Origin of the sequence: Paenirhodobacter huangdaonensis (assembly GCF_004022465.1) — a bacterium.
GTDB lineage: Bacteria > Pseudomonadota > Alphaproteobacteria > Rhodobacterales > Rhodobacteraceae > Rhodobacter > Rhodobacter huangdaonensis.
Map to the genome: position 1 here is coordinate 503177 of NZ_SAVA01000001.1, position 55790 is coordinate 558966.

Here is a 55790-nt window from a genome sequence, read left to right on the forward strand (position 1 = left end):
GCGCGAAGACGGCGAGGAAGGCCATCGCCGCCGAGGTCAGCACGGTCAGGTTGGCCGTGTGCCCCGAGGGCGGCACGACGCGGTCGGTGGCGCTCATGTCGGCGCGGAACATCGTCAGTCGCATCATCACAGGTCCGCCCCCGCCAGATGCAGCCGCCGGTTCGCGATCCGCAGCACCCGCGCCGAGACCTGCGCCTTCGCCTGGCGGATCAGGTTCAGGTCATGCGTCGCGATCACCACGGTCTTGCCCATCCGGTTCAGCTCGACGAGCAGCGACAGCAGCCGCAGCGACATCTCCCAGTCGAGGTTGCCGGTCGGCTCGTCGGCGATGATCACCTCGGGCGACATCATCACCGCACGGGCGAGCGCCGCCCGCTGCCGCTCGCCGCCCGAGAGCTGCGGCGGCAGGGCGCCCGCCTGTGCGCGCAGCCCGACCCAGGTCAGCAGCTCGCGCAGCTCGGCGCCGTCGACCGAGCGCCCGGTCACGGTCAGCGGCAGCGCGACGTTCTCGGCCACCGGCAGGTGGTCGAGGAACTGGCAGTCCTGATGCACGACGCCGATCTTCTGCCGCACATGGGCGATGTCGTCGCGCGTCATCATGCGCACATCCTGCCCGAACAGGTTCAGATAGCCCGCCGTGGGCAGCATCTCGGCGTAGCACAGCTTGAGAAAGCTGGTCTTGCCCGCCCCGGACGGCCCGGTGAGAAAATGGAACGATCCGGGCACCAGCTTCAGCGTCATCTCGGCGACGAGCTCGCTCCCGCCGTAGCCCATGGCGACATTTTGCAGCTCGATCACTGCACGGCCCCTTCATCTGGTGGCACCGGGACGGAATTGTCCTCGGAACGCAAACCCTTGGATATTGGTCAGGCGCTTGCTACAACATATGCAGAAGAATTGCCAGAATGGCTTGTGACAGCGGGATGGGAGCGGGCATGCGGCTGATCTGCCCGAATTGCGGCGCACAATATGAGGTCGACGACGCGGTGATCCCGGAAGCCGGGCGCGACGTCCAATGCTCTGCCTGCGGGCGGTTGTGGTTCCAAAAGAGCCACTCCATGCTCGAGGCGGAGGGGGGCGAGCTGCGCGAACCGCTGGCGGCGCCGGAGGGGTGGGACATCCCCGGGGCTGACACCCCCGGCAACACCGCCCTGCCGGAACCGGCCGGCGCGGCAGAGCCCGCCGCCGCGCTGCCCGAGACGATGCCCGAGGCCGAGGACCCCGACGATGCGGCGCTCGCCCGCGCCCTCGCCGGGATCCCCGCCGAGGCCGCGCCGGCAGAAGAAGCGGCGGAGGATGCCGCCGCCGCGACAGAGCCCGAACCGGAGGGGCCCGAACCGGAGCCCGCCGCCGTTCCGGCCCCGGCCCCGGCCCCAGCGGCCGCAGCACCGCCACAGCGCCGCACCCTCGACGACAGCCTGCTGGCGATCCTGCGCGAGGAGGCCGAGCGCGAGGCCCGCGCCCGCCGCGCCGAGGGCGCCACGCCGCTCGAGACGCAGGAAGAGATGAACCTCGAGCCGCCGCCCGCCGCCGCGGCCAGCCGCGCTGCCGCGAAGCTCGCCGGCATCGCGGCCGCCCCCACGGCCCAGCAGGTCCCGGATTTCAGCGATCTCTCCGTCCCCGACGCCGCCGAGACCGAAGCCGAGACCCGGGCCGAGACCGACGAGGAACGCTTCGCCGACCTCAACGAGCGCGAGGATGCCGCCCCCGGCGGCGCCCCGCGCGGCCGCGGCCGGCTGCCGGATATCGAGCAGATCAACTCCACCCTGCGCGCCAGCGCCGACCGCGCCGGCGAGGCCGCAGCGCATGACACGCCGCAGGTGCTCGCGCGGCAGCGCTCGGGCTTCCGGCTTGGCTTCACGCTGGTGATGGGGCTCGCCGCGGTCCTCGCCGTGCTTTACGGCTTTGCCCCCCGGCTCGGCGCCGCGGCGCCGCCGCTCGCCCCCGCGCTCGGCGCCTATGTCGGCGCGGTGAACGACGGCCGCATCTGGCTCGATGGTCAGCTGCGCGGCGTCATCGAGACCTTGCAGCCGCACACCAAAGGCTGAGCCAGCCGGCCCGACCGCTCAGAACCGGTCGAGCAGGCGTTTCAGATAGTCGCGCTCGTCCTCGGGCCGCAGCCGCTCGCCCGAGCGGCGGCGGATCTCGTCGAGCAGATCCTGCGCGCGGCGCCGCACGTCCTCGCCCGAGAGCAGGTCCTGGTTGCTGGTGATCCGCCCGCCCTCGCCGGTCGCCCGGCCAAGCGGGTCGCGCGGCAACTCGCGCGCGCCGTTGCCGCCCGTCGCATCGCCCATCCGCTGTTCGCCCTCGGCGCCCTGCCCCGGCGTGCCGCGGCCCTGCTCCTCGGCCATCGCCTGACCGAGGTTGCGCATGCCCTCGCGCAACGCCTCGATCGCGTCGGCCTGACGGTCGAGCGCGGTGCCGGTCTCGCCTTGCCGCAGCGCCTGCTCGGCGCGGTCCATCGACCGCCCCGCCTCTTCGAGGCGCTGGCGCGCGGCATCGCCCGCCTCGCCGCCAAGCCGCGGCATCAGACCGCGCTGGCGGTCGAGCTCGCGGCGCAGGGCGCGCTGCCGGTCGGCCAGGCCCTGCCCCTCCCCGGGCTGCGTCCCCTGCCCGTCAGGCCCGGCCTCGTTGCCCATGCCGTCCTGCCCGGACCCCGGCGGTTGCTGCATCTGCCGGAAGGCGTCATCGGACAGCTTCTGCTGCTCGCGCAGGGTCTCGCCCAGATCCTTCATCGACTGGCTGCCGGGGCCGTCGCCCTGCCCGCCCTGGCCCTGCGTGACCTTCAGGTTCTGCATCATCCGGGCGAGCTGATCGAGCAGCTCCTGCGCCTCGGCCATGCGACCTTCCTCCATCAGCTTCTGGATCGCGTCCATCATCTGCTGGATCTGGTCGCCGGTGATCTGCTGGCTCGGCCCCTGCTGACCGAATTGCGGGCCCTGTTCCTTCTGCGCGTCGCGCTCGGCCAGCATCTTCAGATAGTTGTCGGTCGCCTCCTTCAGCTCCTGCATGAGCTTGGCGATCTCGTCCTTCGAGGCACCGTTGCGCATCGCCTCGCTCAGCCGCTGCTGCGCCTGCTCCATCGCGGCAAGCGCATCCGACAGCCCGCCATCCTCGAGCAGCTCGGCCATCTGCCACAGCATCGCCGCAACCTCGTCGCGCACCCCGGGCGTCAGCCCCGGCGCCTCGATCCGCCGCGCGGCGAGCCGCAGCGTCGGCGCCATGTCGGCCTTCGGGAACAGTCCCTCGGGGCGGTTGGTGATCGCACGCAGGATCTCGGCGGTGCGCGGGCCGTTCTCGCGCGACCACAGCAGATCGCGCCGCGCCTCGATCAGCGCCGCCGCGCGCGGGTCGAAGAAGCGCCGGCCGGGCAGCACCAGATGCTGCACCCCGGTGTCGCCCGCCTGCCCGCGGCCATCCGTCACCGACAGGCTCAGCGTCACCGGCAGGTTCGCCCAGGGGTGCTCGGCCGCGTCCTCGACCAGCGCCTCGGAGAAATCGGCGCGCGAGCCCGAGATCGGCATCGGCAGGTCATAGACCAGATCCGGCCGCGGCTCGGGCGCGACGCTCAGCCCATAGCGGCGATCGACCGCGGCAAGATCAAGGGTGATCCGCGCCTCGCCGGCGGTGACGGCGTAATCGTCAAGCGCATGGAACGGCTGCGACAGCTTGCCGTCGGCGCGCCGTTCCGCCTGCCCCACCAGCACCACCGAGGGCGCCTCGTCGGGCAGCAACGTGACGATGAAATCGCGCCCGCCCACGCCGCCCAGATGGATGCGGCCCGAGCGCAGCGCCTCGAAATCGCGGCGCTGCGGATCGGCGGCCGGATCGGGCACAGCGGCAGGGTTCGAGACGCTTTCCTCGAACGGCACGGGTTCGCCATAGAAGCGGAAGGAGAACCGCGTGCCCTCGGGCAGCGTCACCGCGTCATGTTCCAGCTTGTTGAGGTAGAGCCCGGGCTTGCCGGTATAGCGCGGCGGCTCGGCCCAGCCTTCCCAGCTTGGCCCCATCGCCGCCTCGGCCCCGCCCGGCGCACCGGGGCGGGCGCCGGGTTCGAAGAGCGCCAGCGGCGCGCCGAAGATCAGTGCCATCACCGCCGCGCTCAGCGCCGCGATGCGCAGCGCGAAAGGGTCGCGGGGGGCAAGGTCGGGCGCGGGCGGCACCGGGCGGGCGCCCTCTGCCGCGCGCGCGCTGCGCGCGAGATGCGCCTGCCACAGCGCGGCGCTGGCCGGATCGGTCTGGCCAAGCGCCATCGCATCGGTGAGCGCGGTAAGCGGCCGGCCCGGCAGCGTCGCGTCGAGCCGGGCGATCGCCTCGGCCCGTTTCGGCCAGCGAAAGCGCCACAGGCCGGCGCCGAGCGCGGCGATCAGGGCAAGGGCGAAGATCCCCGCCGCGATCCGTCCGCCATCGGGCGGCAGCAGTGCGGGCAGACGGAAGGCCATGGCGGCGAAGGCCAGCGCCAGCAGCGACAGCGCCGGCCAGAACGCCCGCAGACCGCGCTCCAGCGCCATCCCGGCCCGGGTCAGCGCGACCGGGCGGGCCAGCGCCTCGATCGGCGCGGCGGGGGCGGAACGGGGGCGTCGCTGCATCTTGCCTTTCCGGCCCCGGCCAAAGGCGCCTAGAGCCACTCGGGGATGCTATCGCGGGCGAGCATTTCCTCAAAGCTCGGACGCGCACGAATGACAGCGAAGTGATCCCCCTGCACCAGCACCTCGGGGATCAGCGGCCGCGAATTGTATTCCGAGGCCATCACCGCGCCATAGGCGCCGGCCGAGCGGAAGGCGATCAGGTCACCGGGTGCGAGCGGCGTCAGGGCGCGGGCACGGGCGAAGGTATCGCCGGTCTCGCACACCGGGCCGACCACGTCGAAGGGGGTCGCGGGAGTGCCGGGCGCGGGCTCCACCACCGGCACGATGTCATGCCAGGCGCCATACATCGAAGGCCGCACGAGGTCGTTCATCGCCGCGTCGACGATCAGGAACTTGCGCCCCTCGCCTTCCTTCACATAGATCACTTCCGAGACGAGCAGCCCGGCATTGCCGGAGATCAGCCGGCCCGGCTCGATCTCGATCTCGCAGCCGAGATCGCCGAGCACATCCTTGATGACGCCGACATATTCGACCGGCAGCGGCGGCGCCTCGTTCGAGCGGGTGTAGGGAATGCCGAGACCGCCACCAAGGTCGAGGCGGCGGATGTCATGGCCGTCGGCGCGCAGGTCCAGCGTCAGCTCGCGCACCTTGCGGAAGGCCGCCTCGAAGGGGCCAAGCTCGGTCAGCTGGCTGCCGATATGCACATCGACGCCGATCACGTCGAGGCCCGGCAGGCTGGCCGCCAGAGCGTAAACGGCGCGGGCCTTGGCGATCGGGATGCCGAACTTGTTCTCCGACTTGCCGGTGGCGATCTTCTCGTGGGTATGGGCGTCGACATCGGGGTTCACCCGCAGCGCGACGGGCGCGGTGACGCCAAGCCCCGCGGCGATTTCGGAAATCGCCAGAAGCTCGGGCTCGCTTTCGACGTTGAACTGGCGGATGCCGCCGGTAAGCGCGAGGTGGATCTCGTCGCGGGTCTTGCCGACGCCCGAAAAGACGATGCGGTTGCCCGGCACGCCCGCGGCCCTGGCCCGGCGATACTCGCCGCCCGAGACCACATCCATGCCCGCGCCGAGATCGCCCAGAAGCTTCAGCACCGCGAGGTTCGAGTTCGACTTGATCGCGAAGCACACCAGATGCGGCGTGTCGCCGAGCGCCTCGTCAAAGAGGCGGAAATGCCGCGTCAATGTCGCCGCGGAATAGACGTAGAAGGGCGTGCCGACCGCCGCCGCGATCTCGGGGATCGCGACTTCCTCGGCGTGCAGCACCCCGTTGCGGTAGAGAAAATGGTCCATTGCGCCCTCGTTCCGGTTTTGCCCCGTTTAACGCGAAGCGCCCGGCGGGAAAAGCGGACTATTGTGTCAGGGACAGGAGGAAAACGCCTCAGAACCCCGCGCCGATGCCGATCGGGCCCAGATGGGTGCCGACGAAACCGCCGCCCGCGCTGTTCACCCCGACGCGGACCGGGCCGAGACCGCCCGAGACCGCGCCGCGCGTCTGCCCGTCGGGGCCGACACGGACCCCGGCACGCGGCGCGCAGCCGGCAAGCAGCACCGCGAGCAGCAGCCCCGCGGCACGCGCCGTCACAGTTGCCCCACGACGCCGGCGCTGACCTCGCCGCTCACGGTCACACCGGTCACCGGCACGGCCGGGCCGCCCTTCGGCGGGGTCGGCGGACCGTCGACACCGCAGCCGGCAAGAGCCGCCAGCATCGTCACAAGCACGAAAGCCTTCATTGCGGCCTCCTCAGCCAAGCACCTGCTTCCAGCGCGCAATCTGCGCGCGGACCTGATCGGGCGCGGTGCCCCCGTAAGATTGCCGCGAGGCGACCGAGTTGTGAACCCCGAGCACGCGGAAGATGTCCTCGGTGATCGCCGGGTTGACCGACTGCATCTCGGCAAGGCTCAGATCGGGCAGGTCGACGCCCTTCTTCTCGGCCATCGCGACCAGCGTGCCGGTGACGTGATGCGCCTCGCGGAACGGCAGCCCCGCCGCGCGCACCAGCCAGTCGGCGAGATCGGTCGCGGTCGAGAAGCCGTTCGCCGCCGCCGCCTCGAGCTTGTCGCGGTTCACCGTGAGGTCGGAAATCATCCCGGTCATCGCCGCGAGCGCCAGCATCAGCGTGTCGGCAGCGTCGAAGACCTGCTCCTTGTCCTCCTGCATGTCCTTCGAATAGGCGAGCGGCAGGCCCTTCATCACGGTGAAGAGCGCGACGGTGGCGCCAAGGATGCGGCCGATCTTCGCGCGGATCAGTTCCGCCGCGTCGGGGTTGCGTTTCTGCGGCATGATCGACGAGCCGGTCGACCACTTGTCCGACATCGCGACGAAGCGGAACTGCGCCGAGGACCAGATCACCAGCTCTTCGGCGAGGCGGCTCAGATGCACCGCGCAGATCGAGGAGGCGGAGAGGAATTCGAGCGCGAAGTCGCGATCCGACACGGCATCGAGGCTATTGGCCATCGGCCGGTCGAAGCCGAGCGCTTCGGCGGTCATCTGCCGGTCGATCGGGAACCCGGTGCCGGCCAGTGCCGCGGCGCCAAGCGGGCTTTCGTTCATCCGCTTGCGCGCATCGGCAAAGCGGCTCCGGTCGCGCGCGATCATCTCGACATAGGCCATCATGTGATGGCCGAAGGTTACCGGCTGCGCCGTCTGCAGATGGGTGAAACCGGGCATCACCCAGTCGGCATGCGCCTCGGCCTGGGTCAGCAGCGCGCGCATCAGCGCCTCGAGCGCGGTGCCCGCGGCGTCACATTGATCGCGCACCCAGAGGCGGAAATCGGTCGCCACCTGGTCGTTGCGGCTGCGCGCCGTGTGCAGACGGCCCGCGGGTTCGCCGATGATCTCCTTCAGCCGCGCCTCGACATTCATGTGAATGTCCTCGAGCGCGGTCGAGAACGGGAAATCCCCGGCCTCGATCTCTGACAAGACCGTGAGCAGGCCTTCCCGGATCGCCGCCGCATCGCTATCGGTAAGGATGCCCTGCGCCGCGAGCATCGCGGCATGGGCCCGGCTGCCGCGGATGTCCTGGGCGTAGAGTCGCTTGTCGAACCCGATCGAGGCGTTGATCGCCTCCATGATCGCGTCCGGGCCGGCGGCGAAACGCCCGCCCCACATCGCGTTCGAGGATTTTTCCGTGCTGTCGGTCATCGGTCGGCCCTTTGTCAGGAGGCATCATGCTGCGGTTGTTCGTCCTTTATACGGCCCTGAGCCTCACTGCAAATGCCGCCGCGGCCGCCGACCTCGGCGCGCTGAAATCGGGCGACATGCGCAAGCTCGTTGTCTACGAGCAGCCGCTCGCCACGCCGGAGCTGCCCTTCGTCGACGAGACCGGGGCCGAGCATCGCCTGACCGAGTTCCGCGGCAAGGTCGTGCTGCTGAACCTCTGGGCCACCTGGTGCGCGCCCTGCCGGGTGGAAATGCCCGGGCTCGATGCGCTGCAGGGCGAGCTTGGCGGCGCGGATTTCCAGGTGGTGACGCTGGCCACCGGCCGCAACCCGCAGCCGAAGATCGCGAAATTCTTCGACGAGGCCGGGGTGACCCGCCTGCCCCGCTTCCAGGACGAGAAGCAGACGCTGTCGCGCGCCATGGGGGTGATGGGGCTGCCGGTGAGCGTGCTGATCGACCGCGACGGCCACGAGGTCGCGCGGCTGATCGGCGAGGCGGACTGGAACGGGCCCGAAGCGCGCGCGGTGATCGGGGCGCTGATCGCCGACTAGGGCGACGCGCGCCGGCCGCCTCTCAGGCGACGGTGGCCGCGCTGCTGCGCAGATAGCGGTCCATCGCCAGACCGACGTTCTCCGACAGCCGCATGATCGTCTCGAGTCGCCCCTTGATCTCGGCATGGAAGGCATCGAGCTGGTCGATGGTGGCGGCCAGCCCGCCATTCGCGTCGCGCATCCGCCCGCATTCGACCCGGCCAAGCACCCGGATCGTGTCGAGCCCGAGCATGTGGCGGCGCACCTCGGCGCTTGCGCGGTTCAGCGTGGCGGAATGTTCGACCGCGTGCAGCATCGCCTCGCGCCCGTCGCGGGCGCAGTCCCGCTCGAGGCCGAGCAGCAGGGCGCGCTCGACCTCCCAGTCGATGCCCGGAACCGGCGCAGCAGCGAGGAAGCTCGCGTTCATCTCGCCCAGCAGCCGGCCGCAGCCGAGCAGGAACAGCGCCTTCGCCACATCGCGCGAGACGCGGTCGATCAGGCTGTCGCGGGCGCCGGCAAAGCCATGCAGCCGCACGGAAATCGCCTGCGAGGAGATCTTGTAATTCTCCGAGATCGCCGAGATCGGCCCGCCGGTCGGCTCCATCCGCGAGGCAACGATGCGCATGTTGTTCGGAATCGACTGCAGCGCATCGAAGCTGCGCAGCAGCCGGCCCTGCTCGCGCGTGGTTTCCTCGAGCGCCTCGTTCATCTCGGTCAGCACCCGGGTGCGCGCATCCGCGGCGCGTGCAAGCCGCGCGTCCCGCGCCGCCAGTTCCTGCCCGAGCGCAGAGGCCATGAAGCTCGTGTAGCTGGAAAATCCCTGTGCCTGCGCGACGTCATGCAGCCAGCGCGCCGAGGCCTCGGGGTCGAGCCCGTCGCGCTCGCGCGCAATGAGGTCATCATAGATCTCGCGGATGCGGGGGAACAGCGGCGCGGTGGGCTTCAGCCGCACCGAGAGGAACCCGCCGGCGATCGGCAGCATCACCGCGAAGACCCAGTAATACTGTCCGGATTTCGCGCGGTTCTTCACATAGGCAGCCATCGGGTTGCCCTTGCCGAGCGCCTCCCACAGGATCCGGAACACCCCCCGCGGCGTGTCCGGGTGGCGCACCAGCCGGTGCGGCGCACCGAGCAGCTCCGCCCAGTCATATCCCGACACCCGCCGGAAGATCTCGTTTCCCGCGACGATCACCCCGCGCGGATCGGTGCGCGAATAGAACAGCTCGGAGATGGCGAAGGGAACCTCGCCCGACGGACTGCGCGCGATCTCTGCCTGACTGGCCATGTGCCCCCCGCTTGACATGCGCCGTCACAGTAGCCGCAGCGCCTTACCGAAGGGTTTACGGCGCTGAAAACCCTTTCTTTACCATAGGGAAAGATTTCTCCGCACCTTTACGCGTTGTTAGCAAGCGGCGCCGAAGCTGGCGGGGTCCGCAATGGGAGTCGAAGATGTCGAAACGCGAATTGCCGCCTCAGGAGCCGCTCGAGCCCGCGCTCACGAGCCCGCTCGACTTCGCGATCGCCCAGCGGGACCGCGACGTGATCGACATGGTGCGCCACGCGATCGAACGGCGCGACGTGATCCTTGCCTTCCAGCCGATCGTGCGCACCGCAAGCCCGGAGCGCCCCGCCTTCTACGAGGGGCTGATCCGCGTGCTCGACGAGACCGGGCGGATCATCCCGGCCAAGGAGTTCATCGAGACGGTCGAACGCACCGAGCTTGGCCGCCGGCTCGACTGCCTCGCGCTCGAGATGGGGCTCGCCTCGCTCGCCGAGGACCGGCACCTGCGGCTGGCGATCAACATGTCGGCGCGCTCGATCGGCTATCCAGACTGGATGAAGACCCTGAACAAGGGCCTCGCGCTCGACGACACCGCGGCCGAGCGGCTGATCCTCGAGATCACCGAAAGCTCGGCGATGAGCATGCCCGAGATTGTCAGCGTCTTCATGCGCGACCTGCAGGCGCGCGGCGTCAGCTTCGCGCTTGACGATTTCGGCGCGGGCTACACCTCGTTTCGCTACCTGCGCGAGTTCTACTTCGACATCCTGAAGATCGACGGCCAGTTCATCACCGGCATCGCCGAGAGTGCCGACAATCAGGTGCTGACCGCCGCGCTGATCTCGATCGCGCAGCATTTCGACATGTTCACCGTGGCCGAGGCGGTCGAGAATGCCGCCGACGCCGCCTTCCTCACCACGCTCGGCATCGACTGCATGCAGGGCTACTATTTCGGCGCGCCGACGGTGATGCCGCCCTGGAAGGTGCCGGAATCGGCGAAGGTGAAGCGCGCCTAGCGGAGCTGCGAAATTTGCGCGGAACACGAAAGAAAATTGCGCAACTGTTTGCGCCAACGTTGGAAATCTCCTTGACCTGCCCCCCGCATGGGGCATGCTGCAGACCGGAAAGGGGCAGCCATTCATGCCCCCGGATCCTGTGAGGAGAGAATCCATGACCAATGTCGTGATCGTCTCGGCGGCGCGCACCGCCGTCGGCAGCTTCAACGGCTCTTTCGCCAACGTTCCGGCCCATGATCTGGGCGCCACCGTGCTCGAGGCCGTCGTCGCCCGCGCCGGCATCGAGAAGGGCGAAGTGTCGGAAACCATCCTCGGCCAGGTGCTGACCGCCGGCCAGGGCCAGAACCCGGCCCGCCAGGCCCACATCAATGCCGGCCTGCCGATCGAATCGGCGGCCTGGGGCATCAACCAGGTCTGCGGCTCGGGGCTGCGGTCGGTTGCGCTGGCGGCCCAGCACATCCTGTGCGGCGACGCAGAGATCGTCATCGCCGGCGGCCAGGAAAGCATGTCGCTCAGCCCCCACGCCGCGCATCTGCGCGCTGGCCAGAAGATGGGCGACATGAAATTCATCGACACGATGATCAAGGACGGCCTGTGGGACGCCTTCAACGGCTATCACATGGGCCAGACCGCCGAGAACGTCGCCGCGCAGTGGCAGATCACCCGCGAGATGCAGGACGAATTCGCCCTCGCCTCGCAGAACAAGGCCGAGGCGGCGCAGACCGCCGGCAAGTTCAAGGACGAGATCATCCCCTTCACGGTGAAGACCCGCAAGGGCGAGATCATCGTCGATGCCGATGAATACATCCGCCACGGCGCCACGCTCGAATCGATGCAGAAGCTGAAGCCCGCCTTCATCAAGGACGGCACCGTCACCGCCGGCAATGCCTCGGGCCTCAACGACGGCGCCGCTGCCGTGCTGCTGATGTCGGAAGCCGAAGCCGAGAAGCGCGGCCTGACCCCGCTCGCGCGCATCGCCTCCTGGGCGACCGCCGGCGTCGACCCGGCGATCATGGGCTGCGGCCCGATCCCCTCGTCGCGCAAGGCGCTGGCCAAGGCCGGCTGGACCGCGGCGGACCTCGACCTGATCGAGGCGAACGAGGCCTTCGCCGCCCAGGCCTGTGCGGTGAACAAGGACATGGGCTGGGATCTGTCGAAGGTGAACGTGAACGGCGGCGCCATCGCCATCGGCCACCCGATCGGCGCTTCGGGCTGCCGCATCCTGAACACCCTGCTGTTCGAGATGAAGCGCTCGGGCGCGAAGAAGGGTCTTGCCACGCTGTGCATCGGCGGCGGCATGGGCGTCGCAATGTGCATCGAGGGGCTGTGACGCACCAGCGAGACAGTTTTTGAGAATTCTGCGCGCAACAATGTTGCGCGCAATCTTCTTCTTGAGTAACAGCGTTTCAAAGGCATTTGATCCAGAGGAGGAGTCATGTCCAGAGTTGCACTTGTTACCGGGGGATCGCGCGGCATTGGTGCCGCGATTTCGGTCGCCCTGAAGAACGTCGGCTACACCGTCGCGGCGAACTATGCCGGCAATGACGAGGCCGCGGCGAAGTTCAGCGCCGAGACCGGCATCAAGACCTACAAATGGTCGGTCGCCGAATATGATGCCTGCGTCGAGGGCATCGCCAGGGTCGAGGCCGATCTCGGCCCGGTCGACGTGCTGGTGAACAACGCGGGCATCACCCGCGACGCCCCCTTCCACAAGATGACGCGCGAGCAGTGGAAAGAGGTGATGGACACCAACCTGTCGGGTCTGTTCAACATGACCCACCCGCTCTGGCCCGGCATGCGCGAGCGCAAGTTCGGCCGGGTGATCTCGATCTCGTCGATCAACGGGCAGAAGGGGCAGTTCGGCCAGGCCAACTACTCGGCGGCGAAGGCGGGCGACATCGGCTTCACCAAGGCGTTGGCACAGGAAGGCGCTCGTTCGGGCATCACCGTCAACGTGATCTGCCCGGGCTACATCGCCACTGAGATGGTGATGGCGGTGCCGGAAAAGGTGCGCGAATCGATCATTTCGACGATCCCGGTCGGCCGGCTGGGCGAGCCCGAGGACATCGCGCGCTGCGTCGTCTTCCTCGCCTCGGACGAGGCCGGTTTCATTACCGGCTCGACGCTGACCGCGAACGGCGGCCAATACCTGACCTGATTTGCCCTTGGCAAAACGGCAAGAGGCCCGCATGGTGCGGGCCTCTTTGCATTTCGGGGGACGGATGTCGCGCAAGCAGGCCACTTTGATCGGTTTTTCCGCCGTTGCCCTCTGGGCGCTGCTGGCGCTTCTCGCCGTCGGATCGGCGCCGGTGCCGCCCCTGCAGCTGAACGCGATCTGCTTCGCAATCGGCGGCGTCATCGGCCTCGTCTGGATTGCCGCGACCGAGGGCTTCGGCGTGCTCAAACGGATCTCGTGGAAGGTCTATGCCTTCGGCACGGTGGCGCTGTTCGGCTATCATCTGCTCTATTTCTCGGCACTGCGGCTCGCGCCGCCGGCCGAGGCAAGCCTGATCGCCTATCTCTGGCCGCTGCTGATCGTGCTGTTCTCCGGCCTGCTGCCGGGCGAGAAGCTGCGCGGACTGCATGTTGTCGGTGCGCTGATCGCCTTTGGCGGCGCCGCGCTGATCGTCACCCGCGGCGGCATCTCGGCACGCAGCGAGGCGCTGCCGGGCTATGGGCTTGCGCTGCTCTGCGCGCTGACCTGGTCCGGCTATTCGCTGATCTCGCGCCGCCTCGGCCAGGTGCCGACCGCAGCAGTGGCGGTCTATTGCCTTGCCACCGCCGCACTGTCGGCGGTTGCGCATTTCGCGCTCGAGGACACGCTCTGGCCAGTCGGAGCACGCGGCTGGATCTCGGTTCTGGCCCTGGGGATCGGGCCGGTGGGGCTGGCCTTCTACACCTGGGACATCGGCGTCAAGCGCGGCGACATCCAGATGCTCGGCACGGCGTCCTACGCGGCTCCCTTGCTGTCGACGCTCGCGCTGATCGTCGCGGGCGTTGCGGCCGCCAGCCCGGTGCTGGTGCTGGCAGCCGCCATGATCGCCGCCGGGGCCTTCCTCGCCGCCATGGCCGGCCGATCGCGCTGAACATCGCCCGGCCGCCATCCGGGCCGGGAGCGCGTCAGGCGGTCACGCCTTCGAGGCGGCTGATCTGTTCCTTGATGCGGAGTTTCTGCTTCTTCAGTTCGGCAATATGCAGATCGTCGAAGCTCGGGGTCCGGGTCGCCTTTTCGACCTCGACCGACAGGGCCTGATGTTTCTTGCGAAGTTCGGTGATGTGCGAACCAAGCGACATTGCAGTCTCCTCTCTTGTTTCCGTCCTCAGAGTGCAGCACGTTTTTTGAGTCGTGTCACGCGCCTGTCGCATCGGCGCGACAGAATGTCAGACTCGCTCGCGAAATCTTGCGAAAGGATCAGGGCTGCATGCGCAAGACTTCGCCGCAACGCAGCACATCTTGCGCAATTTTCGTCAAATCCTCGGCATCGCCCGCGTGCGCGGGCGCCGCATGCAGCACCAGCGGCGCGAGCAGGGTGAAGGGCCCCCGCCCGCCCTTGCGCGCTTGGACGATCACCCGCCCGGCCGCCCGTCCCGATCGCGCCGCGATCGGCAGCACCCGGATCGAGCCGCCCTGCCCCGCCATCGCGCTCAGCAGCTCGGGCAGGCGGTCGGCGTTCTGGATCATCGTGAGCCAGCCGCCCGGCACCAGACGACGATAGCCCGAAACCACCCAGTCGGCCAAGGGGGTTGCCTCGCGCTGCGCCGTCTCGCGCCCCGGGTCGGCAGCGGCGGTGCCGCCCTTCGGCGCGAAATAGGGCGGGTTGGCGATGACGTGATCGAAGCTGCGCGCGCGCAGGCAAGCCGGCATTGCGGCAAGATCCCCCTCGACCACCTCAAGCGCGATGCCATTCGTCGCGGCATTGGCGCGCGCAAGCGCCGCATAGGCGGGCTGCAGTTCCAGCCCCGCAAGCTGCAGATCGGGCACCCGCCAGCCGAGACACAGGCTCGCCACCCCGGCGCCGCAGCCAAGCTCGAGCACCGCCTGCCCGGGCAGGGCCGGACAGGCCGCGGCGAGCAGCACCGGGTCCATCGCCGCGCGATAGCCCCGGCGCGGCTGCGCCACCAGCAGCCGCCCGTCGAGGAAGCGGTCCTGCGTCAGCTCCTCGGGCGCGAACATCAGTCGGACCCGATCCGGTTATCGGCCAGAACCGCCCGCGCCAGGAAAGCGTCGCGCTCTGCCACCATCAGCCGGCGCGGCAAAATGCCGAGGCTGCCCTCGAGCACGCTCATATGGACGTCCATCTGAAAGGCCGTTATACCCTCGCCCTCGAGAAGGGCGGTCGCAAGTGCAAGTTTCACCGGGTCCGTAGTGCGCAGAAGCTCTTTCATGTTCCCTCACTTAGGGGCAGTGTGACGCCCTGTCGAGACGACGGGAAGCGGGAAGGAAGAAGAATGAGCCTGGACGACAAGGCCACGAAGCCGCACGACCGCCTGGCACAGGCGCTGGCCGCCGAGATGGACGCGGTGAACGCGCTGATCCGCGACCGGATGAGCTCGGAACACGCGCCGCGCATCCCCGAGGTGACGGCCCACCTGATCGAGGCGGGCGGCAAGCGGCTGCGGCCGATGCTGACCCTCGCCGCGGCGAAGGTCTGCGGCTATGAGGGGCCCTATCACGTCCACCTCGCCGCGACGGTCGAATTCATCCACACCGCCACGCTGCTGCATGACGACGTCGTCGACGAAAGCACGCAGCGCCGCGGCCGGCCGACGGCGAACCTGCTGTGGGACAACAAGTCCTCGGTGCTGGTCGGCGACTATCTCTTCGCGCGCAGCTTCCAGCTGATGACCGAGGCGAACAACATGCGGGTGCTGAACATCCTCGCCAATGCCTCGGCGGTGATCGCCGAGGGCGAGGTGCTGCAGCTGACCGCGGCGCAGGATCTGGCGACCACGCCCGCGACCTACCTGAAGGTGATCCGCGGCAAGACCGCGGCGCTGTTCTCGGCCGCGACCGAGGTCGGCGGCGTGCTGGCCGGTGCGCACGAGAACGCGGTGCGGGCGCTGCACGATTATGGCGACGCGCTCGGCATCGCCTTCCAGATGGCCGACGACCTGCTCGATTACGGCGGCGCCTCGGCGCAGATCGGCAAGAACACCGGCGACGATTTCCGCGAGCGCAAGCTGACGCTGCCGGTGATCAAGGCGGTGGCGGCGGCCTCGGCCGAGGAACGCGCCTTCTGGGTGCGGGTGATCGAGAAGGGCGACCAGCGCGAGGGCGACCTTGAAGAGGCGCTGCGGCTGATGCGCCTGCACGGCACGCTCGAGGCGACGCGCGACGAGGCGCTGGCCTGGGGCAACCGGGCGCGTGCCTCGCTGAACGCGCTGCCCGCGCATCCGCTGCGCGACATGCTGTCGGACCTGGCCGAGTACGTCGTCGCGCGCATGAAATGAACAGCCCCGCGTCCCGCGCCTAGAGGCGGCGGGGCGCGGCGGCGGCCGTCTGATCGCCGAGCGGGCCGCAGGCGCTCCACCAGCCGGGCCGCATCGCCCGCAGCTGCGCCTGCGCCGCGCGGGCCTCGGCCTCGCTCGCGAACAGCGCAAAGCAGGTCGCCCCCGATCCCGACATCCGCGCCAGCCGGCAGCCCGGCAGCGCCGCCAGCACCTCCAGCACCTCGGCAATCACCGGCGCCGTCGCGATCGCGGGCGCCTGCAGATCGTTGCGCATCTGGGCCAGCCAGTCGATGCAGGCGGGGGCATCGGCAAAGGCCGGCAGGTCGGGCAGCGGCGGGTTCTCGCGGCAGGCCAGCGCGCGAAAGACCGCAGGCGTCGGCACCTCGAGGCGCGGGTTGACCAGCAGCGCGGGCAGCACCGGCAGCGAAACCGGGCTCAGCTCCTCGCCGATCCCTTGCGTGCGGGCGGGCGCGGGCACCAGGCACATCGGCACATCGGCGCCCAGCCGCTCGAGCCCCGCAGCCGGCACCGCAACCCCGCGCAAGGCCGCAAGGCCGCGCAGCGCCGCCGCGGCATCGGACGAGCCGCCACCGATCCCCGAGGCGGGCGGCAGGTGCTTTTCAAGCGTGATCGCCGCCCCCTGCCCCGCCGGCAGCAGCGCCGCCGCGCGCAGGACGAGGTTTTCAGGCCCCTCGGGCACGCCCGCGCCCTCGGGCCCGCTCACCCGCAACGCCATCGCGGGTGCGGGGTCGAGCCGCAGCCAATCGCCCACCGGCGCAAAGGCCACGAGACTGTCGAGCAGGTGATAGCCGTCCGCGCGCCGGCCGGTGACATGCAGCGCAAGGTTCACCTTTGCCGGGGCAAAGACCTCAATCGCCGGCATTGGCCGTCGCCGGGTGGAGCGGCGGCGCGCCCTCGGCCTTCAGCACCGCATCAAGCCCGATGTCGAGCTTCTTGCGCACCCGGTCCGAGTCGAGATCCTCGCCCGGGCCGAGGTTCAGCGCCCGGCGCCACTGGAATTCCGCCTCGCGCTTGCGCCCGACGGCCCAGTAGACATCGCCGAGGTGGTCATTCAGCAGCGGCTCGGTCGGGTCGAGCTCGACCGCCTTCTCCATCTGCACCACCGCCTCGTCATAGCGGCCGAGCCGGTAGAGCGCCCAGCCGAGACTGTCGACGATATAGCCCTGATCGGGCTCGGCCGCGACCGCGCGCCGGATCATGTCGAGCGCCTCGTCGAGGTTGAGCTTCTTCTCGACATAGGAATAGCCGAGATAGTTCAGCACCGAGGGCTGTTCGGGGCTGAGCTTCAGCGCCTCGCGGAAGCCCGGCTCGGCCTTGTCCCACTGGCCCGAGCGCTCCTGCGCGATGGCGCGGGCATACCAGACGAACCAGTCGCGCGGCTCGGGCTCGCCCAGAAGCGCGATCGCCTTGTCATAGGCCTCGGCGGCTTCCTTGTAGCGCTCCTGCCGGCGCAGATCGTCGCCGAGCGTCGCCCAGACCGAGGGCAGCTCGGGATGCGCCTTGGCCAGCGCCTGCAGCACGCCGATCGCATCATCGACACGCCCCGCCTGCACCAGCACCTCGGCCTGACCGAGCTTGGCGGCATGGGCGATCGGGCTGTCCGCCGGCACCTGCTCATAGGTCGTGATCGCGAGGTCATATTGCTTCTGCGCCTCGAGGATCGCGGCGCAAAGCAGCAGCGCATCGCCATCGGCCGGGCGCAGCCAGCTTGCCAGCCGCGCGTGCAGCAGCGCGAAGGCGGTGGAGGCATCCGAGTTGATCGCCTGCGCCACCGAATAGAACACCTCGGCCTCGCCATCGGCGGCCGAGCGGATCGCGGTGAAGGGCAGCGTCTCCTTGTTGTCCAGCCGGGCGCGGATCGCCGTCAGCTCCGGGTCGAGGTTCGGCCCGAAACTGCTATCGAGGAGCCTGATCGCCTCGGGGCCGCGCTCGAGCTGCGAGAGCACTTGCACATGCGCAAGAATGCCGCGCCGGGTGCCGTTCAGCACCTGCGCATACTTGCCGGTGAAGATCTTTTCGGCGCCTTCGTAATCGCCCACCAGAGCGAGCGCCAGCGCCTTGTGATAGAAGGCGAAGCCCTCGAGCCCGGATGTCTGCGCCAGCGCATCGAAGGCCTTGGCGGCGTCGCCCATCTGCCCCTCGCCGACCAGCGCCCAGGCCCGGTAGAGCCCGCCCACCAGCGCCCCGGCATCGGCGCCGCCGTCGAGCAGCGCGATCCCCTTGGCGAAGTCGCCGGTCTTCGCATCCTGCGCCAGCATCACCAGCGTCGCGATCTGCGACGGGTCCTTCTGTGTCACCATCACCGCGGCAAGCGCCCCGGCGCGGTCGAAATCGGCCATCGCGACATGGGTCAGAAGCGCGCCGTCCTGCACGTCGCGGTCCTCGGGCATCGAGGCCAGCAGCCGGTCGTAATAGCTGACCCCCGCGGCATAGTCATTCGCGACAGTGGCCGCGCGCGCCGCCAGATAGGGCCCCGCGACATCCGCGCCGGCCGGCGGCACGGCGACCGTGCCCAGCAAAGCGGCAAGCAGGAGGGGGCGCAGCAGACGGGGGGTGGCGGGCACGGGCAGGTCCTTTCCGACGAATGGCCCGACCCTAGCCAACGGGCCGGGGCAACGCAATCCGGCCCGGCCCCGCCGGCGCCTGCGCCTTCCGCTTTACACGCCGATGTGACGCCCCCACCGCCCTCAGCGCGCCGCGGCCAGCAGCCGCGCGACATGGGCCGGGTCGATGGGACGGATGCCGGTCGGGTTGAGCGCCTTGATCGAGTAATAGCCGCGGGTGATGTGGTCCATGTTCACGGTGTCGATCACCCCGGGCAGGCGCAGCATCCGCTCCAGATAGGCCGAGAGCCGCGGATAATCGGCGATCTGGCGGAGGTTGGTCTTGAACAGGCCATGATAGGCCGCGTCGAACCGGATCAGCGTGACGAAGGTGCGGATGTCGGTCTCGGTCAGCCGGTCGCCGAAGAGATAGTCGCCATCAAGCCGCGCCTCGAGTTCGTCGAGCATCCCGAAGACGCCCGCGACCGCCTCGTCATAGGCCGCCTGGGTGCTGGCAAAGCCGGCCTTGTAGACGCCGTTGTTCAGCCGGTCATAGATCCGGGCATTCAGCGCGTCGATCTCCTCGGCCAGATCGGCCGGGTAAAGCCGCAGATCCGAGGGCGCCAGCCCCTCGAAGGCGGTGTCGAACATGCGCAGGATATCGGCGCTTTCGTTGTTCACCATCACGCCGCGCTTCATGTCCCACAGCACCGGCACCGTCGCCCGGCCGGTCACATGCGGATCGGCGCGGGTGTAGATCTCGTGCAGGTGCTGCGCCCCGAACAGCGGGTCCTCCTCGGCGCCCGGATAGCCGCCGAAGGCCCAGCCCTCGTCCGAGAGCGTCGGGTTCACCACCGTCACCGGGATCAGCGCCTCGAGCCCCTTGAGCTTGCGTGCGATCAGCGTGCGCGAGGCCCAGGGGCAGATCAGCGCGACGTAAAGGCGGTAGCGCCCGGGCTCGGCGGCAAAGCCGCCCTCCCCGGTCGGGCCGGCGCTGCCATCGGGCGTGATCCAGTTCCGAAAGCTCGAGACCTGGCGCACGAAGCGGCCCTTCTCGTCGGCCTTCTGCACCGGCTGCCAGGCCGTCACCCATTTTCCGTCGACCAGCATGGCACCCTCCTCAGGCGTGAAACACGAAAGACCGCATCGAGACCGTGCCAAGGTCGATCGAGCTGGTCATGAAACTCAGCGCGTCGCGCGCATCCGAGGCGCCGGCGATGGTCAGCGCCGGCAGGTAATGGTCAACCGTCGGATGCGCCATCTGCAGCAGGCTGCCGAGCTTTGGCCGGTCGGCGAGCGCGGCAAAGTCGCGCTCGGCCAGCCGCTCGGCAAAGAGCGCATCGAACTCGATCGCGAAATCGGCGGGGCGGCCGTTGAAGCGCATGGCGCGCAGGTTGTGCACGACGTTGCCCGAGCCGAGGATCAGCACGCCGCGGTCGCGCAGCTGCGACAGGGTGCGGCCGATCTCGAGCTGATGTCCGAGCCCGCGCGACATGTCGACCGAGACCTGGAAGACCGGCACATCCGCGCCGGGATAGAGGTATTTCAGCACCGTCCAGGCGCCGTGGTCGAGGCCCCAGGTGTCATCGGTCTCGGCGTGGTGGCTGGCCAGCAGCGTCGCCACCTCGCGCGCCAGATCCGGGGCGCCGTGGGCGGGATATTCCGCGTCGAACAGCGCCTGCGGGAAGCCGTAGAAATCATGGATCGTGCGCGGCATCGCCGAGACATCGACAAGCGTCGTGCCGCGCGTCATCCAATGCGCCGAGACGACGAGGATCGCCTTCGGATGCGGCAGCTTGCGGCCAAGCTCGGACCAGGCGCGGCTGTAGGCATTGTCCTCGATCGCGTTCATCGGGCTGCCATGGCCGAGAAAGACGAGCGGCATCCGCTCGGTCGGCGGCAGGCTGTCGCGCAGGGTGTCGAGGGTATGAACGGTGCTCATCGAAAACCTCCTGATCTGGGTGCGGGCGCCCGAAGCGGCGCGCGCGGCGCCCATCCCGCCGCCCGCGATCCCCGCTTCGTCCCCCCGAAAGCTGTTCCGGTCTGCCCAGAAGGTAGTGCGCGCCCTCCATCCACAAAATGGCGAAGTCCGGGAATGACTATCGCCGCAGCGTTCACAATGACGCGGAGCTTCGGCCGCGATCCCGCCGCGCGGCCGGGCGCCGCGGCGGGCGTGGTCACGCGCTTGTCAGACCGGTGCCGCCACGCCACGGCGCGGGCGCGCACTGGGCCCTTGACGGGGGGGCCGACGCAGGGAACAAGAGGGCCGCGCCCGGACCTGCCCCCGCCCGCGCATCCTGGCAATCTTCGGCCCGTTCCACGTCCGGGCCCCGCTCCCCGAAGGAGAGCCGCATGAAGTTCCGCTTCCCGATCGTCATCATCGACGAGGATTTCCGCTCCGAGAACTCCTCGGGCCTCGGCATCCGGGCCCTGGCCCAGGCGATCGAGGATGAGGGCTTCGAGGTCCTCGGCGTGACGAGCTATGGCGATCTGTCGAAATTCGCCCAGCAGCAGTCGCGCGCCTCGGCCTTCCTGCTGTCGATCGACGATGAGGAATTCACCCCCGGCCCCGATCTCGACCCGGCGGTGATGAACCTGCGCAACTTCATCGAGGAGGTGCGCTGGAAGAACGCCGAGGTGCCGATCTATATCTACGGCGAGACGAAGACCGCGCGGCACCTGCCGAATGACATCCTGCGCGAGCTGCACGGCTTCATCCACATGTTCGAGGACACGCCCGAGTTCGTCGCCAAGCACATCATCCGCGAGGCGAAAAGCTATCTCGAGGCGATCCAGCCGCCGTTCTTCCGCGCCCTGCTCGACTATGCCGAGGATGGTTCCTACTCGTGGCACTGCCCGGGGCATTCGGGCGGTGTCGCCTTCCTGAAATCGCCGATCGGGCAGATGTATCACCAGTTCTACGGCGAGAACATGCTGCGCGCCGATGTCTGCAACGCGGTCGAGGAACTGGGCCAGCTTCTGGACCACAACGGCGCGATCGGCGCCTCCGAGCGCAACGCCGCGCGGATCTTCAACGCCGATCACTGCTTCTTTGTCACCAATGGCACCTCGACCTCGAACAAGATGGTCTGGCACCACACCGTGGCGCCGGGCGATGTGGTGGTGGTCGACCGCAACTGCCACAAGTCGATCCTGCATTCGATCATCATGACCGGCGCGATCCCGGTGTTCCTGAAACCCACGCGCAACCACTGGGGCATCATCGGCCCGATCCAGCGCTCGGAATTCGACCCCGAGACGATCCGCGCCAAGATCCGGGCGAATCCGCTGCTCAGGGACTATGACGCCGACACGGTGAAGCCGCGGATCATGACGCTGACGCAATCGACCTATGACGGCGTGCTCTACAACACCGAAGTCATCAAGACCCTGCTCGACGGCTGGGTCGAGAACCTGCATTTCGACGAGGCCTGGCTGCCGCACGCGGCCTTCCACCCGTTCTATGGCCAGTATCACTCGATGGGCCGCAAGCGGCCGCGCACCCGTGCCTCGGTCGTCTACGCCACGCAGTCGATCCACAAGCTCCTCGCCGGCATCAGCCAGGCAAGCCACGTGCTCGTGCAGGACAGCGAAGAGACCAAGCTCGACCGCCATCTCTTCAACGAATCCTACCTGATGCACACCTCGACCAGCCCGCAATACTCGATCATCGCGAGCTGCGACGTCGCCGCGGCGATGATGGAGCCGCCGGGCGGCGAGGCGCTGGTGGAAGAGAGCATCATGGAGGCGCTCGATTTTCGCCGCGCGATGCGCAAGGTCGACGACGAATACGGCGACGACGACTGGTGGTTCAAGGTCTGGGGCCCCGAGGAGCTGGCCGAGGAGGGCATCGGCCGCACCAAGGACTGGGTGCTGCGCCGCACCGATGCCGATGGCGTCCACCCCTCGGACGGCGAGGACAGCTGGCACGGCTTTGGCGACATGGCGCCCGGGTTCAACATGCTCGACCCGATCAAGGCGACGATCATCACCCCCGGGCTGAACCTCGACGGCCGGTTCCAGGACTGGGGCATTCCCGCCTCGATCGTGACGAAATACCTCGCCGAGCATGGCGTGGTGGTGGAAAAGACCGGGCTCTATTCCTTCTTCATCATGTTCACCATCGGCATCACCAAGGGCCGCTGGAACACGCTGCTGACCGCGCTGCAGCAGTTCAAGGACGATTACGAGAAGAACCACCCGATGTGGCGCATCATGCCCGAGTTCTGCGCCAAGCAGCCGCGCTATGAGCACATGGGCCTGCGCGATCTCTGCGCCCATGTGCACGCGCTTTACGCCAAGTATGACGTCGCGCGGCTGACCACCGAGATCTATCTGAGCGACCTGACCCCGGCGATGAAACCCTCGGACGCCTTCGCCCATATCGCGCGGCGCACCACCGAGCGGGTGGCGATCGACGATCTCGAGGGCCGCATCACCACCTCGCTCGTCACCCCCTATCCGCCGGGCATCCCGCTGCTGATCCCGGGCGAGGTGTTCAACCCGCGCATCGTCGAATACCTCAAGTTCAACCGCGAATTCGCGCGCGAATGCCCGGGCTTCGAGACCGACATCCACGGCCTCGTGCAGGAGACCGAGGCCGACGGCACGGTGCATTACTATGCCGATTGCGTCGCCGCCGGCGACGCACAGGGCTGAGCCGGCCGGGGCGCGGCTCACCGCGCCCCTCGCCGCAGTTGACCTAACGTTCTTTTCCATGTGCAATGCCCCGGTGTGCCCTGCAGCCCACCGGATTTTCGCATGCGCCATTTCAGCCTCGGGACGGCAGATCCGAACGACCGGCACCGGGTTTCCGGCCGGTCGGCGGCGCGCCCCACCGACTGAACCCAGGGAAAGACGACGATGAAACAGACGTTTGCCACCACCCTCCTCGTTGCCGGCCTGCACGCCGCGCCGCTTCATGCCGATGCGGTGGGCGATGCGCTCGAGGCGGCGCTTGCGGCCCATACGGCGGGCGATCTGTCGACCACTGCGACGCAGATCACCGTGGCCGCGAAGGAGGTGCAGGCGCTGCAAAGCGCCAGGCTCGCCGCGATGCTGCCCGAGGCGCCCGCGGGCTGGACCCGCGAGATCAGCACCGAGGGCGGACAGGGCATGGCGATGATCGGCATGGCCGGCAATTTCGTCGAGGGGCGCTATGCCAACGCCGCGGGCGACAGCTTCACCCTGACCCTCACCGCCGACAGTCCGATGGTCGCCTCGATGGCCGGGATGCTCGGCAATCCGCAGATGATGGCGATGATGGGCAAGATCGTGAAGGCCGGATCGCAGGACATGCTCGAGCAGGACGGCTCGCTCTCGGCGCTGGCCGGCGGGCGGGTGCTGGTGCAGGCGCAGGGGATGGACAGCGCGACGATGCTGCCGGTGCTCGCCACGCTCGATTTCGCGCGCCTGCCCACCTACGACAAGTAGCCGCGCTCAGGGCGCGCCCGGCTCGATCGCCGCAAGGATCGGCACGGCGCTGATCGCGGCGGGCTCCTGAAACGGATTGCCCTGCACCAGCACGATCGCGGCCGAGGGCGCGGCGGCCAGCGCGAACAGCACGGTCGCCAGCATCCCGGCCTTCGGCGCACCCAGATGCACCGCCGCGATCGACAGGATGGTGAGGAAGCCAAGCGCCGCCATGCCCAGCCATTTCAGCGGGTTCAGATGGGTGCGCGACAGCGACACCCGCAGATCGCGGTCATCGCGCAGGCGCATCACCTGGCGCAGCATCTCGGCCTGCACCACCTCGCCCGCCGCGCCGCCGCTCCCGGCGTCCGCGACGCGGCGCAACAGCGCATCGGCCGCGGTGGCCGCCGCCGGCGCCACCGCCCGCGCCCGCAGCTGCGCGAACTCGCCCGCCGCCGCGGTGCCATAGTCGCGCACCGCCCCCGCCATCGCGTCCCGCGCAGGCTCGGGCAGCGCCGAGGCCAGCACCAAGAGGCTGCGCAGGCTGTCCGCCTCGCGAAAGACCGCGTCCATCGCCCGGTCGCGCGCCGACCAGGTGTCATTCGCGATGAAGGCAAGCGTCAGACCGAACAGCATCGCATTGACGTTGATGAAGGGCGCCACCACGCCGCGCCAGGGCGCCGTGCGCGCCGCGACCGCCGGGCGCCCCAGCAGGTGATCGACCGCCCAGACCGCCGCCAGGGTGCCGATCACCGCCACCGCGGCATAGGTGTAATGCTCATACGCCAGCGCGTTCATCCCGCCTCCTCTCAGGCGGTGACGACCGCCTCTCCGACCGCGGCCATCATATCCGGATTGCGCCGCGACAGAACCACGAAGCCCTCGATTTCCGCGCCGCGGTCGCGGCGCAAGGGGGCACGCCGCACCGTCACCTCGCCAAAGCCCGCCTCGGCCAGAAGTGCGCGCAGATAGGGCTCGGAATGGGCATAGCGCCGGCTCTCGCGCAGGATCAGCGGTTCGGGCCCGTCATGCGCCTCGGTGGTGAAGGCGAAACTGCCTCCCGGCACCAGCGCCAGCGCCACCCAGCCGACGATCTGCTCGAGCGCCCCGAGATAGGCAAAGACATCGGCCGCGGTCACCAGATCCCAGCGTTCGGCCGGCACCGGCAGCGCCGAGAGATCCGCCTTCTCCAGCCGGTCATAGAGCCCCTTCGCCTCGGCCTCGCGCAGCATCTCCGCCGAGATGTCCCAGCCCTCGAGCCAGCCCGCAAGCGGGCGCAGCTCGGCCCCCATCAGCCCGGTGCCACAGCCAAGGTCCAGCACCCGGCCATGCCCGCCGCTCAGCCCGGCCCGGATCAGCTGCGGCGCGCAATAGTCGAGCGAGCCGACCAGCGCCGCATCGAAATGGCTCGCATACTGGTCGAAGAGCGTCTCGACAAAGGCCGAGGGCATGGTCTCGGCCGCCGGCCGCGGGCGCAGCAGGTCAAGCCGCAGCGCCGCCCCCATCACATCGGCAGGGTCGAGCCGCAGCGCCTCGGCAAAGGCCTCGGCGGCGCCGGGCAGATCCTGCTCGGCGCGGATCTCGCCCAGCCGATACCAACCCGCGCCCCAGCCCGGTGCGACCTCGAGCGCCTGGCGGTAAAGATCGGCCGCCGCCGCCACCTCGCCCGCGGCCAGCAGACCCTCGGCATAGTCGGCGCGGCGATCGGCGATCAGGTCGCCGGAAGAAAACTGGAGGGGGGTCATCGCAAGGCTCCTGGACACACGGGAAAGGGGTCAGGAACAGGGGTTACGACAGGGGCTGACGCATGATCGACCGTTGCAGGGGACAGCGCCAGATGCCGCGCCGCAGGGCGCCCGTCAAGCCCCCGCGCGCGCCCTCGTGTTTTCGTGAAAGCCGCCGCCGCTTCCAATTGCCGCAAATATCCCGGGGGGAGGGGCTGCAGGCCCCGGGGGGCAGCGCCCCCCTGCCCGGCCACCATCGCAGACCGCCGCCTCAGCGCTCGGTCAGCTTCAGCTCGATGCGCCGGTTCTGCGCCCGTGCGCTCTCGCTGGTGCCACCGACCACCGGCTGATACTGGCCAAAGCCCGTCGCCGCCAGCCGCCGCGGCGGAAAGCCCAGCTCGTCGATCAGATAGCGCACCACCGACAGCGCCCGCGCCTGGCTCAGCTCCCAGTTGTCGCGAAACGCCCCCTGCCCCGACAGCGGCGTGTCGTCTGTGAAGCCGTCGACCTCGAGGATCCAGGAGATCGTCGGCGGAATATCCGAGGCCAGCTCGCGGAAGGTCTCGGCCACCCGGGCGATCTGCGCCTTGCCCTCGGGCGACAGATCCGCCGAGCCGAGCTGGAACAGCACTTCCGAGGAAAAGACGAAACGGTCGCCGACGATGCGCACGCCCTCGCGGCCCTGCAACAGCTGCGACATCCGCCCGAAGAATTCCGAGCGATACTTCGCCAGATCCTGCGCCTCGGCCTCGGCCTTCTTGCGCGCCTCGGCCTCCAGCTCGGCGCGGCGCTTCTGCTCGGCCGCGGTCTGCGCCAGCGCCGCATTGAGCTGCGCGCCCAGCGTCTCGACCTGCACTTTCGAGGCCGCATCGCGCGCCTGCGCCGCATCGAGCACCGATTGCAGCTCGCCAAGCTGATTGCGCAACGCCGCGATCTGCGCGTTCAGCAACGCCACCTTCTCGGCATTGCGGTCGCTGAGCTGCGTCTGATCGGCCAGCGCCTTCTCGGCCACCGCGCGCAGCGCCGCCGCCTTCTCGGCCTCGGTCATCTGCGTCGCCATCTGCTGCTTCAGCTCCGCCTCGGAGGCCTGCGCCGCGGCGAGCAGGGTCAGCGTCTCGGCCGCCTTCTGCCGCTCGGCCTCGAGCGCGAGGGTCATCGCCGCAACCTCGTCACCCGAGGATTTCAGCTTCGCCCGCAGCTCCTCGATCGTCGCCTTGTCGAGCTTGAGCGCCGCGGCACTGGCCTCGGCATCGGCCTTCGCCGCATCGCGCGCCGCGATCAGGCTGGCCACCTGGGCCTCGAAATCGGTGATCTTCTGCCCCGCCGCATCGAGCTGCCCGGCCAGATCCTTCGCCCGCGCCCGTTCCAGCGACAGCGCCTGCGACAGCCCGTCGACCTGCTGGGTCAGCGCGGTCAGCTCGTTTTCCTTGCTGGTGATCGTGTCGCGCAACATCGACTGCACGATCATGAAGATCGACAGCACGAAGATCAGCACCATCAGCAGCGCGCCCATGGCATCGACGAAGCCCGGCCAGACATTGGTCGAGAACCGCGCGCCGCCGCGCCGGGGAAGTGCCATCTCAGCCCTCCTGCCCGCGCGGGCGGGTCAGGATCGCGCGGGTCAGCGCGGCGAAATCGTTGCGCAGCTCGGCCATGCTTTCCTGCCGGCCGGCCGACAGCTCCTCGAGCAGGCGCAGCATCTGCAGGTCGATCGAGCGCAGCCGCATCCGCATCTCGGCATCGACCTCGCTGTCCTGCGCGGCCGCGGCGCGCTGCGTCAGCGCCTCGAGCGCGGTCACCAGCCGGTCCTGCCCGCCCGCCATCTTGGCGAGCGAGGCGCTTTGCTCGGCGCGGGTCGACAGATCCGAACCAAGGTTCTGCGCCAGCCCCGCGAAGGCGTCGGTCAGCGCCGCAAGCTGGGTCTCGGTCTGCCCGCGGGCATGTTCCGATCGCACGAAAAGCGTCTGCAGCGCATCCATCTGCTCGGCCATGTGATCGAGGATCTCGACCACCGCCGAGGCCTCGCCATCGCCCTCGGCCGCGGCAAAGCTGAGCCGGGTGATCGACGAGATCCATTCCTCGAGCTCGCGGTAGAAGCGGTTCTGGCCATGCGTCACGAACAGCTCGAGCAGGCCGACGACCAGCGATCCGGCAAGCCCCAGCAGCGAGGAGGAGAACGCCGTGCCCATGCCGCCAAGCTGCGATTCCAGCCCCGACATCAGCCGGTCGAAGACCGCGGTCGCGGTTTCGCCGGGCTGCGGCGCGAGCGCGCGGATGGTGTCGACCACCGCCGGCACGGTCGTCGCCAGCCCGTAGAAGGTGCCCAGAAGACCGAGGAAGATCAGCAGGTTGGTCAGATAGCGCGTGATGTCGCGCGCCTCCTCGATCCGGGTTGCGACGGATTCGAGGATCGAGCGGCCGGCCGAGGTGGCGATCGAACGGGTGGCGCCCCGGCTGCCCAGCAGTGCGGCCAGCGGGGCGAGCATCTGCGGCGCCTGCAACTGCGGCCGGCCCGGACGGTCGGCGGCGAAGCTCTCGATCCAGCTCACCGCCGCGACCAGCTGCGCCACCTGCCAGAAGCAGGTCAGGATGCCCAGCACGAAGACCGTGCCGATCAGCCCGTTCAGCCAGGGGTTGGCGAGGAAGACCGGAAAGATCCGGGCATAGGCAAACCAGCCGCCCGCACCGACGAGCGCGAGCGCCATCAGCATCAGCGTGACCTGCCGGACGGGCTGGGAAAAATGCGGCTCGGGCCGCCGGACGGGGGCGCGCATGGTCTGCCTCTCGCTTGTTCTTGGCGCGAGGATAGGCGGCGGGCGCGACAGTGCCAAGACTTAACCGGCGAGGTCGCGCACCCGTGCGGCAAGCGCCTCGAGTTCCGGGTCGGGAATGCCAAGCGCGCGCAAATGTTGAGCAGTGTTCCATAGATAGTCGCGGTTCGGGCCGCGCGCGCCCGCAGCCCGGGCGATGATCTGCGCCTGCTCCTCGGCGCCAAGTGCGCAATATTGCGGCCCGGCGCGGTCGATCACATAGGCCAGCACCGACACCTGCTCGCCCTGCTCGCAGGTCACCGTCAGCCGCCGCTCGAGATAGGCGTCCGAGATCAGCTCGCGCGCCCGGATCGCGGCGAGGATCTCCTCGGCCCCCGCCGCGGGCACGCGCAGCGCAAGGCCGGTGCAGCTCGCCCCCTCGGCCGCGTCGAGGGCAAGGACGAGGCCCGGCGCCGCGTGGGTGCCGCGAAAATGGATCGAGCGCATACAGAAGCTGCGCGCCCAGCCGTCAAGACGCGCGCGCCGCACCTCGGCGGGCGCAAAGCCCGGGTCCCAGATCAGCGAGCCGTAGCCGAAGATCCATAACGTTTCGGTCATAGCGCTGGCCCTCCTGCGGGGGCGTGGTTACATGGGAGGCAGGTCTTTGGGAAGGGGGCGGCGATGCGCTGGCTCGGAGCGATCACGGCCCTTGCGGCCCTTGGTGCGGCAGCAAGCTGGGGTGGCGGCACGCTGCTCGCCCGGCAGGCGGCCGAGGGTTTTGCCCGCCTTGCGGCCGAGGGGCGCGGCGGCGCGGCCTCGGTCACGGCGGCGGGCTTTCCGCTGCGCATCGGCGCCGAGGTCACGGCGCCCGCGCTCGATTTCCCCGAAGCGGGCGGGCGCTGGCAGGCGCCCTCGGCCGAGGCCGCCGCGCCGCTCTGGGCGCCGCTCGACTGGCGCATCGCCGCGAGCACGCCGCAAAAGCTGACGCTTGCCGGGCAGCGCTTCACCCTTGCCGCCACCGACAGCGTTGCGACGCTCGGCCTCGGGATCGGTGCCGCGCTGCCGCTGCGCCGCGCGACGCTGACCCTCGACACGCCGCGGCTGAGCGCCGGGGACGCCACCGCGCCCGCGCTGGCGGCGCAGGACGTGACCGCCACCGCCACGCGCGCCGAGGACGGGCGCTGGCAGATCGTCGCAGGGGCCCGGGCGCTGGCGCTGCCCGAGGGGCTGACCGACAGCCTCGCCCCCGGTGCGGGCCTGCCCGACGTGATCGAGACGGTGACGGTCGATGCGACGGCCAGCCTTGATACCCCGGCCGCGCTGATGGCCGAACGGATGCCCGCGCTGACCGCGCTCGATCTGACCCGCGCGCATCTCGCCTGGGGCGGGCGGGCGCTGGACGCCCGCGGCGCGATCACCATCGACGCCGGCGGCCGGCCCGAGGGCACGATCACGCTCTCGACGAAGGACTGGGCCGCCTGGCTGCAGGTCGCCGTTGCGGCGGGGCTGGTCGAGGCGAAGCGGGTGCCGGTGCTGGCCACGCTTGGCGCCTATCTCGCGCAGCAGTCGAAGGATGGCGCCGTCGAGGTGCCGCTCGCCTTCGCGCAGGGGCGGATGAGCCTCGGCCCGGTGCCGCTTGGCCGCGCGCCGGTGCTGGTTCAGCGGCAGTAGGGTCCGCCGCGGTTCGCCGCGGTGTCGACGTGGATGTGATCCTGATGGAAGCGGTCCGACTTCGGGCCGAGCACGGTGCCGAAGGGACCGCAGGCCGAGCTATGCACCGCTTTCAGCAGCCGCGCGTCACTCTTCCAGCCGGCCAGAACGGTGATCGTCTGGCCGTTGCGCAGGCGCAGACCCGACAGGTCGACGGCATGGCCGCGGCCATGCTCCGACACTTTCGCCCCGCGCTGGTTGTTGCGCGGCCGGCACATGTAGGAGCCCGCCACCTCGATCCGGGCAAGCCCGCCGCCACGGTTGCCCACGGCCGGCAGGATGCCCCGGTCGAGCCAGCGCTTGAACGCCACCGCAGTGTTGCAATCGACCTGGATCGGCAGCGACAGCGGTATCCCCGAGATCGCCGTGACCTCGACCCCATCGGGCAGGCCGCAGCCCTGCACGCGCGAGGCAATCGGCGCGATCGGATGGCCGGTGAGGCCCGGCACGCCGCACAGCGCGCCGCTGCGGCCGGGCGCGGCAAGACGCTTGGCCGGACCGGCGCCCGAGACCTGGATCAGTTGTTCGCGCGGGGCGGGAACTGCCGCCCGCGGCGCCGCGGGTTTCGGCAACGGCCGCAGCGCGGCAAGCGCCAGCGAGGCGGTCTCGGGTTCGGGGGCAAGTGCGCCGGCGGCAAGGCTGGCCCCGGCGGCCGGTCCGGCCTCGGGCACCAGCGCCGGCGGACGGGCCCGCGGCCGCACCGGCACGGCAGCGGCCAGCAGAAGCGGGGCGTCGGGCGTGGGCGCGGCATCGGCCGGGCGCGCCACCGGACGGGGCGAGGCGCCCGGCGCCTCGGCATGGGCCAAGCCCGCCGTCAGGCTCGCGAGCAGCGCGACCAGTCCCGCCGCCCGCCGCATCACGCCTTCTTCTCCGGCACCGGCGCACCACGGCCGAAATCGGGGGCGTCGGTGTCCTGCCCGGCCTCGATGATGCTGCGGCGGATCTCGCGGGTGCGGGTGAAATAGTCAAACAGCATGTCGCCGTCGCCCATCCGGATCGCGCGCTGCAGCATGAACAGCTCCTCGGTGAACCGGCCGAGGATGTCGAGCGTCGCCTCGCGGTTGGTCAGGAACACGTCGCGCCACATCGTCGGGTCCGAGGCGGCGATGCGGGTGAAATCGCGAAAGCCCGAGGCGGAATACTTGATCACCTCTTCATGCGTCACGCGGCGCAGGTGATCGGCCACCCCCACCATGGTGTAGGCGATGAGGTGCGGCGTATGCGACACGACGGCAAGCACCAGATCGTGGCGGTGCACGTCCATCTCGTCGACATTGGCGCCAAGCTCGGTCAGGAAGCCGCGCAGCCGGGCAAGCGCCGCGGGCTCCGTCGTCTCGAACGGCGTGAGCAGCCACCAGCGGTTGACGAAGAGCGTGGCAAAGCCCGAGCGCGGCCCCGAATGCTCGGTGCCGGCAAGCGGATGGCCCGGGATGAAATGCACATGGCCCGGCAGATGCGGCGCCACCGCCTCGATCACCGCCTGCTTGACCGAGCCGACATCGGTGACGGTCGCGCCCTCGGCCAGATGCGGCGCGATCTCGGCCGCGATCGCGCCCATGGCGCCCACCGGCACCGCCAGCACGACAAGGTCGGCGCCCTGCACCGCCTCGGCCGCACTGTCGCAGACCCGGTCGACAAGGCCGATCTCGCGCGCCGTCGCCCGCGTCTCGGCCGAGCGGGCATGGCCCACGATCTCGCCTGCAAGCCCCTTCGCACGCATCGCATGCGCCATCGAGGAGGCGATCAGGCCAAGGCCGATCAGCGCGACACGCCTGTAGGTGGTCATGCCGCCGCACCCGCCTTGAACTGGCCGATCATATGCGCCACGCGCCGGCACGAGGGCTCGTCGCCCACGGTGATGCGCAGGCAGTTCGGCAGACCATAGCCCGCGACACGGCGCACGATCAGCCCGTCCTTCTTCAGGAACTCGTCGCAGGCCACCGCCTCCTCTTCCGAGGCGAAGCGGGCGAGGATGAAGTTCGCGGTCGAGGTGTCCGACGGCACCCCCCTCTCGGCCAGCGCCTCGGCCAGCCAGCCGCGCAGCCGGGTGTTGTCGTCGCGGCAGCGGGTGATCCAGTCCTGATCGCGGATCGCCGCCTCGGCGGTTTCAAGCTGTGCGGTCGACAGGTTGAACGGGTCGCGGATGCGGTTCAGCACGTCGATGATGTGGCGCGGGCCATAGCCCCAGCCGATGCGCAGCCCGCCGAGCCCGTAGATCTTCGAGAAGGTGCGGGTCATGAACACATTGGGCAGCCGCGTGGCGAGGTCCGCCCCGCCGTCATAGCCCTCGACATATTCCGCATAGGCGCCGTCGATGACCAGGATCGCCTGTTTCGGCAGGCCCATGGCCAGACGCTCGAGCTCGGCCAGACCGATCATCGTGCCGGTCGGGTTGTTCGGGTTCGCCAGGAAGACAAGCTTCGTCTTCTTGGTGCAGGCCTTCAGCAGCGCGTCGACATCGGTGGTGCGCTCGCGCTCGGCCACCGCGACCGGGGTCGCCCCCGCGCCAAGCGCCGCGATCCGATACATCAGGAAGCCGTGTTCGGTGAACAGCACCTCGTCCTTCGGCCCGGCATAGGCATTGACGATCATCCGGATCAGCTCGTCCGAGCCGACGCCGCAGATGATCTGCGCCGGGTCGAGCCCGTGCACCTCGCCGATCGCCTGGCGCAGCCCGGCATGGTCGGTCGAGGGATAGCGGTTGAGCTTGTGCACCGCGCGCGAGAATGCCTCCTTCGCCTTGTCGGAGGGGCCGAACGGGTTCTCGTTCGAGCTCAGCTTGACCGCATCGCTGAGCCCCGCGACATGCGCGGCGCCGCCTTCGTAGAGGGCGATGTCGAGAATGCCGGGCTTCGGGCGGATCAGATCGTTCATGGCGGGGTTCCTTGCTCTCGCCGCCGTATTAGCCGCGGGCGCCGCACATGGGAAGGGCTACTTGCGTCGCAGCCCGTCCGCCCGCGCCGCAACGGGCGCGCAAAAGGCAAAGGGCCGCCCCGAAGGACGGCCCCGCAAGATCGGCGAAGACTGAGAGATCAGTTCTTCGCGTAGAATTCGACGACCAGGTTCGGCTCCATCTGCACCGGGTAGGGCACGTCGCCCAGCGCCGGGGTGCGCACGAAGGTCGCGGTCATCTTGTTGTGGTCGACTTCCAGGTAATCCGGAACGTCACGCTCGGCCGACTGCACGGCCTCGAGGACGAGCGCGAGCTGACGCGACTTGTCGCGCACCGCGATCACGTCGCCTTCCTTCACCCGGTAGGAGGCGATGTTGACGCGCTGGCCGTTCACGGTGACGTGGCCGTGGTTGACGAACTGGCGGGCGGCGAAGACGGTCGGCACGAACTTGGCGCGATAGACGATCGCGTCGAGACGGCGCTCGAGCAGGCCGATCAGGTTCTCGCCGGTGTCGCCCTTGACGCGCTCGGCTTCCGCGTAGATGCGGCGGAACTGCTTCTCGGTCATGTCGCCGTAGTAGCCCTTGAGCTTCTGCTTGGCGCGCAGCTGGGTGCCGAAGTCCGACAGCTTGCCCTTGCGGCGCTGGCCGTGCTGGCCCGGGCCGTATTCGCGCTTGTTCAGCGGCGACTTGGCGCGGCCCCAGATGTTCTCGCCCATGCGGCGGTCGATTTTGTACTTGGCAGACGTGCGTTTGGTCACGGCTGATCTCCTTCATGTGTTCCGAAGGGCGTTGTCCTCCTCCCTCGACCCCATCCGCGAGGCCTCGGGCGACAGGTTTCCCCTCGCGGGGTCCACCAACACCAATGAAATCCGGAAGACCGCGGCCATCCGGACTGGCGGGGCTTATACAGCCCGCCGGCCCGGAGTCAATGCCCGAATGCCCTGCCCCTCTCCCGGCTTTCTCCTTGCCGGAAATACCTCGGGGGTGACGGCGCCCTCGGGCGCCGGAGGGGGCAGCGCCCCCTGCCCAGCCTGCGCTCAGGCGGCCAGATCGTGGCGCAGGATCACCGCCTCGGACCCGCTCAGCGCACGCCGTGCGAAGGCGCCATAGCGCAGCGGATCGGTGGCGATCTCGGGCAGGATCCGCAACAGCCCCGCCCGCTGCGGTTCGGACACCATCTCGAGCGTGGTCGACGCCGGATGGAAGCTCTCGCTCTCCATGCCATTCGCGCGGATCACCTGGTGGCGGGCAAAGAGCAGGTGGATATAGCGCAGCCCGGCCAGCCCCCGCTCGACCCGCACCGAGCCGCCATTCACCAGATCACAGGCCCGCACCAGCACCTCGGCCTCGTTGAAGAGTGCCCGCGCCTGCGGGCCGCGGATCAGCACCCGGTGCTGCGGCGAAACGATCAGATCGCCGGTCGGCCGGCCGATGCCGAAAGCGCCGGCACGGATCCGCACCGGACAAAGCTGCGGCAGTGCATGCAGCCGCGCGCCGGTCATCCGCCGCGACCCGGTCCACAACAGCTCCTGCGCGCCGTCGTCGCGGGTCAGCACCCGCTCGCCCGGACGCAGCGCCTCGACCGGGCGCGGCCCGCCCGGAGTGTCGATCAGCGTGCCGGGGGTGAAGCAGATCACGCCGGGCGGCGGCAGCCGCACCGGTGCGGGCCGCAGATCGAGCCGCGCCTCGACGATCCACAGATCCGCCCCGCGCGGCGGCACCCCGCCCGAGAACATCAACAGCCGCGCCCCGCCCGCCGCCACCTCGACCAGCGTCACCACCCAGGCGGCATGGCCGTCGGTCACGGTGAAGCTCTGATCGGGAAGCTCGGGCAGCACGGCCTGCAGCGGGTCTTCGGGCAGCGGTGTCTCCTCGAGGGCCGCGCCCAGCAGCCGACGCACCATCTTCGCCGCGCGCAGCCGCACCGCGGCCTCGCCCTCGGCGCCGCTCAGCACCAAAAGCCCGCGCGGGCCATCGACGCAGACCGCCTCGCCGCCCCAGCGCCAGCAGCTGCCGATCGCCAAGGCGGACGCCGGCGCGCCAGCCACGCCGTCGATCTCCGTCTGTGCCCATGAAATGACAAACGTGCCCTGATAGCCCGTTTTCATTGCCTGTATGTCCCGCGCTCGTTTTTATGGGCCTTGGGGCCCTTGATTGGGGACCACGCTAACATGGGGGAATCTGCTTGGGAATCCCCCTTGTTAACGATTGTGGCACCGTGCCGCAGGCAACCCGCCCGCGTCAGAAGTTGACGCGCGCGCGCAGGCTGCCCAGCACCTGCCCCTCGGGCTGGCCCTCGAATTCCTTCGACAGCCAGGTCACGCCATAGAACAGCCCGAAGGTCCCGGAGCGCAGGCTGACGCCTGCACGCAAACGGGTGCGGGTGCCCTCGAAATCGACGCCGTCCTCCGAGGGGAAATAGCTGCTGTCGAAGACATGGGCGACATCGGCGCCCAGAACGAAGCTCGGGACCAGCGGCTCGGACCGGCCCGAGATGCCGACATAGCGCTGCCCGGTGATCTCGTCGCGCAGCCACAGCGCGCCCTGTTCGCGCATGCCGAAGGCAAGGTCGACGCCCGCGCGCACCAGCGTCTCGTCGCCCGCCCGCGCCTCGACGAAGGGCCGCGCGTCGAGCCCGCCGAGGGAGAAGCTGCGGCCAAGCTCGCCGTCGATCACCGGATAAAGATGGTCCCCGAGCTGATCCTTCGCCGCCTTCGGGGTCGGCGCCGAGAAGATCCGGTGCACGGATTCGTGGAAATGCGAGACGCCGGTCGAGGGGCCGACGGCGACGAGGCCGAAGCCGAGCCCCGCCTCAAGCTTCGGCGCCGGCTCGAACTGGGTCTTGGCGGCGAAATGCAGCACGCCCGCATAGCGCCGATCGCCGGCCGGCGGATGGCTCAGCACCGAGGGCGCGATGATCGAGGCGCCGAAGCGATATTCCATGATCTCGAACGGGCGGGCGGGCAGCGCCCCGTCCCAGCTCACGCCGCGCACCACCGAGATGTTGTAGCTGCCGGTCTGCCAGCGGTCCTTGCCGTCGCCCAGATAGTCGTTGTTGAAGAACCGCCCCACGCCGAGCGTCGAGCGCCCGGACAAGTCGATCTCGGCCCGGGCCACGGCGGGCGCGAGAAGCGCGGCAAGAAGGAGCAGGCCGCGCAGGGCGGCCTTCGGGCGGTTCGTCATCGTGTCTGTCCTGCTCTGGCGCCCGCGCTTGGCCGGCGGGCTTGGTGATGGGCAAAAGATCTTAAGACTTCCTTCATCTAGAATCTGGCCAAAATGCGGACGGACCCGTATTTTTTTCGTGCCCCCGCGCCCCCTTTGCGCAGACGCAAGTGATGCGCAGATGCCGGCTGCGGCGATGCAGCGACGCATCGCCTGCAGCCGCCGGCCCGATGCGGCCGCAAGCCTCCCCCGGCCCCTCGCCCGGATGAAAATTTCTTTCCGATAAATTTCAATGAGATGCAATTTTATTTCCGCCATCTGAAATTCTGGAACGCTTCTTGCATCATGCTTCGGTGAACCGCGCACCCCTGACCGGAGCCTGAGCCGATGACGCAAGAAACCCTCGCCGAAGCGCCCTATCTGGACGTTGCCGACCCCACCTTCTCGATCCGCTCGCAGGCGGTTCTCGATGCCCGCGAGGCGAGCTGGTATGCCCGCACCAACTACGGCATCGCGGTGCTGCGCTATGACGACGTGATGAAGTTGCTGCGCCATCCGAAACTGCGCCAGGGCTCCTATCGCTGGCCCGAGCTGAGCGGCGTGCACGGCGGCCTCTTCGCCCGCTGGTGGGGCGCGATGCTGCTGTCGCAGGAAGGCGAGACCCATTCGCGCCTGCGCCGGATGGCAAACCCCGCCTTCTCGCCCAAGCTGATCACCGAGCTGCGGCCGAAGTTCCAGGCACTCGCCGACAAGCTGATCGACGGCTTCGCCGCGAAGGGCGAATGCGACTTCATCGCCGAATTCACCGAACCCTATGCCACCGGCGTCATCTGCGACCTGCTCGGCCTGCCCTTCGAGACCTGGCGCGAGCTGGCCGACATCGCCGCCGAGATGGGCCTCGCGCTTGGCGTGACCTTCAAGCAGGACCTCGCCACGGTCGAGGCGGCGACCGCGCGGCTGCTGAAATATGCCGAAGATCTGGTGGCGCTGAAGCGCGCCAATCCGTCCGACGATTTCGTCGGCATGCTGGTGCAGGCCAATGCCGACAAGTCGCAGCTCTCGGATCAGGAACTGCTCGACATGATCGTGCTGGCGATCTTCGGCGGCATCGACACCACCCGCAACCAGCTCGGTCTGGCGATGGCAACCTTCATCGAGCACCCCGAGCAATGGGCGCTGCTCGCCGAACAGCCCGATCTGGCCCGCGCTGCGGTCGAGGAGGTGATGCGCGTGCGCCCGACGGTGACCTGGGTCACCCGCGAGGCGACCGAGGACTTCACCTATAACGACCTGCCGATCAAGGCCGGCACGACGATCCACCTGTTCTCGCAATCGGCGACCTCGGACCCCGCGGTCTTCCCCGAGCCGGGCTTCGACATCACCGCCGAGCGCAAGCCGCATTTCGGCTTTGGCGGCGGCGCACACCATTGCCTTGGCCATTTCATCGCCCGCGGCGACATGACCGAGGCGCTGAAGCTGCTCGCCCAGCGGCTGAAGAACCCGCGCTTCAACGGCGAGGTGAAGTGGCTCGCCGACAGCGGCAACACCGGCGCCATCACCCTGCCGATCGCCTTCGATCCGGCCTGAGCCGAGCCCCCCAGACCCCATCAGACACAGGGAAGCGAAAATGAAAGTTGATGTCGACATGTCGATCTGCCTGCTGCACGGCCAATGCGTGATCGCCGCGCCTCAGGTGTTCTCCTTCGACGACGCGGGCGGGCTCGTCTGGGTCGCCGAAGTGGACGAGGCGCAGCGCGCCGATGTCGAGGCCGCCGCCGATGCCTGCCCCGAGCAGGCGATCCTTCTCGGTTGACGCCATGACCGCGCCGCGCATCACCATCGTCGGGGCCTCGCTTGCGGGCCTGCGCACGGCAGAGGCGGTTCACGCCGCCCTGCCCGCGGCGCGGATCACCCTTGTCGGCGACGAGCCGCTCGCCCCCTACAACCGCCCGCCGCTGTCGAAGGAGGCGGCCGAGACGCTCGCCCGCGACACCACGGCGCGCGAGGCGGTGTTCGGCAAGCTGCTGCTGCGCTCGAAGCTGACCCCCGAGGTGCTGAGCCTGCGCCTCGGCGCCGGCGCGGTGGCACTTGAAGCGGGCGGCGTGCGGCTCGCCGATGGCGCGCTGGTGCCGGGTGAGCGGGTGATCGCGGCGACCGGGCTGCGCCCGCGCCGCCTGCCCCTGCCGGGCGCCGAGGCCCGCCGCCATGTGCTGCGCAGCTTCGACGACCTGATCCGCCTCGCGCCCGCCCTGCGCCCCGGCGCGCGGATGGTGGTGATCGGCGGCGGCTTCATCGGCTGCGAGATCGCCGCAACCGGCCGCAAGCTCGGCCTCGAGGCGACGATCGTCGAGCCCTCGCCGCAACCGATGCTGCGCGCCCTCGGCCCGCGCGTCGCCGCAGCGATGGCGGCGCTGCACCGCGCCCATGGCGTCGTGCTGCTCACCGGCCGCTCGGTCGCGGGCTTCTCGGACGAGGGCGTGATCCTCGACGACGGTCAGGCGCTCGAGGCCGAGGTGATCGTCGAGGCGCTCGGCTCGCATCCGAATGTCGAGTGGCTTGCGGGATCGGGCGCCGATCTGGGCGACGGCGTGCTGGTCGATGACCGGATGATCGCCCCCGGCGCCGAGGGGCTGATGGCCGTGGGCGACGTCGCGCGCTTCGTCAACCCGCTCTTCGGCCCCGAGGCGCGCCGCACCGAGCATTGGTGCGTGCCCGGCCAGACCGCGAAACGGGTGGGCGAGACGCTTGCCGCCGAGGCCGCGGGCGCCGCGCCCGCACCCCGCTTCGCACCGATGCCCTCGTTCTGGTCGGACCAGCACGGGATGCGGCTGCAGGCCTTCGGCGCGCCCTCTCTCGCCGATGCCTGCCGCGTTCTGGAAGGCGAGCTGTCGCTTGTCGGCCGCGCGCCGGTGATCGTCGAATACCTGCGCGGGGGCGAGCCGGTCGGCGTGCTCGGCCTCGGCGCGCCCCCTGCCGCCCTCGCAAAGGCCCGCGCCCGTCTTGACGCGGCGCTGACCGAAACGCTTACCGCCTGAGGCCCCGATGACCCACGCCCTGACCGCCGCCCTTGACGCCCTGAATGCCGAGATCGTCCATGTCGGCCAGTTCGACTATGCCTCGGTGTTCCGCGAACGCCGGCTGCGTCGCCCGCAATTCCTCGACTGGGCGACGGACGCGCGCTTTGCCAATGTCCTCGCCTATTGGGACAGCGCCGACAGCCTCTATGGCGGCGATGCCTTCTACACCGAGACGGTCGAGATCGACCCGGGCTCGATGCGCCGCAACCCGTCCGAGCCCGGCGCCGTCACGGTGATCGCCGAGCTCTCGGGCGCGGCGAAAGAACTGATGCCGCGCGAGGTGCTGCGCCGGCAGATCGCGCGCGCCGCCGCCATGGGCTTCACCGTCGACGCGGCCTTCGAGTTCGAGGTCATCGTGCTCGATGAAACCGACAGCTCGGTGCGCGAGAAGGGCTTCACCGGCCTTGCGAAATTCGCCCCCGACAACAAGTGCTGGTCGGGCGCCACGGCCAACACCCATGCCGGGTTCATCGCCGGCATGGAGGCCGAGATCCTCGGCCATGACATCGCGCTTTACGGTCTCGGCGTCGAGCTCGGGCCGGGATGCCTCGAGGCGACGCTCGGCGCGACCGAGGGGCTGCGCGCCGCCGATGACGCCGCCTTCTTCCGCATGGCGGCGCGCAGCTTCGCCCGCAAGATGGGCAAGACGGCGAGCTTCATGCCCTATCTCGGCGCGGACTACCCCGGCATCGGCGGGCACTGCACCGTCTCGCTGCGCGACAAGGCCACCGGGAAGAACCTGTTCTCGGACCCCGAGGCGAAGACCTCGGCACTGGCGGGCGCGTTCATCGCCGGCATGATGCAGATCGTGCCGCAGGCCTTCGCAATGTGCACCTCGACGGTGAACGCCTATCGCCGCCTTGCACCGGGCAGCTGGGCGCCGAAATCGCTGACCTGGGCCGAATACCCGTTCACCGTTGCGGTGCGCTCGGCGCCCCATGCGGGCGACCGTGCGCGGCTCGAGTTCCGGGTGCCGCCGGCCGACTGCAACCCCTATCTCACGCTTGCGCTGATGCTGGGCGCGGGGCTCGACGGGATCGAGCGGCAGCTTGCCACCCCCGCCCCCGCCACCGCCGCGCATCCCGATGTCGTGCCCGAAGGCGCCCAGCGCTTTCCGCGCGACCTTGCCGAGGCAGCCGACCGCCTCGCCGCCTCGCCCGATGCCGCGCGCATCTTCGGGCAGGCCTTCTGCCAGAATTTCGCGGCTGCCTGCCGCGCCGAATACGCCAGCCTCGCGAAAGCGGTCAGCGCCGAAGAACGCGCCCGCTATCTCGAAGGCTGAGTGGTCAGAACAACAGGGAGACGACCATGACCACCACCGACACCGACTATCACCGCGAGATCGAGGCGCCCGGCCGTGCCGCGCTGGTCGAGCGCGTGCGCCGCAAGATCGACGCGCTTGGCGTCGATTACATCTATTACCAATATATCTCGATCACCGGCCGGGTGATGGGCAAGGCCGCCCCGGCGCGGCACTGGGAGACCCAGGCGCGCAAGGGCGTGCAGACCTGGATGGGCGGCGTCGCCGATGTCACCCCGAACTTCAAGGGCAACCTGATCGGGTTTGACAGCAATGCGATGGAATGCATCGCGCTGCCCGACCCCGACACCTTCTGCCAGCTGCCCTGGGACAAGCGCGTCGCGCGCGTGTTCTGCACGCTCTACTACAGCCTCGAAGACCCGAACTTCCCGGGCCAGCATTACGAATACGACACCCGCGGCAACCTCAAGCGCTTCGACCGCGAGTTCCGCGAGGCGCATAACGGCCTCACCCTGCGGGTGGGCCTCGAGCCCGAGATGCTCTGGCTCAAGCCGAAGGACGGCGAGGTCCGCCCCTACGAGGGCATCACCGAGGCCTATGCCTATCACATCGGCCAGTTCGAGAGCGCCCGCAACATCTGGATGCAGGTCTCGGATTACGCCCGCGCCATGGGTCTCGACATGATCCAGGGCGACTGCGAGGACGCGCCCGGCCAGATCGAGCTGAACTATCAGTTCGACGACGCGCTGCCGACCTGCGACCGGATGACCACCTATCGCCAGATCTGCGCCGAGGTGGCGCGGCAGAACGGGCTCATCGCCTGTTTCATGGCGAAACCCTTCATGGGCTATGCCGCGAACGGCTGCCACCACAACTGCTCGGTCTGGACCGGCGGCGCGCGCGAGCTGCAGCAGCTGATCCCGGGCGAGCTTCCGGGCATGGAAGAGCTGTGGCACTACTCGAAGGGCGGGGTGAACGAGTTCGAGAATACCGACGGCGGCTGGCTGCCGACGGAACTTGGCCACCATATCCTCGGCGGCTCGCTCAAGCATATCGACGCGCTCACCTGCCTCGGCGCCTCGACGGTGAACTCCTACCGCCGCTTCAACGACTTCGGCCTCTGGGCGCCGATCGGGGCGAACTGGGGGCTGCAGAACCGCTCCTGCACGATCCGCATCTCGTCCCCCGACCGCTTCGAGTTCCGCGCCGTCGACAGCATGGTCAACCCGCACCTCTTCTGCGGCGCACTCCTGAAGGCGATGGACGACGGCATCCGCAACAAGATCGACCCGGGCGCCCCCGAATCGCGTAACGTCACCGAGGTCTGGCAGTCGGGCGAGCCGGTCAAGCTCATCCCTCTCAATCTGCGCGATGCACTGACCGCTTTGGAAAAGGACGAGGTCATTCGCTCGGCACTGCCGGGGCGGCTCTACGACGTCTTCGACGAATACAAGCAGGACGAGTGGACGCGCTTCCTGCGCGAGGTCACCAATTGGGATGTGGAACGTTACTTGCACTGCGTGCCCTGACGCGCGGTGCCGACCGGGGGAGATCACCTGATGGGAGCACGGGAACCGCAAGGTTCGATGCTGGAAGACTGGCTCGCGCGCGACGGGACGATCCTGCGCGCGAGTGCCGCGCAGGACGCCGCGCTCGGGCTTGCCCCGGGCGCGGCCGAAGGCCGTCCGTGGTCGCTGATCTACCCGCTTGCCGCGCGCGAGCGGCTGGAGACGCTCTTTGCCCTCACCGGCCCCTGGCCGCAGGTGCTGGCGCTCGAACTGCGCTGCGCAGGCGCCTCGACGCTGCCGGTGACGGCGGTGATCGAGCGCATCGAGGACCCGGTCGCGGGCCCCTGCCTGCGGCTCTTCAAATGGCCGCGCGGCGGCATGATCGACGCCGTCGAGCGGCTGGCCGAGGAGAACGAGGTGATCGCCTCGATCCTCGCCACCTCGGACGATGCCGGCTGGTGCATGGAATGGGCCGAACCCGTCGACCTCTCCGCGCCCGAGCAGGAGACGATCCGTCAGGTCTTCGAGAACGGCCCGCGCTGGCGCTTTTGCAACGACGCGATGGCACGGCTCTACCGCACCCCGCCCGGGCGCGACTTCAACGAGCTGCCGGTGCACGAGACCTTCCCGCGCACGCCGGAAAACGAGGATTTCGTCCGCCGGCTGGTGCGGGCAAGTTTCGATGTCACCGCCTCGCCCTCGCGCGATCTGCGCTATGACGGGGTCTGGATCGAGGTCGAGAACGACGTACGCGGCCATATCCACGGCAACCGGCTGACCCGGATGTGGGGCACGGTGCGCGACGTCTCGAAACACGCCCGCCGCGCCGCGGTGCTGCGCGACGAGATCGAGGCGCTCGAGGCGGTGCTGACGGCGCTGCCCGATGCGGTGCTGGTGATCGACCGCGCCGGGCATCTGCTGCGCACGAACCTCGCCGCCGAAGAGCTGCTGTCGCTCGCAACCGACGCCTATGCGACGCGCGAGCTGGGCGATTGCATCGCGCTGCCCTTGCCGCTCGAGACGCTGTTCGAGGCCGCGGCGGGGCGGCTTCCGGGCCATCCCGACCGGACCTGGACGGTGACGGCGCTGCGCTCGGAAACCGGGGTGCGGGCCGAGATGCAGGCCCGGCCGCTGCGCCTGCGCGAGACCGAGTGTCTGGTCCTCAGCCTGCGGCTGAAGCGCGGCCCGGCGCTCGCGGGCGCCCCCGCCGGGCGCATCGCCCGCTTCCGGGCGGAGCGCTGAGCGATGGGAGGTGAAGCCGTGACCAGCCACACCACCCCGCCGCAGCGCCCCGCGCTCGAGACCGCGCTCGACGCGCTGCCCGACGGGCTGATCGTGCTCGACGCTGCGGGCACCGTCACCCACCTGAACCGCGAGGCGGCGATGATCGGCGGGCTCGACGCCGCCGCGGCGCCCGGCCAGACGCTCGCCCGCCTCGGCGCCGGCTCGGCACTGAACTGGCTGCCGGTCGAGGAGATGATCGAGGCCGGCCGCACCGGCTCGGTGATGCTGCGCGGCGACACGGTGGGGGCGGTGCTCGTCACCCTGCGCCGGATCGCGACCGGCGGCCATGTGCTGACGCTGCGCGATCTGGCGGTGCTCGACCACGCCCGCCGTCAGGCCGCGGGCCAGCGCGACGCCGCGCCCTTCCCGACCACCGCCGAGCGCCGGCTGCGCCCCGACTTCGCCCGCCAGCGCCATCTTTCGCCCTGGCTCGACCGGATGATGTCGCGCGGCGAGCGGGCGCTTTTGCAGGGCGCGCGGGTGATCATCACCGGCGAGTCGGGCGTCGGCAAGACCGAGATCGCGCGCCACCTGCACGGCTTCGTGTCGAACGCCACCGACCCGTTCATCGCGGTCAACTGCGCCGCGATCCCCGAGACGCTGTTCGAAAGCGAACTCTTCGGCTACGAGAAAGGCGCCTTCACCGGCGCCTCCACCGAGGGCAAGAAGGGCCTGATTGAGATGGCCGAGGGCGGCACGCTCTTCCTCGACGAGATCGGCGAGATCCCCCTGCCGCTGCAGGCCAAGCTGCTGACCTTCCTCGAGGACGGGATGGTGATGCGGATCGGCGGCACCCGGCCGCGGCGGGTCAGCGTGCGGGTGATCTCGGCCACCAACCGCGACCTGCTCGCCATGGCCGAAGAGCGCCGCTTCCGCCTCGACCTCTATTACCGGCTGGCGGTGGTGAACATGCCGATCAAGCCGCTGCGCGAGGTGCCCGAGCTGCTCGATCACCTGATCGAGCGCTTTCTCACCGCGATCAACCAGCGCCGCTCGCAGCCGCTCGACCTCAGCGAGGACCTGCGCGCGCGGCTGCGCGCCTATCAGTATCCCGGCAACATCCGCGAGCTGTGGAACCTGATGCAGCAGATCTCGGTGCTCGGCGACGATGTCGACGAGCTGCCGCGGCGATTGATGGCCATCGACCTCGATGCCGGGCCTGTCCGGGCCCCGGCGACGGCACCGACCGTCGCCGGGGCGGAAGACCGGCCCGAGGGCCTGCCGCTGCGCGAAGCGCTCGCGGAATACGAATTGCGGATCATCGAAGAGGCGATCCGTATCCACGGCAGCAAGCGCAAGGCCGCTGCCGCTCTGGGTGTCGATATCGGCACCATCTCGCGAAAGACCCGAAAAGAGCCGTGAACGGCCGTTCAACCAACAGTGGAGACACGAAATGACCCGGAAGATCCTGCTCGGTGCGCTTGGCGCCCTCGCCCTGACCACCGCCGCCCCGGCGCTTGCCGAAGGCACGCTCAACGTGCTGACCTGGGAAGGCTATGCCGACCCCTCCTTCATCTCGAAGTTCGAAGAAGAGTCGGGCTGCAAGGTGAACGCGACCTATGTCGGCTCGAACGACGACTTCGCGCCGAAGCTGATGTCGGGCGGTGGCGTCTATGACCTCATCACCCCCTCGATCGACACCACCAAGCTGATGATCGACCTCGACTTCGTCGAGCCGATCGACACCGCGAAGATCGGCGAGTGGAACAACATCTACAAGAAATTCCGCGACCTCGACGGGATCCAGAAGGACGGCGCCTATTACGGCATGCCCTATGTCTGGGGCGCGATCGCCTTCATGTATCGCGACGATGCCTTCACCACCCCGCCGACCTCGATTGCCGATCTGTGGAACCCCGCGCTGAAGGGCAAGGTGTCGCTGTGGGACGACAAGTCCTCGATCTATGTCGCGGCGCGTCTGAACGGCGACATGGACATCTACAACCTGACCGACGCGCAGATCGCCGCCGCGCAGAAGAAGCTGCTCGAACAGAAACCGCTGATCCGCAAGTACTGGGCCACCGCGGGCGAGCTCGTCGACCTCTACAAGGCCGGCGAAGTGGTGATCTCGAACACCTGGGCGGGCTATCAGTCGGGGCTGCTGAAGGCCGAGGGCATCAAGGTGACCGAGTTCATCCCGAAGGAAGGCGCCGAGGGCTGGATGGACAGCTGGATGGTGGTCAAGGGCACGCCGAACAAGGAATGCGCCTACAAGTTCCTGAACATGCAGCTCTCGCCGCTCGGTCAGTGCGGTGTCGCCAACATCAACGGCTATTCGGTGTCCGATCCGGTCTCGGCCAAGGCCTGCATGACGCCCGAACAGTACACCTCGCTGCACCAGGACGACCCGGCCTATCTCGACAGCCTGATGGTCTGGCAGCCGCTCGGCGACCGTTTCGAGGCCTACACCAACGCCTGGAACGCCGTGAAGGCGCAATAACCGCAAGATCCGTCCGGTCCGGGGCACGCACCCCCGGGCCGGGCCACCAACCAGAAAGGCGCCGGGTTTTCGGGGGAGGAAAGCCCGGGCGCCGCGTTTCAGGGAAAGGCGACATGGCCGCAATCATCGAACTGGAGAACATCTCCAAACACTACAGCCCGACGATCATCGGCGTGGACAATGTCTCGCTGACGGTCGAGGACGGCGAATTCGTCACGCTGCTCGGCCCCTCGGGCTGCGGGAAATCCACGCTCCTGCGGATGATCGGCGGCTTCGAGACGCCCACCGCCGGCACCATCCGCCTCGCCGACAAGGACGTCACCTGGGACCCGCCCTACAAGCGCGAGGTCAACATGGTGTTCCAGGACTATGCCCTCTTCCCGCACATGACGGTGGGCGAGAACGTCGGCTATGGCCTCAAGGTGAAGGGCCTCGGCCGGCTCGAGATCGAGACCAAGGTGCATGACGCGCTGAAGCTCGTCGGCCTCTTCGACAAGGTGAAGCTGCGTCCCCAGCAGCTCTCGGGCGGCCAGCGCCAGCGCATCGCCCTTGCCCGCGCCATCGTGCGCGAGCCGAAGGTGCTGCTGCTCGACGAGCCGCTTTCGGCGCTCGACGCGAAACTCCGCGAGCAGATGCAGATCGAGATGAAGCACCTGCACGAGAAGGTCGGCATCACCTTCGTCATGGTCACCCACGACCAGACCGAGGCGCTGGTGATGTCTGACCGCGTCGTGGTGATGGAGAAGGGCCGGATCGCACAACAGGGCCGGCCGCAGGAGCTTTATGACCACCCCGCCTCGCCCTATGTCGCGAATTTCATCGGCACCACCAACTTCCTGCCCGGCCGCGTCATCCGCTGCGAGGGTGAGCGCGCCGAGATCGAGATCGGCGGCGGCCGGCTGAGCGCGATCGTCGATGCGCCGCTGGTCGCGGACAGCATCGTCACCGCCGGCTGCCGCCCCGAGAAGGTGCGCCTGCTCGCCGAGGGCGAAACCGCCGAGAACGTGATCGAGGGCCGGGTCGCCGAGGTGATCTATTACGGGCTCGGCCTGCGGCTTGCGGTCGAACTTGCGGACGGCAGCCGGGTCTATACCGACAGCCTGCTTCCCGACCGGCTCGCGCTCAGCGCCGTGCCGCCGCTCGGGCAAAGCCTGCGCCTTGCCGTCGCGCCGCACAACGTCTTCGTCTTCGAGGGGGAGGTCACGCCGTGAACCGCGCCCGCCGCAACCTCTCGGGGGTGATGGTGCTGGGCATTCCGCTGCTCTGGATCGCCCTCTTCATGCTGCTCCCCTACGGGATCATCGTCACCTTCTCGTTCTGGGTGAAGAAATACCCGACCTTCATGCCGGCCTTCCAGTTCGGCAATTACCTCACCCTCTTCACCGACCCGCAATATGTGCTGGTGCTGCTGCGCACGCTGAAGATCTCGGTGCTGGTGTCGGTGGCCTCGCTGCTGCTTGCCTATCCCTTCGCCTATTGGCTGGTGTTCCGCTGCCGCTCGGCGAAGCTGCGCACCTGGCTCTACATGGCGGTGATCGCGCCGCTCTGGGTCAGCTATCTGCTGCGCGCCTATGTCTGGAAGACGATCCTCGGCACCGAGGGGGTGCTGAACTCGTTCCTGCAGTCGATCGGCCTGATCGACGAGCCCTCCTCGATCTTCCTCTACAACCAGTTCGCGATGGTGGTGACGCTGACCTATATCTTCATCCCCTTCATGGTGATGCCGATCTACACCGCGCTCGAGAAGATCCCCGTGAACCTGACCGAGGCGGCGGCCGATCTCGGCATGGGGCCGTGGCGCAGCTTCTGGACGGTGACGCTGCCGCTCTCGGCACCGGGCATCGCGGCCGGGGCGACGCTGACCTTCTGCCTGTCGTTTGGCGACTTCATCGCGCCCTTCCTGGTGGGCGGGCCGGACGGCAACCTGATCGCCAATGTCATCGCCACGCAATTCGGCGCCGCACTGAACTGGCCGCTCGGCTCCGCGCTCGCCATCGTGATGCTGGTCGTCGTGCTGACCATCGTCTCGCTCAGCGACCGGATGGAGCGCAAGGGCGCCACGGGAGGGATCTGACATGACACGCCGCACCCCCAACCTCGTCTCGCGCTACGGCGCCGACACCGCCTTCATGACCTTCGTCGCGGCGCTGATGGCGTTTCTCTACATCCCGATCTGGGTGCTGATCGCGTTCTCGTTCAACGACTCGCGCTCGCTGACCTGGCCGCTGTCGGGCTTCACCCTCGACTGGTACGTCAAGCTCGCCTCGAACGGCGACCTGCTCGCCGCGATCCGCAACAGCTTCTATGTGGCGACCGGGGCGACGATCCTGACGCTCTGCGTCGGCGTGCCGGCGGCACTCGCGCTGCACAAGGTCAGCTTCCCCGGCAAGACCGTGTTCCGCCGCCTGATCCTGCTGCCGATCACCCTGCCCGGCATCGTCACCGGCATCTCGATGCTGAACATGTTCAAGCTGATCGGCTTCCCGCTCAGCCTCGAGACGGTGATCCTCGGCCATGCCACGGCGCTGCTGGGCGTCGTCGTTACCCAGGTCTATGCCCGGCTGCAGCGGCTGCCGAAATCGCTCGAGGAAGCGGCCTTCGATCTTGGCGCCTCGCCCTGGCGCAGCTTCATCGACATCACGCTGCCCAACATCCGCACCGCCATCCTCGGCGCCGGCATGCTGAGCTTCGTGCTGAGCTTCGACGAGATCCCGGTCACCTTCTTCCTGACCGGGCGCGACAACACCCTGCCGATGTACATCTATTCGACCCTGCGCCGCGGCGTGACGCCCGAGATCAACGCCGTCGGCACGATCATCGTTCTGCTGTCGCTGGTGCTGATCGTCGTCTCGGTGGTCTCGACCCGCGACACCAAACAGAAATGACAGGAGGTTCCCCAATGACCCTGACGCTGAAAGACTGGCAGGCGCGCGCCGCCACGCTGAAACCCGACACCCGCCTGTTCATCGACGGCACCTTCGTCGATGCCGCGAAGGGCGGCAAGTTCGAGACCGTGAACCCCGCCACCGGCGAGGTCGTGGCCGAGCTCGCCCGCGGCACCGCCGAGGATGTCGACCGCGCCGTCGCGAGCGCGAAGAAGGCGTTCAAGTCGGGCGTGTGGTCGCGCATGGCGCCCACCGACCGGATGGCGGTGATGCGCCGCTTCGCCGACCTGATCGAGGAACACGCCGAGGATTTCGCGCTTCTCGACACGCTCGACATGGGCAAGCCGATCTCGGACATGCTCAACATCGACATTCCCGGCTCGCTGATGACGATCCGCTTCTTCGCCGAGACCATCGACAAGATGGAGGGGGTCGTCACCAATACCCGCGCCGATGCGCTGCATTACATCCTGCGCCAGCCGCTCGGCGTGTGCGGCATCGTCGTGCCGTGGAACTACCCGCTGATGATGGCGGCGTGGAAACTGGCCCCGGCGCTGTCTTGCGGCAACTCGGTGGTGCTGAAACCGGCCGAACAGTCGCCGCTCTCGGCGCTGCTGCTCGCCAGGCTCTTCTGCGAGGCGGGCGGCCCCGCCGGCGTCTTCAACGTCGTCACCGGCTTTGGCGAGGAAACCGGCAAGCCGCTCGCGCTGCACATGGATGTGGACAAGATCGGCTTCACCGGCTCGGGCGAGGTCGGCAAGCTGATGCTGGTCTATGCCGGCCAGTCGAACATGAAGCGCGTCACCACCGAATGCGGCGGCAAGTCGCCGCAGATCGTGCTGGCCGATTGCGACGATCTCGAGAAGGCCGCGACCTTCGGCGTCGCCGGCATCTTCGGCAATCAGGGCGAGGTCTGCTCGGCCGGCTCGCGCATCCTGGTCGAGCGCAAGGTCTATGACGAGTATGTCGCGCTTTTCACCGAGGCCGCGAAGGGCATGCATGTGCCGGGCAACCCGCTCGACCCCGCGACCACCATGGGCCCGCTCGTCACCCCCGAACAGCAGGCGCGGGTGCTCGGCTACATCGAGACAGGCAAGGCCGAGGGGGCGAAGCTTGCCTTCGGCGGCGGCGTGCCGGCGGGGTTCAACGCCGGCTGCTATGTCGAGCCCACGCTTTTCACCGAGGTGTCGAACAAGATGACCATCGCGCAGGAGGAAATCTTCGGCCCGGTCGCCTCGATCATCCCGGTCGACGATCTCGACCACGCGATTGCCACTGCGAACGACACGATCTACGGCCTCGCCTCGGCGATCTGGACCTCGAACCTGAAAAGCGCGCATCGCTTCGCGCAGGAGATCGAGGCCGGCATCGTCTGGGTCAATGCCTATGAGGCGGGCGATGCCACCACCCCCTGGGGTGGCTTCAAGCAGTCGGGCAACGGCCGCGACAAGTGCCTCGAGGCGCTGACGCAATACACCCAGACGAAATCCGTCTGGATCGAACTGAGCTGAAAGCAACGGGCGGGGGCCCTCCCCCGCCCCTTCCGAGGACCCCATGAAGATCTGCATTCTCGAGACCGACACCACCGGCCCCGCCTTCGAGCCCGTCCACGGCAGCTATGCCGACATGTTCTCGCGCTGGCTTGCCCCCGTGCTGCCCGAGGCGCGCTTCACCCGCGTCTTCATCGCCGAGGGCGAGCCGGTGCCCGAGGCGCTGACCGCCTTCGACGCCTTCCTCGTCACCGGCTCGCGTGCCGGCGTCTACGAGGACCGGCCGTGGATCGCGCCGCTGATCGCCGGGCTGCAGCGCATCGCCGCGGCGCGGGTGCCGCTCGCCGGCGTCTGCTTCGGCCATCAGGTGATGGCGCAGGCCTTCGGCGGCGCGGTGCGCAAGTCGCCCGACGGCTGGGTGGTGGGCCGGCATGACCACGCGCTGAGCGCAACGGGGGCTGCGGTCTTCGGGCCGGGCGCGCTGCCCGCGCTCTCGATCCATCAGGATCAGGTCATGGTGCCACCGCCGCGGGCCGAGCGGCTGTTCTCGACCGCCGCCTCGCCGAACGGCAGCTTTCTCTACACCGACTTCCCGGCGATCTCGTCGCAGGTCCACCCGGAGTTCACCCTCGACTTCCTGCGCGCGCTGATCACCCCGCCCGACGGGGTGCGGCTGGCCGACGATCTGCACGCGGCGGCGATCGCCTCGCTCGCCGGCCCGCTCGATCAGCAGCGCATCGCCCGCGGCTTTGCCCGCGTGCTGCGCGGCGAGGAGATTGCGCACGGATGAAGCTGCGTCAGGACATCGCGCTGCGCCAGCAGACCCGGCTGACCCTCAGCCAGGATCTGGTGCGCGCGATCGGCCTGCTCGGCCTGTCGAACCTCGATCTGGGCGAAAGCCTGCGCGAGGCGGCGGCCGAGAACCCCTTCCTGCGGCTCGAGCTGCCGCGGACCGCGTCGCTTGAGGATGTCGAGATCGCCGACGAGGGGCCCTCGCTCATCGCCCATGTGCTCGAATGCCTGCCGGGCCTCGTCCCCGCCGCTGCCGATCGCGCGGTGGCGCTGGCGCTGACCGAGGCGCTCGATGCGCAGGGGTTTCTGGCGACGCCGACGCCGGCGATTGCCGCCCGCCTCGGCCTGCCGCTCGCGCCTATCGAGGCGGTGCTGGCGCAGCTCCAGCGGATCGAGCCGCGCGGGCTGTTCGCCCGCTCGCTTGCCGAGTGCCTCGCCCTGCAACTGGCCGAGGAAGGTCCGATCGCGCCCGAGATGCGCCGCCTGCTCGACGCGCTGCCGGCGCTGGCCGAGGGCGGCCCCTCGGCACTCGCCCGCGCCACCGGGCTCGCGCCCGACACGCTTGCGCCGCTGCTCGCCCGGCTGCGCGGTCTGACCCCGCGCCCCGCCGCGGGCTTTGCCACGCCCCCCGCCCGCGCCCGCATCGCCGATCTCGTCTTCGCCCCCGAGGGCCCGGGCTGGGCCGTGCGGCTGAACCGCGAGACCGCGCCGCGCCTGACCCTTGCCGCGATCACCGGCCCGGCGGGCGAGCGCCGCGCCGCGCAGGCGCTGATTGCCGCGGTCGAGCGGCGCAATGCCGCCCTTCTGGCGCTTGGCGCGGCACTCGCCCGCGAGCAGCCGGGCTTCCTGCGCGACGGCCCCGCCGCGCTGCGCCCGCTGACCCGCCGTGCCGTCGCCGCGGCGATCGGGCTGCATGAAAGCACGGTGAGCCGGATGGTCGCCGCAGGCTCGGCCGAGACGCCCCGCGGGACCGAGCCGCTGGCGGCCTTCTTCGGCCGCGCCGTCGCCCAGTCCGAAACCGCCGAGGCCGGCCCCGCCGTCATCGCCCGCATCCGCGCGCTGGTCGGCGCCGAACCCGCGAGCGCGCCGCTGACCGACGGCGCACTGACCGAGGCGCTGGCGCAGGCGGGCATCACCGTCTCGCGCCGGGTGGTGGCAAAGCTGCGCGCCCGCGCCGGCATCCCGCCGCGCGCCCTGCGCCGCCGCTGATCCCCCGCGCCACGACGCCGCGCTTGCTTCTGCGCTGCGGCAAAGTTACATTCCAGACATCGAATATTTCAGCCCGGATCCAGCACATGACCAGAATTGCCATTCTCGGCTCGGGCTTTGCCGCCCTGACCGCCGTTCGCGAACTGCGCCGCCAGAAGGTTGATGCGGAGATCACCGTCGTCTCGCCGCGCGAAGAGCTGCATTACCTGCCCTCCTCGATCTGGATCCCGGCCGGGCTGCGCCAGGGCGACGCGCTGCGCCTGCCGCTTGCCGCCTTCTTCGCCCGCCACCAGGTGAAGCACGTCAAGGCCTCGGTCACCGGCATGAAGGCCGCCGAGAAGGTGGTCGAGACCGACGCCGGCCCGATCATGGCCGATCAGATCCTGATCGCCACCGGCGGCCGCTTCATCCGCAAGCTGCCCGGCATCGAGAACGCGATCGTCCCCTGCGAGGGCATCCTTGCCGCCGAGCAGATCGCGGTGCGGCTGAAGGCGATGGAGGGCGGCACCATCGCGATCGGCATGGCGACGAACCCGAACGAGCCGGGCGCGATGCGCGGCGGGCCGATGTTCGAATATCTCTTCATCCTCGACACGCTGCTGCGCCGCGAGGGCCGGCGCGACAAGTTCCGGCTGGTGTTCTTCAGCCCCTCGCCCCGCCCCGGCCAGCGCCTTGGCGAAAAGGCGGTGGACGGCATCCTGAAGGAGATGGCGAAGCGCGGCGTCGAGACCCATCTCGGCCACAAGATGGTGCGGATCGAGCCTGCGAAGGTGGTGACCGAGGGCGGCGAGATCGTGGCCGACCTGATCCTGTTCCAGCCCGGCATGACCGGCCCGGCCTGGCTCGCGACTGCCGATCTGCCGCTCTCAACGGGCGGCATGGTGCGCGCCGACGAGCTGTGCCGGGTGGCGGACCTGCCCGGGATCTGGGTCGCGGGCGATGCGGGCAGCTTCCCGGGGCCGGACTGGATGCCGAAACAGGCGCATCAGGCCGACCTGCAGGCGAAGGCCGCCGCCGCCAACATCGCCGCGACGCTGAAGGGCGAGGCGCCGAAGACCACCTTCGAGGCCGAGCTCGTGTGCATCATGGACAGCCTCGACCGCGGCATGCTGGTGTTCCGCCGCGGCAAGGTCAACATCGTGCTGCCGGCGCTGAAGCCACTGCACTGGCTCAAGCGGATGTTCGAAAACCACTATCTGCGCGCCTATCGCTGAGCCGCGTCACAGCCAGTCGACATCGCTCGTCAGGATGTAGCCGGCGCCATAGACGGTGCGGATCAGCTCGGGCGCGTGGCTGTCGTCCTCGAGCTTGCGGCGCAGCCGGCACACCCGCGCGTCGATCGAGCGGTCGAAGGGCTCGTCGGCGCGCCCGCGCGTGGCATCCAGCAGCTGCGCCCGGCTCAGCACCCGGTTCGGCGCGTTCAGGAAGGCGCCGAGCAGGCTGGTTTCCGAGGAGCTGAGCGCCACCTGCTGCCCCGCCGGTCCGACGAGCGTGCAGGCCGTCAGGTTCGCCACCCAGCCGCCGAAGCGCGCCTGCGCATGCGCCGCCGCCTCGCTTTCCTCCCGCGCGAGCGTGCCGCGGCGCAACACTGCGCGCACCCGCGCCACCAGCTCGCGCGGCTCGAACGGCTTGGTGATGTAATCATCCGCCCCGATCTCGAGCCCGATCACCTTGTCGGTGACCGACCCGCGGCCGGTCACCACCACCCGCGGCACCGAACGCGGCAACAGCCCCGAGCCGAGCAGGCCAAGCCCGTCGCCATCGGGCAAAGACAGGTCGATCAGGCACAGGTCGGGCAATTGCCGGCGCACCTCGCGCTCGAATTCGGCCAGACGGCGGAACTTGCGCAGCGCATAGCCCTGCTGGCTCAGCGTGCGCTCGATCAGCCGGGCGATGTCGAGGTCATCCTCGAGCAGGTAGATCAGGGGCATCAGTCTCTCCTTGCCGGCTGGGGGGCCCGCGCCTGCGCCCGCGCGGTGGCAAGCGCCGCGGCCAGCGCCGCATCGGTGAAGGGCTTGCGCAGGATGGGCAGCCCCGGCAGCTCGGCCGCCGCCTGCCCCGCAAGCCCCGCCTTGCCGCTCATCAGCACGACGCCGGTGCCCGGCCGCTCGGCCGCCAGCCAGCGTGCCAGACCGAACCCGTCGAGCGTGCCGGGCATGTCGATATCCGAGATCACCACCGCGATCGCGCCGATGCGCTGGATCAGCAGCTTCGCCTCGTCGGCGCTGTCGGCCTCGATCAGCGGATGACCAAGCGCGGCGATCTTGCGGCGCAGGGTGCGGCGCACGTCGCGGTCATCCTCGACCAGAAGCAGAAGCGGCGGGCTTTCCTCCTCGGGCGCGGGCTCGGGGGCGGGCAGCGCAAGCGGCGCGGGCGGCAGCGCGGCCAGCCCGACGCTGGGCAGCAGGATGGTGAAGCAGCTCCCCGCGCCCGGCGCGCTCTCGACCATGATCGCGCCATTCGACTGCTTGACGAAACCATAGACCATCGAGAGGCCAAGCCCGGAACCGGCGCCGGCCGCCTTCGAGGTGAAGAACGGTTCGAAGATCCGCTCGACCTGCTCGGGCGACATGCCGCAACCGTCGTCGGAAAAGCGCAGCCGGACATAGCGACCGACCGGCAGATAGAGCAGTTCCGCCTCCTGCGGCGGCAGGTCGTAGGGCGCGATCTCGATCCGGATCTGCCCCGCCCCGCCGGTCGCATCGCGGGCGTTCATCGCAAGGTTCAAGAGCGCCATCTCGAGCTGCGAACGGTCGACCAGCGCCGGCGGCAGCTCGGCCGCGCTTTCGGTGCCGATCACCAGCTTGCGCGGCATCGAGGCGCGCAGCAGCGTGCAGATCTCGGCCACCGCCCCCGGAATGTCGGTGGGCTCGGGGGCGAACTGCTCGCGCCGGGCGAGCGTCAGGAGCCGCTGCGTCAGCGCCGAGCCACGGCGTGCCGCGGCAATCGCCGGCGCAAGGAACTCGCGGTTCAGCTCGCCCTCGCCGATCTCCTCGGACAGGGGCAGCAGGTTGCCCAGGATCACCGTCAGCAGGTTGTTGAAATCATGCGAGATGCCCGAGGCCATGCGGCCGAGCGCATCCATCTTCTGCGCCCCCATCAAGGCCGCCATCGCCGCCTTGCGCCGGGTGACGTCGATCGAGAGCAGATAGAACCCGATCACCTCGCCCGACGACGGCCGTTCGGGCCGCAGCAGGGTGCGGATGTCCTTGATCCGGCCGTCGGGCAGCTCCACCCGCATCTCGAAATCGACAAGCGCGCCGCGCCGGGCCTGCTCGAAATAACGCTCGGACTCGCCGAGCGTGCGGGCCGACAGCACCTCGGTCGCGTGCAGCCCGATCATCTCGGCCGGGCTGCGGCGATAGGCGCGGGCAAAGCGGCGGTTGGCATAGAGGATGTGCAGCTCGCTGTCGAAATGCGCGATCCCCGCCGGCACCTCGTCGGCGATCAGCGCCAGACGCTCCTCGCTCAGCCGCAGCGCGCGGGTGCGCTCCTCGACCTGCGCCTCGAGCTGCACCGCGCGGTTGCGCCGGGCGGTGACATCGGCACAGGTCGACAGATAGCCGCCCGACGCGAGCGGCCGCCCCACCGCCTCGA

The 55790-nt window shown here is 69.3% G+C and carries 53 protein-coding genes (2 of these 53 running past the window's edge); 25 read left to right on the top strand and 28 right to left on the bottom strand.

Annotated elements, in window-relative coordinates; genetic code table 11:
• Both EOW66_RS02430 and EOW66_RS02435 read right to left on the bottom strand, forming a co-directional pair.
• On the bottom strand, window positions 1-127 hold the beginning of the coding sequence (locus EOW66_RS02430) for a cell division protein FtsX (RefSeq protein WP_164880997.1). 767 nt of this gene lie to the left of the window's left edge; 127 of the gene's 894 nt are visible here — the first part of the coding sequence; the start codon lies at window positions 125-127; its stop codon lies off the left edge, out of view.
• A complete protein-coding gene (locus EOW66_RS02435; RefSeq protein WP_128154529.1) occupies window positions 127-798 on the bottom strand; it encodes a cell division ATP-binding protein FtsE in 672 nt (223 codons plus the stop codon). The genes EOW66_RS02430 and EOW66_RS02435 overlap by 1 nt, the downstream gene beginning before the upstream one ends.
• 137 nt (window positions 799-935) lie before the next feature.
• Here EOW66_RS02435 and EOW66_RS02440 point away from each other — a divergent pair, with 137 nt between their 5' ends.
• Window positions 936-2048: a zinc-ribbon domain-containing protein gene (locus tag EOW66_RS02440; RefSeq protein WP_164880998.1), complete on the top strand. Its 1113-nt coding sequence runs from the start codon at window positions 936-938 to the stop codon at window positions 2046-2048.
• Between the two features lie 18 nt (window positions 2049-2066).
• Here EOW66_RS02440 and EOW66_RS02445 read toward each other — a convergent pair whose 3' ends face one another.
• The 5 genes from EOW66_RS02445 to argH form a co-directional block, all read right to left on the bottom strand.
• The gene (locus tag EOW66_RS02445) at window positions 2067-4589 is read right to left on the bottom strand and encodes a DUF4175 domain-containing protein (RefSeq protein WP_128154533.1); all 2523 of its coding nucleotides are present in this window, start codon (window positions 4587-4589) and stop codon (window positions 2067-2069) included.
• Between the two features lie 29 nt (window positions 4590-4618).
• Window positions 4619-5884, bottom strand: coding sequence for a diaminopimelate decarboxylase (gene lysA, locus EOW66_RS02450; RefSeq protein WP_128154534.1), 1266 nt, complete (start codon window positions 5882-5884; stop codon window positions 4619-4621).
• 88 nt (window positions 5885-5972) lie between these two features.
• Complete coding sequence (locus EOW66_RS02455) at window positions 5973-6176, bottom strand: hypothetical protein (protein ID WP_128154536.1); 204 nt, start codon at window positions 6174-6176, stop codon at window positions 5973-5975.
• The gene (locus EOW66_RS02460; protein WP_128154538.1) at window positions 6173-6325 is read right to left on the bottom strand and encodes an argininosuccinate lyase; all 153 of its coding nucleotides are present in this window, start codon (window positions 6323-6325) and stop codon (window positions 6173-6175) included. Before EOW66_RS02460 ends, EOW66_RS02455 begins: the two co-directional genes overlap by 4 nt.
• A gap of 10 nt (window positions 6326-6335) precedes the next feature.
• A complete protein-coding gene (gene argH, locus EOW66_RS02465) occupies window positions 6336-7736 on the bottom strand; it encodes an argininosuccinate lyase (protein ID WP_128154540.1) in 1401 nt (466 codons plus the stop codon).
• Window positions 7737-7762: 26 nt separating this feature from the next.
• Here argH and EOW66_RS02470 point away from each other — a divergent pair, with 26 nt between their 5' ends.
• Window positions 7763-8305 carry a TlpA family protein disulfide reductase gene (locus EOW66_RS02470; RefSeq protein ID WP_128154541.1) on the top strand — a complete coding sequence of 181 codons (543 nt, stop codon included), beginning with the start codon at window positions 7763-7765 and terminating at the stop codon, window positions 8303-8305.
• 22 nt (window positions 8306-8327) lie between these two features.
• Here the strand turns inward: EOW66_RS02470 and EOW66_RS02475 are convergent, their stop codons facing one another.
• On the bottom strand, window positions 8328-9569 hold the full coding sequence (locus EOW66_RS02475; RefSeq protein WP_128154543.1) for a PAS domain-containing protein: 1242 nt from the start codon (window positions 9567-9569) through the stop codon (window positions 8328-8330).
• Window positions 9570-9733: 164 nt separating this feature from the next.
• On the opposite strand from EOW66_RS02475, the gene EOW66_RS02480 reads away from it, so the two are divergent.
• The 4 genes from EOW66_RS02480 (at window position 9734) to yddG (ending at window position 13665) form a co-directional block, all read left to right on the top strand.
• Window positions 9734-10579 (top strand): EAL domain-containing protein, encoded by an 846-nt coding sequence (locus tag EOW66_RS02480; RefSeq protein WP_128154545.1) that lies wholly within the window; start codon window positions 9734-9736, stop codon window positions 10577-10579.
• A gap of 154 nt (window positions 10580-10733) precedes the next feature.
• Entirely contained in the window at window positions 10734-11909 is a 1176-nt protein-coding gene (locus EOW66_RS02485) for an acetyl-CoA C-acetyltransferase (protein WP_128154547.1), read from the top strand.
• 105 nt (window positions 11910-12014) lie between these two features.
• The gene (gene phbB / locus EOW66_RS02490; protein WP_128154549.1) at window positions 12015-12737 is read left to right on the top strand and encodes a beta-ketoacyl-ACP reductase; all 723 of its coding nucleotides are present in this window, start codon (window positions 12015-12017) and stop codon (window positions 12735-12737) included.
• A 64-nt stretch (window positions 12738-12801) separates the two neighbouring features.
• A complete protein-coding gene (yddG, locus tag EOW66_RS02495; protein WP_128154551.1) occupies window positions 12802-13665 on the top strand; it encodes an aromatic amino acid exporter YddG in 864 nt (287 codons plus the stop codon).
• 34 nt (window positions 13666-13699) lie between these two features.
• Here yddG and EOW66_RS02500 read toward each other — a convergent pair whose 3' ends face one another.
• The 3 genes from EOW66_RS02500 to EOW66_RS02510 all read right to left on the bottom strand — a co-directional run bounded on the left by EOW66_RS02500 (window position 13700) and on the right by EOW66_RS02510 (window position 14965).
• The gene (locus tag EOW66_RS02500) at window positions 13700-13873 is read right to left on the bottom strand and encodes a YdcH family protein (RefSeq protein WP_121530224.1); all 174 of its coding nucleotides are present in this window, start codon (window positions 13871-13873) and stop codon (window positions 13700-13702) included.
• 118 nt (window positions 13874-13991) lie between these two features.
• Window positions 13992-14753 (bottom strand): tRNA1(Val) (adenine(37)-N6)-methyltransferase, encoded by a 762-nt coding sequence (locus tag EOW66_RS02505; protein WP_128154553.1) that lies wholly within the window; start codon window positions 14751-14753, stop codon window positions 13992-13994.
• The gene (locus EOW66_RS02510) at window positions 14753-14965 is read right to left on the bottom strand and encodes a putative signal transducing protein (protein ID WP_128147962.1); all 213 of its coding nucleotides are present in this window, start codon (window positions 14963-14965) and stop codon (window positions 14753-14755) included. The genes EOW66_RS02505 and EOW66_RS02510 overlap by 1 nt, the downstream gene beginning before the upstream one ends.
• A gap of 63 nt (window positions 14966-15028) precedes the next feature.
• On the opposite strand from EOW66_RS02510, the gene EOW66_RS02515 reads away from it, so the two are divergent.
• The gene (locus EOW66_RS02515) at window positions 15029-16030 is read left to right on the top strand and encodes a polyprenyl synthetase family protein (RefSeq protein ID WP_128154555.1); all 1002 of its coding nucleotides are present in this window, start codon (window positions 15029-15031) and stop codon (window positions 16028-16030) included.
• Window positions 16031-16049: 19 nt separating this feature from the next.
• Here the strand turns inward: EOW66_RS02515 and EOW66_RS02520 are convergent, their stop codons facing one another.
• The 4 genes from EOW66_RS02520 to ygiD form a co-directional block, all read right to left on the bottom strand.
• Entirely contained in the window at window positions 16050-16913 is an 864-nt protein-coding gene (locus EOW66_RS02520; RefSeq protein WP_128154556.1) for a 4-(cytidine 5'-diphospho)-2-C-methyl-D-erythritol kinase, read from the bottom strand.
• A complete protein-coding gene (locus tag EOW66_RS02525; protein WP_239017473.1) occupies window positions 16900-18615 on the bottom strand; it encodes a tetratricopeptide repeat protein in 1716 nt (571 codons plus the stop codon). The genes EOW66_RS02520 and EOW66_RS02525 overlap by 14 nt, the downstream gene beginning before the upstream one ends.
• Before the next feature lie 123 nt (window positions 18616-18738).
• On the bottom strand, window positions 18739-19704 hold the full coding sequence (locus tag EOW66_RS02530; RefSeq protein WP_128154558.1) for a glutathione S-transferase family protein: 966 nt from the start codon (window positions 19702-19704) through the stop codon (window positions 18739-18741).
• A gap of 10 nt (window positions 19705-19714) precedes the next feature.
• Window positions 19715-20536: a 4,5-DOPA-extradiol-dioxygenase gene (gene ygiD, locus EOW66_RS02535; RefSeq protein ID WP_128154560.1), complete on the bottom strand. Its 822-nt coding sequence runs from the start codon at window positions 20534-20536 to the stop codon at window positions 19715-19717.
• Window positions 20537-20946: 410 nt separating this feature from the next.
• Here ygiD and EOW66_RS02540 point away from each other — a divergent pair, with 410 nt between their 5' ends.
• Together EOW66_RS02540 and EOW66_RS02545 are read left to right on the top strand one after the other, a co-directional pair.
• On the top strand, window positions 20947-23253 hold the full coding sequence (locus EOW66_RS02540) for an arginine/lysine/ornithine decarboxylase (protein WP_128154562.1): 2307 nt from the start codon (window positions 20947-20949) through the stop codon (window positions 23251-23253).
• Window positions 23254-23457: 204 nt separating this feature from the next.
• Window positions 23458-24027 (top strand): hypothetical protein, encoded by a 570-nt coding sequence (locus tag EOW66_RS02545; protein WP_128154564.1) that lies wholly within the window; start codon window positions 23458-23460, stop codon window positions 24025-24027.
• A gap of 6 nt (window positions 24028-24033) precedes the next feature.
• Here EOW66_RS02545 and EOW66_RS02550 read toward each other — a convergent pair whose 3' ends face one another.
• From EOW66_RS02550 to EOW66_RS02570, 5 genes are all read right to left on the bottom strand, one after another.
• Window positions 24034-24804: a bestrophin-like domain gene (locus EOW66_RS02550; RefSeq protein ID WP_128154565.1), complete on the bottom strand. Its 771-nt coding sequence runs from the start codon at window positions 24802-24804 to the stop codon at window positions 24034-24036.
• Between the two features lie 11 nt (window positions 24805-24815).
• Window positions 24816-25751 carry a class I SAM-dependent DNA methyltransferase gene (locus tag EOW66_RS02555; RefSeq protein ID WP_128154567.1) on the bottom strand — a complete coding sequence of 312 codons (936 nt, stop codon included), beginning with the start codon at window positions 25749-25751 and terminating at the stop codon, window positions 24816-24818.
• Window positions 25752-26001: 250 nt separating this feature from the next.
• Window positions 26002-27309: a peptidoglycan -binding protein gene (locus EOW66_RS02560; protein WP_128154569.1), complete on the bottom strand. Its 1308-nt coding sequence runs from the start codon at window positions 27307-27309 to the stop codon at window positions 26002-26004.
• A gap of 1 nt (window position 27310) precedes the next feature.
• Window positions 27311-28504 carry a biopolymer transporter ExbB gene (locus EOW66_RS02565; protein ID WP_128154571.1) on the bottom strand — a complete coding sequence of 398 codons (1194 nt, stop codon included), beginning with the start codon at window positions 28502-28504 and terminating at the stop codon, window positions 27311-27313.
• A gap of 60 nt (window positions 28505-28564) precedes the next feature.
• Window positions 28565-29098: a gamma-glutamylcyclotransferase gene (locus EOW66_RS02570; RefSeq protein WP_128154572.1), complete on the bottom strand. Its 534-nt coding sequence runs from the start codon at window positions 29096-29098 to the stop codon at window positions 28565-28567.
• A 63-nt stretch (window positions 29099-29161) separates the two neighbouring features.
• Between EOW66_RS02570 and EOW66_RS02575 the strand changes: the two genes are divergently transcribed.
• Window positions 29162-30151 carry a DUF2125 domain-containing protein gene (locus EOW66_RS02575; protein WP_128154574.1) on the top strand — a complete coding sequence of 330 codons (990 nt, stop codon included), beginning with the start codon at window positions 29162-29164 and terminating at the stop codon, window positions 30149-30151.
• Here the strand turns inward: EOW66_RS02575 and EOW66_RS20590 are convergent.
• The 6 genes from EOW66_RS20590 to EOW66_RS02605 all read right to left on the bottom strand — a co-directional run bounded on the left by EOW66_RS20590 (window position 30139) and on the right by EOW66_RS02605 (window position 36268).
• A complete protein-coding gene (locus tag EOW66_RS20590) occupies window positions 30139-31047 on the bottom strand; it encodes an extensin-like domain-containing protein (protein WP_239017474.1) in 909 nt (302 codons plus the stop codon). The genes EOW66_RS02575 and EOW66_RS20590 overlap by 13 nt on opposite strands.
• Window positions 31047-31976 (bottom strand): prephenate/arogenate dehydrogenase family protein, encoded by a 930-nt coding sequence (locus EOW66_RS02585; RefSeq protein WP_128154576.1) that lies wholly within the window; start codon window positions 31974-31976, stop codon window positions 31047-31049. The genes EOW66_RS20590 and EOW66_RS02585 overlap by 1 nt, the downstream gene beginning before the upstream one ends.
• Window positions 31973-33064: a histidinol-phosphate transaminase gene (gene hisC, locus EOW66_RS02590; protein WP_128154578.1), complete on the bottom strand. Its 1092-nt coding sequence runs from the start codon at window positions 33062-33064 to the stop codon at window positions 31973-31975. Before hisC ends, EOW66_RS02585 begins: the two co-directional genes overlap by 4 nt.
• 158 nt (window positions 33065-33222) lie before the next feature.
• On the bottom strand, window positions 33223-33843 hold the full coding sequence (rpsD, locus tag EOW66_RS02595) for a 30S ribosomal protein S4 (RefSeq protein ID WP_113899197.1): 621 nt from the start codon (window positions 33841-33843) through the stop codon (window positions 33223-33225).
• 279 nt (window positions 33844-34122) lie between these two features.
• Window positions 34123-35133, bottom strand: coding sequence for a Hint domain-containing protein (locus tag EOW66_RS02600; RefSeq protein ID WP_338054807.1), 1011 nt, complete (start codon window positions 35131-35133; stop codon window positions 34123-34125).
• A gap of 193 nt (window positions 35134-35326) precedes the next feature.
• Window positions 35327-36268, bottom strand: coding sequence for a lipid A-modifier LpxR family protein (locus EOW66_RS02605; protein WP_164880999.1), 942 nt, complete (start codon window positions 36266-36268; stop codon window positions 35327-35329).
• A gap of 366 nt (window positions 36269-36634) precedes the next feature.
• Here EOW66_RS02605 and EOW66_RS02610 point away from each other — a divergent pair, with 366 nt between their 5' ends.
• The 15 genes from EOW66_RS02610 to EOW66_RS02680 all read left to right on the top strand — a co-directional run bounded on the left by EOW66_RS02610 (window position 36635) and on the right by EOW66_RS02680 (window position 53407).
• Window positions 36635-37834 (top strand): cytochrome P450, encoded by a 1200-nt coding sequence (locus EOW66_RS02610; protein WP_128154583.1) that lies wholly within the window; start codon window positions 36635-36637, stop codon window positions 37832-37834.
• A 40-nt stretch (window positions 37835-37874) separates the two neighbouring features.
• Complete coding sequence (locus tag EOW66_RS02615; protein WP_128154585.1) at window positions 37875-38060, top strand: ferredoxin; 186 nt, start codon at window positions 37875-37877, stop codon at window positions 38058-38060.
• Between the two features lie 4 nt (window positions 38061-38064).
• Window positions 38065-39282 (top strand): NAD(P)/FAD-dependent oxidoreductase, encoded by a 1218-nt coding sequence (locus EOW66_RS02620; protein ID WP_128154586.1) that lies wholly within the window; start codon window positions 38065-38067, stop codon window positions 39280-39282.
• Window positions 39283-39289: 7 nt separating this feature from the next.
• Window positions 39290-40606 (top strand): hypothetical protein, encoded by a 1317-nt coding sequence (locus EOW66_RS02625; protein ID WP_128154587.1) that lies wholly within the window; start codon window positions 39290-39292, stop codon window positions 40604-40606.
• A 26-nt stretch (window positions 40607-40632) separates the two neighbouring features.
• Complete coding sequence (locus tag EOW66_RS02630; protein ID WP_128154589.1) at window positions 40633-42114, top strand: glutamine synthetase family protein; 1482 nt, start codon at window positions 40633-40635, stop codon at window positions 42112-42114.
• Between the two features lie 30 nt (window positions 42115-42144).
• Entirely contained in the window at window positions 42145-43335 is a 1191-nt protein-coding gene (locus tag EOW66_RS02635; RefSeq protein ID WP_128154590.1) for a PAS domain-containing protein, read from the top strand.
• Between the two features lie 18 nt (window positions 43336-43353).
• Complete coding sequence (locus tag EOW66_RS02640; RefSeq protein WP_128154592.1) at window positions 43354-44739, top strand: sigma-54 interaction domain-containing protein; 1386 nt, start codon at window positions 43354-43356, stop codon at window positions 44737-44739.
• Window positions 44740-44770: 31 nt separating this feature from the next.
• Window positions 44771-45817, top strand: coding sequence for an ABC transporter substrate-binding protein (locus tag EOW66_RS02645; protein ID WP_128154593.1), 1047 nt, complete (start codon window positions 44771-44773; stop codon window positions 45815-45817).
• A 113-nt stretch (window positions 45818-45930) separates the two neighbouring features.
• The gene (locus EOW66_RS02650; RefSeq protein WP_128154595.1) at window positions 45931-47028 is read left to right on the top strand and encodes an ABC transporter ATP-binding protein; all 1098 of its coding nucleotides are present in this window, start codon (window positions 45931-45933) and stop codon (window positions 47026-47028) included.
• Entirely contained in the window at window positions 47025-47891 is an 867-nt protein-coding gene (locus EOW66_RS02655; RefSeq protein ID WP_206363658.1) for an ABC transporter permease, read from the top strand. The genes EOW66_RS02650 and EOW66_RS02655 overlap by 4 nt, the downstream gene beginning before the upstream one ends.
• Window position 47892: 1 nt before the next feature.
• Complete coding sequence (locus EOW66_RS02660) at window positions 47893-48702, top strand: ABC transporter permease (protein WP_128154596.1); 810 nt, start codon at window positions 47893-47895, stop codon at window positions 48700-48702.
• A gap of 14 nt (window positions 48703-48716) precedes the next feature.
• Window positions 48717-50213 (top strand): aldehyde dehydrogenase, encoded by a 1497-nt coding sequence (locus EOW66_RS02665; protein WP_128154598.1) that lies wholly within the window; start codon window positions 48717-48719, stop codon window positions 50211-50213.
• Between the two features lie 43 nt (window positions 50214-50256).
• The gene (locus EOW66_RS02670) at window positions 50257-50982 is read left to right on the top strand and encodes a type 1 glutamine amidotransferase (protein WP_128154600.1); all 726 of its coding nucleotides are present in this window, start codon (window positions 50257-50259) and stop codon (window positions 50980-50982) included.
• On the top strand, window positions 50979-52193 hold the full coding sequence (locus EOW66_RS02675; protein WP_128154602.1) for an RNA polymerase factor sigma-54: 1215 nt from the start codon (window positions 50979-50981) through the stop codon (window positions 52191-52193). Before EOW66_RS02670 ends, EOW66_RS02675 begins: the two co-directional genes overlap by 4 nt.
• An 86-nt stretch (window positions 52194-52279) precedes the next feature.
• A complete protein-coding gene (locus tag EOW66_RS02680) occupies window positions 52280-53407 on the top strand; it encodes an NAD(P)/FAD-dependent oxidoreductase (protein WP_128154603.1) in 1128 nt (375 codons plus the stop codon).
• Between the two features lie 6 nt (window positions 53408-53413).
• Here EOW66_RS02680 and EOW66_RS02685 read toward each other — a convergent pair whose 3' ends face one another.
• Both EOW66_RS02685 and EOW66_RS02690 read right to left on the bottom strand, forming a co-directional pair.
• The gene (locus EOW66_RS02685; RefSeq protein ID WP_113899180.1) at window positions 53414-54124 is read right to left on the bottom strand and encodes a winged helix-turn-helix domain-containing protein; all 711 of its coding nucleotides are present in this window, start codon (window positions 54122-54124) and stop codon (window positions 53414-53416) included.
• Window positions 54124-55790, bottom strand: the 3' portion of a protein-coding gene (locus tag EOW66_RS02690; RefSeq protein ID WP_164881000.1) for a hybrid sensor histidine kinase/response regulator. It continues 313 nt past the right edge of the window; 1667 of the gene's 1980 nt are visible here — the last part of the coding sequence; its start codon lies beyond the right edge, outside the window; the stop codon is at window positions 54124-54126. Before EOW66_RS02690 ends, EOW66_RS02685 begins: the two co-directional genes overlap by 1 nt.

What these genes read in the sequence shown, in the direction of transcription:
- EOW66_RS02660 (WP_128154596.1), top strand. Translation starts at nt 47,893, where the DNA reads ATGACACGCCGCACCCCCAACCTCGTCTCGCGCTACGGCGCCGACACC.
- EOW66_RS02565 (WP_128154571.1), bottom strand. Translation starts at nt 28,504, where the DNA reads ATGCGCGCCCCCGTCCGGCGGCCCGAGCCGCATTTTTCCCAGCCCGTC.
- EOW66_RS02560 (WP_128154569.1), bottom strand. Translation starts at nt 27,309, where the DNA reads ATGGCACTTCCCCGGCGCGGCGGCGCGCGGTTCTCGACCAATGTCTGG.
- EOW66_RS02505 (WP_128154553.1), bottom strand. Translation starts at nt 14,753, where the DNA reads ATGTTCGCGCCCGAGGAGCTGACGCAGGACCGCTTCCTCGACGGGCGG.
- EOW66_RS02475 (WP_128154543.1), bottom strand. Translation starts at nt 9,569, where the DNA reads ATGGCCAGTCAGGCAGAGATCGCGCGCAGTCCGTCGGGCGAGGTTCCC.
- EOW66_RS02550 (WP_128154565.1), bottom strand. Translation starts at nt 24,804, where the DNA reads ATGAACGCGCTGGCGTATGAGCATTACACCTATGCCGCGGTGGCGGTG.
- ygiD (WP_128154560.1), bottom strand. Translation starts at nt 20,536, where the DNA reads ATGAGCACCGTTCATACCCTCGACACCCTGCGCGACAGCCTGCCGCCG.
- EOW66_RS02680 (WP_128154603.1), top strand. Translation starts at nt 52,280, where the DNA reads ATGACCAGAATTGCCATTCTCGGCTCGGGCTTTGCCGCCCTGACCGCC.
- EOW66_RS02485 (WP_128154547.1), top strand. Translation starts at nt 10,734, where the DNA reads ATGACCAATGTCGTGATCGTCTCGGCGGCGCGCACCGCCGTCGGCAGC.
- EOW66_RS02530 (WP_128154558.1), bottom strand. Translation starts at nt 19,704, where the DNA reads ATGCTGGTCGACGGAAAATGGGTGACGGCCTGGCAGCCGGTGCAGAAG.
- EOW66_RS02540 (WP_128154562.1), top strand. Translation starts at nt 20,947, where the DNA reads ATGAAGTTCCGCTTCCCGATCGTCATCATCGACGAGGATTTCCGCTCC.
- argH (WP_128154540.1), bottom strand. Translation starts at nt 7,736, where the DNA reads ATGACCGACAGCACGGAAAAATCCTCGAACGCGATGTGGGGCGGGCGT.
- yddG (WP_128154551.1), top strand. Translation starts at nt 12,802, where the DNA reads ATGTCGCGCAAGCAGGCCACTTTGATCGGTTTTTCCGCCGTTGCCCTC.
- EOW66_RS02440 (WP_164880998.1), top strand. Translation starts at nt 936, where the DNA reads ATGCGGCTGATCTGCCCGAATTGCGGCGCACAATATGAGGTCGACGAC.
- EOW66_RS02630 (WP_128154589.1), top strand. Translation starts at nt 40,633, where the DNA reads ATGACCACCACCGACACCGACTATCACCGCGAGATCGAGGCGCCCGGC.
- EOW66_RS02615 (WP_128154585.1), top strand. Translation starts at nt 37,875, where the DNA reads ATGAAAGTTGATGTCGACATGTCGATCTGCCTGCTGCACGGCCAATGC.
- EOW66_RS02545 (WP_128154564.1), top strand. Translation starts at nt 23,458, where the DNA reads ATGAAACAGACGTTTGCCACCACCCTCCTCGTTGCCGGCCTGCACGCC.
- EOW66_RS02555 (WP_128154567.1), bottom strand. Translation starts at nt 25,751, where the DNA reads ATGACCCCCCTCCAGTTTTCTTCCGGCGACCTGATCGCCGATCGCCGC.
- EOW66_RS02515 (WP_128154555.1), top strand. Translation starts at nt 15,029, where the DNA reads ATGAGCCTGGACGACAAGGCCACGAAGCCGCACGACCGCCTGGCACAG.
- EOW66_RS02625 (WP_128154587.1), top strand. Translation starts at nt 39,290, where the DNA reads ATGACCCACGCCCTGACCGCCGCCCTTGACGCCCTGAATGCCGAGATC.
- EOW66_RS02635 (WP_128154590.1), top strand. Translation starts at nt 42,145, where the DNA reads ATGGGAGCACGGGAACCGCAAGGTTCGATGCTGGAAGACTGGCTCGCG.
- hisC (WP_128154578.1), bottom strand. Translation starts at nt 33,064, where the DNA reads ATGAACGATCTGATCCGCCCGAAGCCCGGCATTCTCGACATCGCCCTC.
- EOW66_RS02645 (WP_128154593.1), top strand. Translation starts at nt 44,771, where the DNA reads ATGACCCGGAAGATCCTGCTCGGTGCGCTTGGCGCCCTCGCCCTGACC.
- EOW66_RS02605 (WP_164880999.1), bottom strand. Translation starts at nt 36,268, where the DNA reads ATGACGAACCGCCCGAAGGCCGCCCTGCGCGGCCTGCTCCTTCTTGCC.
- EOW66_RS02685 (WP_113899180.1), bottom strand. Translation starts at nt 54,124, where the DNA reads ATGCCCCTGATCTACCTGCTCGAGGATGACCTCGACATCGCCCGGCTG.
- EOW66_RS02665 (WP_128154598.1), top strand. Translation starts at nt 48,717, where the DNA reads ATGACCCTGACGCTGAAAGACTGGCAGGCGCGCGCCGCCACGCTGAAA.
- EOW66_RS02480 (WP_128154545.1), top strand. Translation starts at nt 9,734, where the DNA reads ATGTCGAAACGCGAATTGCCGCCTCAGGAGCCGCTCGAGCCCGCGCTC.
- EOW66_RS02650 (WP_128154595.1), top strand. Translation starts at nt 45,931, where the DNA reads ATGGCCGCAATCATCGAACTGGAGAACATCTCCAAACACTACAGCCCG.
- phbB (WP_128154549.1), top strand. Translation starts at nt 12,015, where the DNA reads ATGTCCAGAGTTGCACTTGTTACCGGGGGATCGCGCGGCATTGGTGCC.
- EOW66_RS02575 (WP_128154574.1), top strand. Translation starts at nt 29,162, where the DNA reads ATGCGCTGGCTCGGAGCGATCACGGCCCTTGCGGCCCTTGGTGCGGCA.
- EOW66_RS02510 (WP_128147962.1), bottom strand. Translation starts at nt 14,965, where the DNA reads ATGAAAGAGCTTCTGCGCACTACGGACCCGGTGAAACTTGCACTTGCG.
- EOW66_RS02500 (WP_121530224.1), bottom strand. Translation starts at nt 13,873, where the DNA reads ATGTCGCTTGGTTCGCACATCACCGAACTTCGCAAGAAACATCAGGCC.
- EOW66_RS02520 (WP_128154556.1), bottom strand. Translation starts at nt 16,913, where the DNA reads ATGCCGGCGATTGAGGTCTTTGCCCCGGCAAAGGTGAACCTTGCGCTG.
- EOW66_RS02470 (WP_128154541.1), top strand. Translation starts at nt 7,763, where the DNA reads ATGCTGCGGTTGTTCGTCCTTTATACGGCCCTGAGCCTCACTGCAAAT.
- EOW66_RS02445 (WP_128154533.1), bottom strand. Translation starts at nt 4,589, where the DNA reads ATGCAGCGACGCCCCCGTTCCGCCCCCGCCGCGCCGATCGAGGCGCTG.
- EOW66_RS02585 (WP_128154576.1), bottom strand. Translation starts at nt 31,976, where the DNA reads ATGACCACCTACAGGCGTGTCGCGCTGATCGGCCTTGGCCTGATCGCC.
- EOW66_RS02570 (WP_128154572.1), bottom strand. Translation starts at nt 29,098, where the DNA reads ATGACCGAAACGTTATGGATCTTCGGCTACGGCTCGCTGATCTGGGAC.
- lysA (WP_128154534.1), bottom strand. Translation starts at nt 5,884, where the DNA reads ATGGACCATTTTCTCTACCGCAACGGGGTGCTGCACGCCGAGGAAGTC.
- EOW66_RS02620 (WP_128154586.1), top strand. Translation starts at nt 38,065, where the DNA reads ATGACCGCGCCGCGCATCACCATCGTCGGGGCCTCGCTTGCGGGCCTG.
- EOW66_RS02675 (WP_128154602.1), top strand. Translation starts at nt 50,979, where the DNA reads ATGAAGCTGCGTCAGGACATCGCGCTGCGCCAGCAGACCCGGCTGACC.
- EOW66_RS20590 (WP_239017474.1), bottom strand. Translation starts at nt 31,047, where the DNA reads ATGCGGCGGGCGGCGGGACTGGTCGCGCTGCTCGCGAGCCTGACGGCG.
- EOW66_RS02670 (WP_128154600.1), top strand. Translation starts at nt 50,257, where the DNA reads ATGAAGATCTGCATTCTCGAGACCGACACCACCGGCCCCGCCTTCGAG.
- EOW66_RS02460 (WP_128154538.1), bottom strand. Translation starts at nt 6,325, where the DNA reads ATGAAGGCTTTCGTGCTTGTGACGATGCTGGCGGCTCTTGCCGGCTGC.
- EOW66_RS02610 (WP_128154583.1), top strand. Translation starts at nt 36,635, where the DNA reads ATGACGCAAGAAACCCTCGCCGAAGCGCCCTATCTGGACGTTGCCGAC.